This is a genomic window from Alteromonas sp. HB246098 (assembly GCF_054890645.1).
In genome coordinates, this window is the sequence record NZ_JBTZUG010000003.1 from 1 (window position 1) to 57,671 (window position 57,671).

At 42.5% G+C, this 57,671-nt stretch carries 57 protein-coding genes (1 of these 57 running past the window's edge); 39 read left to right on the top strand and 18 right to left on the bottom strand.

From position 1 onward, the window contains the following. Positions 1–422: hypothetical protein (locus tag ACYTPF_RS07915; RefSeq protein WP_461851815.1), on the top strand; the 422-nt coding region annotated here is incomplete at its 5' end. Between the two features lie 448 nt (positions 423–870). On the opposite strand, the gene ACYTPF_RS07920 is transcribed toward ACYTPF_RS07915, so the two are convergent. Beyond that, on the bottom strand, positions 871–1,920 hold the full coding sequence (locus ACYTPF_RS07920) for an IS110 family RNA-guided transposase (protein ID WP_461851816.1): 1,050 nt from the start codon (positions 1,918–1,920) through the stop codon (positions 871–873). Positions 1,921–2,113: 193 nt separating this feature from the next. On the opposite strand from ACYTPF_RS07920, the gene ACYTPF_RS07925 reads away from it, so the two are divergent. Beyond that, positions 2,114–2,575, top strand: a complete 462-nt coding sequence (locus ACYTPF_RS07925) for a hypothetical protein (protein ID WP_461851817.1) — start codon at positions 2,114–2,116, stop codon at positions 2,573–2,575. Between the two features lie 409 nt (positions 2,576–2,984). Here the strand turns inward: ACYTPF_RS07925 and ACYTPF_RS07930 are convergent, their stop codons facing one another. Beyond that, positions 2,985–4,139 (bottom strand): IS110 family RNA-guided transposase, encoded by a 1,155-nt coding sequence (locus tag ACYTPF_RS07930; protein ID WP_461851818.1) that lies wholly within the window; start codon positions 4,137–4,139, stop codon positions 2,985–2,987. A gap of 128 nt (positions 4,140–4,267) precedes the next feature. Here ACYTPF_RS07930 and ACYTPF_RS07935 point away from each other — a divergent pair, with 128 nt between their 5' ends. From ACYTPF_RS07935 to ACYTPF_RS08055, 25 genes are all read left to right on the top strand, one after another. Beyond that, positions 4,268–4,633, top strand: coding sequence for a DUF7674 family protein (locus tag ACYTPF_RS07935; RefSeq protein WP_461851819.1), 366 nt, complete (start codon positions 4,268–4,270; stop codon positions 4,631–4,633). 135 nt (positions 4,634–4,768) lie between these two features. Continuing rightward, positions 4,769–5,047 (top strand): hypothetical protein, encoded by a 279-nt coding sequence (locus tag ACYTPF_RS07940; RefSeq protein WP_461851820.1) that lies wholly within the window; start codon positions 4,769–4,771, stop codon positions 5,045–5,047. A 139-nt stretch (positions 5,048–5,186) separates the two neighbouring features. Further along, complete coding sequence (locus ACYTPF_RS07945) at positions 5,187–5,783, top strand: hypothetical protein (RefSeq protein WP_461851821.1); 597 nt, start codon at positions 5,187–5,189, stop codon at positions 5,781–5,783. Positions 5,784–6,133: 350 nt separating this feature from the next. Next, a complete protein-coding gene (locus tag ACYTPF_RS07950) occupies positions 6,134–6,685 on the top strand; it encodes a hypothetical protein (protein ID WP_461851822.1) in 552 nt (183 codons plus the stop codon). Positions 6,686–6,803: 118 nt separating this feature from the next. Next, a complete protein-coding gene (locus ACYTPF_RS07955; RefSeq protein ID WP_423077266.1) occupies positions 6,804–7,082 on the top strand; it encodes a hypothetical protein in 279 nt (92 codons plus the stop codon). A 128-nt stretch (positions 7,083–7,210) separates the two neighbouring features. Further along, positions 7,211–7,699 (top strand): hypothetical protein, encoded by a 489-nt coding sequence (locus ACYTPF_RS07960; RefSeq protein ID WP_179983597.1) that lies wholly within the window; start codon positions 7,211–7,213, stop codon positions 7,697–7,699. A 413-nt stretch (positions 7,700–8,112) separates the two neighbouring features. Next, positions 8,113–8,562 carry a hypothetical protein gene (locus tag ACYTPF_RS07965; protein ID WP_461851823.1) on the top strand — a complete coding sequence of 150 codons (450 nt, stop codon included), beginning with the start codon at positions 8,113–8,115 and terminating at the stop codon, positions 8,560–8,562. A gap of 8 nt (positions 8,563–8,570) precedes the next feature. Beyond that, a complete protein-coding gene (locus tag ACYTPF_RS07970; protein ID WP_461851824.1) occupies positions 8,571–8,855 on the top strand; it encodes a hypothetical protein in 285 nt (94 codons plus the stop codon). A 646-nt stretch (positions 8,856–9,501) separates the two neighbouring features. Next, positions 9,502–9,891: a hypothetical protein gene (locus ACYTPF_RS07975; protein ID WP_461851825.1), complete on the top strand. Its 390-nt coding sequence runs from the start codon at positions 9,502–9,504 to the stop codon at positions 9,889–9,891. A gap of 81 nt (positions 9,892–9,972) precedes the next feature. Next, positions 9,973–10,476: an arsinothricin resistance N-acetyltransferase ArsN1 family B gene (locus ACYTPF_RS07980; protein WP_461851826.1), complete on the top strand. Its 504-nt coding sequence runs from the start codon at positions 9,973–9,975 to the stop codon at positions 10,474–10,476. A 58-nt stretch (positions 10,477–10,534) separates the two neighbouring features. Further along, a complete protein-coding gene (locus ACYTPF_RS07985; protein WP_461851827.1) occupies positions 10,535–10,900 on the top strand; it encodes a hypothetical protein in 366 nt (121 codons plus the stop codon). 748 nt (positions 10,901–11,648) lie between these two features. Beyond that, on the top strand, positions 11,649–11,981 hold the full coding sequence (locus ACYTPF_RS07990; protein WP_461851828.1) for a hypothetical protein: 333 nt from the start codon (positions 11,649–11,651) through the stop codon (positions 11,979–11,981). Positions 11,982–12,087: 106 nt separating this feature from the next. Beyond that, positions 12,088–12,435 carry a hypothetical protein gene (locus ACYTPF_RS07995; protein ID WP_461851829.1) on the top strand — a complete coding sequence of 116 codons (348 nt, stop codon included), beginning with the start codon at positions 12,088–12,090 and terminating at the stop codon, positions 12,433–12,435. A 120-nt stretch (positions 12,436–12,555) separates the two neighbouring features. Next, entirely contained in the window at positions 12,556–13,089 is a 534-nt protein-coding gene (locus tag ACYTPF_RS08000) for a DinB family protein (RefSeq protein WP_461851830.1), read from the top strand. A gap of 285 nt (positions 13,090–13,374) precedes the next feature. Next, entirely contained in the window at positions 13,375–13,629 is a 255-nt protein-coding gene (locus ACYTPF_RS08005; RefSeq protein ID WP_461851831.1) for a PspC domain-containing protein, read from the top strand. Between the two features lie 138 nt (positions 13,630–13,767). Continuing rightward, positions 13,768–14,346 carry a DUF6624 domain-containing protein gene (locus tag ACYTPF_RS08010; RefSeq protein WP_461851832.1) on the top strand — a complete coding sequence of 193 codons (579 nt, stop codon included), beginning with the start codon at positions 13,768–13,770 and terminating at the stop codon, positions 14,344–14,346. A 105-nt stretch (positions 14,347–14,451) separates the two neighbouring features. Continuing rightward, on the top strand, positions 14,452–14,667 hold the full coding sequence (locus ACYTPF_RS08015; protein ID WP_461851833.1) for a hypothetical protein: 216 nt from the start codon (positions 14,452–14,454) through the stop codon (positions 14,665–14,667). Between the two features lie 173 nt (positions 14,668–14,840). Further along, positions 14,841–15,077, top strand: a complete 237-nt coding sequence (locus tag ACYTPF_RS08020) for a hypothetical protein (protein WP_461851834.1) — start codon at positions 14,841–14,843, stop codon at positions 15,075–15,077. A 211-nt stretch (positions 15,078–15,288) separates the two neighbouring features. After that, on the top strand, positions 15,289–15,828 hold the full coding sequence (locus ACYTPF_RS08025) for a TlpA family protein disulfide reductase (protein WP_461851835.1): 540 nt from the start codon (positions 15,289–15,291) through the stop codon (positions 15,826–15,828). A 1,273-nt stretch (positions 15,829–17,101) separates the two neighbouring features. Continuing rightward, complete coding sequence (locus ACYTPF_RS08030; RefSeq protein ID WP_461851836.1) at positions 17,102–17,416, top strand: hypothetical protein; 315 nt, start codon at positions 17,102–17,104, stop codon at positions 17,414–17,416. 202 nt (positions 17,417–17,618) lie between these two features. Further along, on the top strand, positions 17,619–17,888 hold the full coding sequence (locus tag ACYTPF_RS08035) for a hypothetical protein (protein ID WP_461851837.1): 270 nt from the start codon (positions 17,619–17,621) through the stop codon (positions 17,886–17,888). A gap of 94 nt (positions 17,889–17,982) precedes the next feature. After that, positions 17,983–18,351, top strand: coding sequence for an MmcQ/YjbR family DNA-binding protein (locus ACYTPF_RS08040; RefSeq protein ID WP_461851838.1), 369 nt, complete (start codon positions 17,983–17,985; stop codon positions 18,349–18,351). A 14-nt stretch (positions 18,352–18,365) separates the two neighbouring features. Further along, positions 18,366–18,749 carry a DUF3703 domain-containing protein gene (locus ACYTPF_RS08045; protein ID WP_461851839.1) on the top strand — a complete coding sequence of 128 codons (384 nt, stop codon included), beginning with the start codon at positions 18,366–18,368 and terminating at the stop codon, positions 18,747–18,749. Beyond that, positions 18,733–19,524 (top strand): PhzF family phenazine biosynthesis protein, encoded by a 792-nt coding sequence (locus ACYTPF_RS08050; RefSeq protein WP_461851840.1) that lies wholly within the window; start codon positions 18,733–18,735, stop codon positions 19,522–19,524. The genes ACYTPF_RS08045 and ACYTPF_RS08050 overlap by 17 nt, the downstream gene beginning before the upstream one ends. Positions 19,525–19,561: 37 nt before the next feature. After that, on the top strand, positions 19,562–19,747 hold the full coding sequence (locus tag ACYTPF_RS08055; RefSeq protein ID WP_136782720.1) for a DUF4177 domain-containing protein: 186 nt from the start codon (positions 19,562–19,564) through the stop codon (positions 19,745–19,747). 137 nt (positions 19,748–19,884) lie between these two features. On the opposite strand, the gene ggt is transcribed toward ACYTPF_RS08055, so the two are convergent. After that, the gene (ggt, locus tag ACYTPF_RS08060) at positions 19,885–21,642 is read right to left on the bottom strand and encodes a gamma-glutamyltransferase (protein ID WP_461851841.1); all 1,758 of its coding nucleotides are present in this window, start codon (positions 21,640–21,642) and stop codon (positions 19,885–19,887) included. A gap of 14 nt (positions 21,643–21,656) precedes the next feature. Next, entirely contained in the window at positions 21,657–22,421 is a 765-nt protein-coding gene (locus ACYTPF_RS08065; protein ID WP_461851842.1) for an enoyl-CoA hydratase, read from the bottom strand. Between the two features lie 112 nt (positions 22,422–22,533). Between ACYTPF_RS08065 and rrtA the strand changes: the two genes are divergently transcribed. Further along, positions 22,534–23,118, top strand: a complete 585-nt coding sequence (rrtA, locus tag ACYTPF_RS08070; protein ID WP_014949713.1) for a rhombosortase — start codon at positions 22,534–22,536, stop codon at positions 23,116–23,118. Between the two features lie 208 nt (positions 23,119–23,326). Here the strand turns inward: rrtA and ACYTPF_RS08075 are convergent, their stop codons facing one another. Beyond that, a complete protein-coding gene (locus ACYTPF_RS08075; protein ID WP_461851843.1) occupies positions 23,327–25,822 on the bottom strand; it encodes a S9 family peptidase in 2,496 nt (831 codons plus the stop codon). Positions 25,823–26,001: 179 nt separating this feature from the next. On the opposite strand from ACYTPF_RS08075, the gene ACYTPF_RS08080 reads away from it, so the two are divergent. Further along, positions 26,002–26,556, top strand: a complete 555-nt coding sequence (locus ACYTPF_RS08080; RefSeq protein ID WP_461851844.1) for a glutathione peroxidase — start codon at positions 26,002–26,004, stop codon at positions 26,554–26,556. A 169-nt stretch (positions 26,557–26,725) separates the two neighbouring features. On the opposite strand, the gene ACYTPF_RS08085 is transcribed toward ACYTPF_RS08080, so the two are convergent. Then, positions 26,726–27,328, bottom strand: a complete 603-nt coding sequence (locus ACYTPF_RS08085; protein WP_461851845.1) for an FMN-dependent NADH-azoreductase — start codon at positions 27,326–27,328, stop codon at positions 26,726–26,728. Positions 27,329–27,567: 239 nt separating this feature from the next. Between ACYTPF_RS08085 and ACYTPF_RS08090 the strand changes: the two genes are divergently transcribed. Further along, a complete protein-coding gene (locus tag ACYTPF_RS08090) occupies positions 27,568–30,036 on the top strand; it encodes a CHRD domain-containing protein (RefSeq protein ID WP_461851846.1) in 2,469 nt (822 codons plus the stop codon). Positions 30,037–30,143: 107 nt separating this feature from the next. Here the strand turns inward: ACYTPF_RS08090 and ACYTPF_RS08095 are convergent, their stop codons facing one another. After that, positions 30,144–31,385, bottom strand: a complete 1,242-nt coding sequence (locus ACYTPF_RS08095; RefSeq protein ID WP_179983624.1) for a cystathionine gamma-synthase family protein — start codon at positions 31,383–31,385, stop codon at positions 30,144–30,146. A gap of 96 nt (positions 31,386–31,481) precedes the next feature. Then, positions 31,482–32,117 carry a 1-acyl-sn-glycerol-3-phosphate acyltransferase gene (locus ACYTPF_RS08100; protein WP_269918938.1) on the bottom strand — a complete coding sequence of 212 codons (636 nt, stop codon included), beginning with the start codon at positions 32,115–32,117 and terminating at the stop codon, positions 31,482–31,484. Positions 32,118–32,409: 292 nt separating this feature from the next. On the opposite strand from ACYTPF_RS08100, the gene ACYTPF_RS08105 reads away from it, so the two are divergent. From ACYTPF_RS08105 to ACYTPF_RS08115, 3 genes are all read left to right on the top strand, one after another. Continuing rightward, positions 32,410–33,192: an NRDE family protein gene (locus ACYTPF_RS08105; RefSeq protein WP_118494396.1), complete on the top strand. Its 783-nt coding sequence runs from the start codon at positions 32,410–32,412 to the stop codon at positions 33,190–33,192. A gap of 147 nt (positions 33,193–33,339) precedes the next feature. Next, positions 33,340–34,530, top strand: coding sequence for an amino acid aminotransferase (locus ACYTPF_RS08110; protein WP_039222153.1), 1,191 nt, complete (start codon positions 33,340–33,342; stop codon positions 34,528–34,530). Positions 34,531–34,827: 297 nt separating this feature from the next. Further along, positions 34,828–36,993 carry a S46 family peptidase gene (locus ACYTPF_RS08115; protein WP_461851847.1) on the top strand — a complete coding sequence of 722 codons (2,166 nt, stop codon included), beginning with the start codon at positions 34,828–34,830 and terminating at the stop codon, positions 36,991–36,993. A gap of 42 nt (positions 36,994–37,035) precedes the next feature. On the opposite strand, the gene ACYTPF_RS08120 is transcribed toward ACYTPF_RS08115, so the two are convergent. The 4 genes from ACYTPF_RS08120 to ACYTPF_RS08135 form a co-directional block, all read right to left on the bottom strand. After that, complete coding sequence (locus ACYTPF_RS08120; RefSeq protein WP_461851848.1) at positions 37,036–37,494, bottom strand: YaiI/YqxD family protein; 459 nt, start codon at positions 37,492–37,494, stop codon at positions 37,036–37,038. A 25-nt stretch (positions 37,495–37,519) separates the two neighbouring features. Then, on the bottom strand, positions 37,520–38,281 hold the full coding sequence (locus ACYTPF_RS08125; protein WP_118494390.1) for an SDR family oxidoreductase: 762 nt from the start codon (positions 38,279–38,281) through the stop codon (positions 37,520–37,522). Positions 38,282–38,431: 150 nt separating this feature from the next. Next, entirely contained in the window at positions 38,432–39,199 is a 768-nt protein-coding gene (locus tag ACYTPF_RS08130; RefSeq protein ID WP_179983629.1) for an SDR family NAD(P)-dependent oxidoreductase, read from the bottom strand. Positions 39,200–39,278: 79 nt separating this feature from the next. Next, complete coding sequence (locus ACYTPF_RS08135; RefSeq protein WP_461851849.1) at positions 39,279–41,081, bottom strand: acyl-CoA dehydrogenase; 1,803 nt, start codon at positions 41,079–41,081, stop codon at positions 39,279–39,281. A 142-nt stretch (positions 41,082–41,223) separates the two neighbouring features. On the opposite strand from ACYTPF_RS08135, the gene ACYTPF_RS08140 reads away from it, so the two are divergent. Beyond that, positions 41,224–42,213, top strand: coding sequence for a GlxA family transcriptional regulator (locus ACYTPF_RS08140; protein ID WP_461851850.1), 990 nt, complete (start codon positions 41,224–41,226; stop codon positions 42,211–42,213). Between the two features lie 262 nt (positions 42,214–42,475). Next, positions 42,476–44,770: a TonB-dependent receptor gene (locus ACYTPF_RS08145; RefSeq protein WP_461851851.1), complete on the top strand. Its 2,295-nt coding sequence runs from the start codon at positions 42,476–42,478 to the stop codon at positions 44,768–44,770. A 91-nt stretch (positions 44,771–44,861) separates the two neighbouring features. Here ACYTPF_RS08145 and ACYTPF_RS08150 read toward each other — a convergent pair whose 3' ends face one another. The 4 genes from ACYTPF_RS08150 to ACYTPF_RS08165 form a co-directional block, all read right to left on the bottom strand. After that, a complete protein-coding gene (locus ACYTPF_RS08150) occupies positions 44,862–45,218 on the bottom strand; it encodes a hypothetical protein (RefSeq protein ID WP_179983633.1) in 357 nt (118 codons plus the stop codon). A 153-nt stretch (positions 45,219–45,371) separates the two neighbouring features. After that, a complete protein-coding gene (locus ACYTPF_RS08155) occupies positions 45,372–47,534 on the bottom strand; it encodes a prolyl oligopeptidase family serine peptidase (protein ID WP_461851852.1) in 2,163 nt (720 codons plus the stop codon). 48 nt (positions 47,535–47,582) lie between these two features. Continuing rightward, complete coding sequence (locus tag ACYTPF_RS08160; protein WP_461851853.1) at positions 47,583–50,717, bottom strand: efflux RND transporter permease subunit; 3,135 nt, start codon at positions 50,715–50,717, stop codon at positions 47,583–47,585. Further along, positions 50,717–51,949 carry an efflux RND transporter periplasmic adaptor subunit gene (locus ACYTPF_RS08165; protein WP_179983636.1) on the bottom strand — a complete coding sequence of 411 codons (1,233 nt, stop codon included), beginning with the start codon at positions 51,947–51,949 and terminating at the stop codon, positions 50,717–50,719. The genes ACYTPF_RS08160 and ACYTPF_RS08165 overlap by 1 nt, the downstream gene beginning before the upstream one ends. A gap of 380 nt (positions 51,950–52,329) precedes the next feature. Between ACYTPF_RS08165 and ACYTPF_RS08170 the strand changes: the two genes are divergently transcribed. Further along, complete coding sequence (locus ACYTPF_RS08170; RefSeq protein ID WP_118494372.1) at positions 52,330–52,638, top strand: isoamylase early set domain-containing protein; 309 nt, start codon at positions 52,330–52,332, stop codon at positions 52,636–52,638. A gap of 105 nt (positions 52,639–52,743) precedes the next feature. Here ACYTPF_RS08170 and ACYTPF_RS08175 read toward each other — a convergent pair whose 3' ends face one another. Together ACYTPF_RS08175 and ACYTPF_RS08180 are read right to left on the bottom strand one after the other, a co-directional pair. Beyond that, positions 52,744–53,670, bottom strand: a complete 927-nt coding sequence (locus ACYTPF_RS08175) for an electron transfer flavoprotein subunit alpha/FixB family protein (protein WP_461851854.1) — start codon at positions 53,668–53,670, stop codon at positions 52,744–52,746. After that, entirely contained in the window at positions 53,667–54,419 is a 753-nt protein-coding gene (locus tag ACYTPF_RS08180; RefSeq protein ID WP_179983638.1) for an electron transfer flavoprotein subunit beta/FixA family protein, read from the bottom strand. The genes ACYTPF_RS08175 and ACYTPF_RS08180 overlap by 4 nt, the downstream gene beginning before the upstream one ends. Before the next feature lie 370 nt (positions 54,420–54,789). On the opposite strand from ACYTPF_RS08180, the gene ACYTPF_RS08185 reads away from it, so the two are divergent. From ACYTPF_RS08185 to ACYTPF_RS08195, 3 genes are all read left to right on the top strand, one after another. After that, positions 54,790–56,439, top strand: coding sequence for an electron transfer flavoprotein-ubiquinone oxidoreductase (locus tag ACYTPF_RS08185; RefSeq protein WP_461851855.1), 1,650 nt, complete (start codon positions 54,790–54,792; stop codon positions 56,437–56,439). Between the two features lie 122 nt (positions 56,440–56,561). Further along, positions 56,562–56,960, top strand: coding sequence for an H-NS histone family protein (locus tag ACYTPF_RS08190; RefSeq protein WP_179983640.1), 399 nt, complete (start codon positions 56,562–56,564; stop codon positions 56,958–56,960). A 103-nt stretch (positions 56,961–57,063) separates the two neighbouring features. After that, positions 57,064–57,671 carry the 5' portion of an alpha/beta fold hydrolase gene (locus ACYTPF_RS08195; RefSeq protein WP_461851856.1) on the top strand. 172 nt of this gene lie beyond the right edge of the window, so the window shows 608 of its 780 coding nt (coding positions 1–608); its start codon is at positions 57,064–57,066; its stop codon lies beyond the right edge, outside the window.

Sequence of the window (57,671 nt, forward strand, 5' to 3'; positions counted from 1 at the left end):
GGGCCTCTATGAAAATTGCACACCCCCAATCTATTGACAGACTTCCTACAAGAAGAGAAAGGATATTAGCGATTTTTCTCGGATTCATATGCTCTACTATTACGGGCGCCGTTTCATTTTTGGGAATTCATCAGACATATAAAGGTGAACTAGAAGCTCTTGATTACACATTTTACTATTTGTTGTTTTCACTTAGTGTTTGGGCATTAATTAGAGCTGTTTTTACAAAATCGGCAAAGCCAAGTGCTATTTCATTTATGGCTATAGGTGGAATTCTAACCTTTTTTTCTATTGTAATTCTGTTTTTAGCAATAATTGAAAATACAAAATTCGAACCAAAAGGAATCATAGGCTGTTTGGTTATTTTATTGGTTGGGGCATTAACTTTAGTATATGGTTTCACTAAACGAAAACGGCCCTAACACATATGAGCCTCCGGGCTGTCAATGAAAAAAGATAGCCCTTTGACCACTATTTCAAGATCAATACCGTTGCCTTTTTAGAACTCGTTTACTTCGTCTGTCATGGCTGATGTTAAGCAAATTGCCTACGTCAAACACATATAGAGGCTCTTGTTGTCGCTCTTTTCAATTCCTTTTGACTGGCAACGGCACTAGACATTCATCGGTTAACCTTCCTCTGTCCTATTCAAACCTAAGTGGCTGCATTGACCAGTTAGTATCAGGTTCAGTGAAGGTGTAAGCAAATTCGTAAAAAGGTAGAAATGCGCAACGGTGACACGTCTAATCAAACCAACAGGTTTTGGCATTTCGGTATATTTATCTAAGCTGCTTTTGCAGACTATTGCGCGATAAAAGAGATACTCACCATTAAACCAGTTAGACGTTTAAGCTCATGCCACTGTGCTACTTACCCGTTTAAAAAGCGTTCTTCATCGAATACCTGCTGGTTCTTCAACATAAAATAAGTACATCGCCCAATTTTGTGAGCGAGTGCAGATAAAGCCTTCGCCTTGCTCATTCGCTTTTGAAGCTTGGCTAGATACCGTTTCGCGTTGTCATTACCTTTAAGGTACAACACTGCTGCTTCACTAAATGCCCACTTTAAATGAGCATTACCAATCTTATTGCCCTGCGTACCATGCGTTTTACCGGCCGACTCAGCTTTGCATTTGACTAACCGTGAATACGAGGCAAACTTCTGAACTGATGGAAACCGTTTAATATCGCCAACTTCGTATAAAATGGTGAGGGCTAGAATTTTCCCGATACCTGGAAACGACTTTAGAATATGTAAATCTGTAGCGCAGTGTGTTTGTGCCTGAGTCTTTACATAATGTTCAATCTTGTAGAGCTCACTCACCATGGTTTCGATAATGTTTAGGTTTAAATCCATGCTTTTCTGTACTGCTTCGTCTGGAAAAAAGTGGCGCATCTTTTCTCTATCAGGTGAGTTTCTTAAATCTAACCGCGTTTCTAAAGCGGGTAAGTTGTATTGACTGACTGTGCTAGCAACGTGCGCTTTCAGCTGGGCACTCATTCTCATTATGTGCGTGCGACGGCGAAGCGCATCTCGAATCGAACGATGCTCCTTCGAATAAGCATGCGCAAGCGGGAAGTTCCCTCCGCGCATTAGCTTCGCTATCTTTAGCGCGTCTATTTTATCGTTTTTCGTTTTACCTGCATGAATCGCTTTCATATAAAGCGCGTGGCCAAGGATGAAATCAATACTGTGTTCTTCACAGAAGTCAGAGACCCAATACCAACAGTGCATACATTCCACTCCAACAACAATATTGCCCAGATATGGCTTTAAAAGCGCTAACAGTTTATCGGGTGAATCATCTATTTTTTCGTGAACAAGAATGTTGTTTTCATTATCAATGATGCAGACATAAAGCAGTCTTGTATGAAGATCGATTCCACAATAGTACGGATGTGTATTAGTATAAAAGTTCATTGAGTTTTCTCCCTTGGTTTGGTCGCCTATTAGGATAAACTCAGTTTATGCTGATAGGGAGGAGGCTCAATGATTATCAAGCCAATAAACGCACTCTCTACGTTCGCTGGGACGCATACACGCGGGGCGGCTTCGCCATTATGCCCCACATGTCTGCGCCCGTTATTGAAAAGTTATGAGCCAAAGGAAGGTCATGATGAAATATCTACAAGAATCCATTATTTGTTTTTTACTTGGGGGGATCCCATGTATTTGGTCATTTTCTGATAATGGAATTACAGGGGTAGAAGCGTTTTATAAATCTATAGATACGTCTGACAGAACCGTCATGTACTTTTTTACTCTGGCTGCTTTTCATTTTTTAGCTTCACTTATATGGATTTGGGCACCGAGGTGGCATGAAGGTATAAAAGTAACTTTAAGAAGTGTTTTGCCTGTCGCAAACGGCGTAGGTTCCAGCCTACTTTGTATTTACCGAATAATTGCAGGCGCTTCGATGGCTTGCGTTTTCATTTTGCTGACAAACTTTACAGAACGAGAAAGCTTAAGGGTTCTGGCTGGTTTGACTATATCTAGCGTAGTATTTCTGCTGATGAGCTATTTTGTTAATAAAACCTTTGATTATGCAAATGAAAAACAGCGTGTAGGCTCATAACAAGCTATTCAAGCGGGAAAATTTACAGTTGGCTTTTTCTCACTTCGTTCGTTATTTTAGCCAACTGATAAATTTCCCCTTAATGGGGCGTTGGTATGACTCCCTTTGTCAACCCTGAACGAGCACTTCCCTGGCACTCTTTCAGCCCATAATTAGCTTTGTTTCTCGTCCATAATAAATTGAGCTAACGCACCGAATGAGGCAGTAATTTCGTCGGTTATTATGCTGGTATTCGTAGGTTACTTATTCAATAAATAAGCAGAGCTGACCTTACATGTTCCGCCGTAGCACCTTCTCATCAGTCTAGGCTCGTGGTTCAACAACCGTTAGGTTGTTGCCATCATAACGCCCTCGTAGGTTGTGCCACATCCCGCGGCCTGATCCAAATGTGTTAGCTCAAACTCGTTTTTCATGCAGGTACTCGGCTTAGTCTTAGTTTTGGGTTTACCGGCGTGAGTACCACTTCCTTTGCAATAGCCCAGATGTATGCCGCCATTTCTCTGGCTATCGCGGTAATGATTAAATTGTAGTGTTTACCCTTTTTACTCATACGCTGATAGCGTTTGCACAAGCGAAGCTGTGCTTTCCAAGCGATATCGACGATGTCTTTGGGTAAGCCTTCCTGCCTTAACTGTAATTCAGTAGAGACATTCGCTGGATACCGATAGCTGTGCGCCCCCTCAATCAGTAAACGCCTTGCTCGGCCATTTCCTGCTTTTGTAATGGCTCCTAAGTGTCGCTTTCCTCCTGATGATTGTTCACTGGGAACTAAGCCCAGATAAGCCATGAGCTTTCTTGGATGGTCGAAGCGGTTTAAATCGCCAAGCTCTGCTACCACGCCAACGGCAACGAGCAATCGAACGCCTCGCATCGCCTGAACGGCTTTCACCACCGGATAATAACGCCATTGGTGTACATGGTGGGTTAACTCATTGTCGAGCCTTTCCAGTCGCCGGATACGCTCTTCTATGGTTTGCAATTGTTCTTGTAAGACAATTTGCTGAGCCGGGTGAGGCAATATCAATTCCGTGAGCCAGCGAAGGTGTTTCTTCGACCAGTTTGCAGTACCTTCATAGCGTATGTTATTTCGCAAAAGTAGAGCTTTAAGCTGGTACTTGGCTTCTTTTAAATCCTTCATTGCTGCTTCTCGAGCTCGAGATAAATCCCGCAAAGCTTCATCTTCCGGCTCGGGCACATAGATGGGTGTAAGGTCTTCAGACTTTAGTGACCTAAGGAGCTTAAGCGCATCTCGACGGTCAGTTTTAATTCGCTCTCCCGGCTTTTTGGGAATAAGAGACGGAGCCACGACATAACAACAGTGTCCTAGACTGGTAATAAGGCGATATATCCAATAACCACACGGTCCAGCTTCATAAACAACGTGAAGTGTTGCGCCGGGATATTTAGATTCAAACTGAAGAAGCAGCTTTTTCACACTGACCTTAGACGAGGAAATACGGCCATAATGAACAGGCACAGCCCCACGTTGTTCTTCACAATAAGCAACCTCATGAAACTCTTTATGCGTATCCAACCCGATAAAAATCATGCTATGTTTGTTCATGCTAGCCTCCAAATTGATTTAGTATTGAACAAACTAATTATGGCTCTGGCTGAAAAGTTAACCCACGAAAATGCGGGGGCTAGCACTTTTACAGGGAGTCATTGTGTCTAGGTGCTTCTTAGAAATCCATGGCCAAATCAGAAATAAGACAATTCTTAAATGAAATCTGCACTAAGTTTCCAAACGTTGTGCCACTCATGGAAAAACATGAAAAATGTGAACATCCATTCCTAATGGAAGAGTTCGCAAATTTGACAACTATTTTGTTTAACCAAGGTAATTTAGAAGAAGCATTAGAACAGTTGCAGTACATGAGCGAAAAACTTGAAACTGCATCTAAAGCAGAGTTCGAATACATAGATGTATATTACACAGAACACTTATTCTGGGAAGGTACTCGAGAAGGTATTGAATATGGTTGGCCTCTGGTGCCAGATAATCTCAAAAAACTATACTTGGACTTTCATGGCAAAGCCCCTAGAGTAGTTGTTTAAATATGCACGCACCAACAAGCCAATAAACGCACTCACTACGTTCGCTGGGACGCATACACGCGGGGCGGCTTCGCCAGTATGCCCCACTTGTCTGCGCCCGTTATTGGAAAGTTATACACAAGGAGGGAACCCTACGTGTCAGAAGAAAATATTAAAAAAATTGTAAAGCGATACAAACTTCTTTCATCTTTTTGGCTGTTTGTTTTTTTAATTATCGCAATGTTTGCCAACTGGGCGCTAATAGATTCAAATATTCGTAACCACTCAGAGCTTGACCTTGAATACTATTCAAGTGATACAGGCTTTATTTGGGGCGCTATCATTTTTGGCTTAAATGTAGTTTTGCAGTTACTTTTCTACTCTCTAGAAAAAATCCTGCTCTTTTTGCAGCAAGAAAGCAGTTCTTCGAATTAAATTGTGTATAACAAAAAAATCAAGCTCGCCCACTGCGCGGGCTGGGACGCAAACATGTGGGCTGCTCACTTCGTTCGGATTTTAGCCCACATGCCTGCGCCCCTTATTGTAAAGTTATAAGTCACATAGGATGTTTTAGATGAGTGATTTTTCAGAGGATGAATCAATAAGAACCACATCAATATCAAGCGACTTAGATGATTACGATATTTTATCGACTATAAACAGGTCAGCTGCAGTCCCTAGTAATTCAGATCTTGAATTCAGGAAATTCATTTGGGCCGCAATGGCAACTTACGCTTTCGGTAACAAGTCAATCGACAATGTAATGAAACGCTATGACTATGCGTGGCAAGAATGGAAAAAAGGAGCATACGAAAGAGATCCATTGATCCTCAGTTTAAGAGGAATGTTTAGAATAATAAACAAGGTATCTTACGATTTAGAAAAAACTAAAGTAGAAAACTCACTCAGCAGTATCTGCGCTAAAGCTGCTCTTTGCAGGCTCGAAGCAAGCTTCAAAGCTGCTTATGGTCTTGTACGAAAAGAATATATTTTCGAAACTGACGCAGTCGCAAAAGTAATATTGGAACAGCTTGCTTGGGCTTACTCAGCCAAGGGACTAAACGAAGAAGATCTACTTAAATTAAAACCAACAAATGTATTACTAAGTTTAAGGAATTTTTCCCCGAGTCAGGAACATTTTATGGACAGATTAATAGATGGGCTCACCTAGATCCTTTCATCGTCAAGCAGTATGAAAAATTCCATAACAAGCAGGTTAGCGTTGTTCGCCGTAATCATCAAAACAGTAGAGAAAGTGGAGGCACAATTATCATGCTTTCGTTGGTTTATTTAAATCTGGTTCAGGCTCTATTTAGCGTCTATAAAAAAGATGATTTCAAAAAGATATTCGATGAACTTACAAGTTTTAGAAATAGTTACGAGAAAGACCTAAAAAGTGACTTATAACAAGGCGCTAAACACGTTCACTCCGTTTACTGGGACAGTAACGCAGCGGCGCTCCGCGATTATGCCGCTACGTCACTGCCCGTTAGCTTAGCGTTAGATGGCACGGAAATTAAAGTGACTACTGTAGTTGTTACGGATATCTTTGGTAAAACTCCCGCTCTTGAAGAATTGGCAAATGCCATCTGTAAGAACCATATCATTGTTGACCCGTATGACGGTCAAAATAAGATGTTTCACACTGAAAGTGATGCATATGAGTATTTCTCCTCTAATATTGGCTTAGAAAATTACAGCAAGCATTTGATAAACTCGTTAACCAAATTAGATTCTTCTGTAAACCTCGTGGGTTTTAGCGTTGGTGCTGCTGCCATTTGGAACCTCTCAGGAAGTTTCGGGCCTTCGCATATAAACAAAGCTATATGCTTTTACGGGTCTCAAATAAGAAACAATCGAAAAGTTGTTCCATTATTTCCAGTCACTCTTGTTTTCCCAAAAACAGAGAAGCACTTTTCAGTATCACAATTGATCTCAGAGTTGCACACCAAACAAAGAACCAAAATTAGACAGGTGCCTTACTTTCATGGTTTTATGAATAAGTGTTCTACGAACTTCGACTTGCAAGGCTACGAAAGTGAGCTTCGAACTCTTGCGGCTAATGCCATCTAACAAAAAAATTAAGTTCGCCCGCTGCGCGGGCTGGGACGCATATATGCGGGGCGGCTTCGCCATTATAGCCTGCCTGTTTGTGCCCCATATTTAAAAGTTAAGTGCCAAGTGGACAGTTATGAATCCAGTTTCTTTTTTAGAAAAGCTTCGCGAACAATATATCGCTACTGAAGATGACGACTTGCTTTTCACCGACAAAGAATGTGCTCTTGGCAGCACTATTTATCGGTTGAATTGCTGGAAGGATTTTCATGGCAAAGATAGCGTTGTTGTTTTTGAACTAAAGGAAAAAGGGTTGCTAATCTCTACGAGTACCTGTTTAGGCCTTCGATACTCCGAAACACAAGACCTTTTGCTTTTAAGTGAACAGCAATTGTGGGATATAGGTATTCCCTAGCATGGCACCTAACAAAAAAATTAAGTTCGCCCGCTGCGCGGGCTGGGACGCTCACTCGCAGGGTTGCTTCGCTATTATGCCCTAAGTATTATCACCCCTTATTTAAAAGTTAGCTAAACAAGGAAGTTATGAGTCGTTTTCTATTATTGGTATTAAATATCCTAGCTTTTAAGGCTGCAGCATGTTCCTTTGCTCCAGCGTTTGATGATTTCGTAATATCCGAAAATTCTTCAGATGAAGTTACTACACCAACTTTTAAAGTTGATTCAATCCACAGAGGAACAGATGATGGAAATCATGGTTCATGTTCTGATGCGGGCTTTATCAATTTAAAACTAGAGACTTTACCCTCTCATGAACAAGGTTATATTTTTAAAATTGTTGAAGGTGAATTTGAAGATCAGCTTTTTTACGAATCCCCTGTCGTACCATCGAAGTTTATGGAAAATGAAAAGCTATTTAGTTTTCTTTGGTTAGACGGGAGTTATGAGGAACAAGAACCCATAAATATTTTGGTTCAGATTATTGCTGTATCTCGATCTGGGAATAAAAGTGAACCTCAACTATTAAAAATAACTCACCCAGGTATACAAAAACCTTGGTGGAAGGTTTGGTAACAAAGTATGGCTAACAAGCCACTTAAGACGGGACGTTATATGCCCATCACTTCATTTGCAAAAAAAGGAATTATGATGTTTTATTTTGAAGTTATTCTTTTTATCTTTTTTGTTTGTTTTATCAGTTTCGGGTACAGGAAAAATAACCGGAATATGATGTTACTTGGCTCATTTTGTCTTTTTCTATCTCTATCCGCGGGGCCATTTGTTGAAGGTGTTAACAAGGGGTTCGCTGAAAAGTCTCACGAACTTAAACAAAACAAAGTTACTGGGTAAGCAATCAAGAGCATATAACAAGCCGCTGTAGTCGGTCGCAACCTCCCTGGGGCGGCTTTGCTATTATGCCCTACGCGTTATCGCCCTTATATAAAAGTTAAGTGCTTTGTTTGCCAAATCAAAATATGGAGTAATAAATGGAATTTAGACACACTAAGCGTTTTCATATTGTATCGCTTCTGATACTGAGCATTTCATTGCTCTCAAAAGCTAGTGCCAATGACATATATGATGCAGCGATCAATAACCCTGAAAGGCTAAAAGCAGACTTCGCTTACGATCAAAAGCGGAAACCGTTAGATATTCTTCCTTTTACTCAGATGAAAAAGGGCGACAAAGTTCTCGAGCTTGGTGCAGGTGGTGGTTACACAACAGAATTGCTATCGTGGCTAGTTGGCGAATCTGGCAAAGTATATGCGCACTTTCTTTATAACAAAGAACGTCTTGAAAACAATAGACTGTCAAATGTTATTTCACTTCGTAAGCACTCTTTAAATGAACATGCGCAAGTGCTTGCTGAAAACGAAATTCAATCCAATAAATTGGATGCAATCATCATTTTTTTGTTCTGCATGACATCTATCTAAATAATGAGATGAGTGATGAATTATTGACTAGTTTAATGGATGCATTAAAGCCAGGTGGAAGCTTAATTATATTAGACAACGCAGCTAAGCCGGATTCGGGTTTGACTAATATAGGCGATCTTCACCGGATTGGAGAGCATTTCGTCAAATCAGAACTGGAGCAAGCGGGTTTTGTATTTGATGGCCAAACATCTGTGCTCAGAAACAAGCAAGATGATCACACTAAACCGTGGGGTGATTATGAAGGTTTGCACGATCGTTTTGCTTATAGATTTAAAAAGACCGAAATATAATTTTAAAACGCACTTGAGAAAAATATTATGTGGGAATTTTACTCGCTGAAAAGCGCTCCTAAAATCCCTAAATGTTAAGCGTTAGACACTTGTCATGGATATCACATTAACAGATCCTGCTATACCTCTCTTCCATTTTGAGGTCATCAGAAATGTCTCCATTGTAGCGGCATTTTTAAGTGTTGTTGTTGGCCTAATTTATAAGGTTAAATACGATACAGCCTTGAGCTTATATAAAATCATATTGTTTTCTCCTGTGGTACCAATATTGTGTACATACTATGGTTACAAACAATATCTTGACGTTTTTTACGCTTTTCATAACAAAGGGAGTGGGGCTATCGAATTACACTTTGTTTACCCTGCAAATAAACGGATAGTATTGGATAATCCAAAATCAACTTTCGATCCAGATGGAAGAAGCCAAACCTGTAGGCTAATTTTCAGAAAGAATGGCGAAAAATATAGTAGCGCTAGCGCTAATGACGTATCTATATGCAAACAAATTTCGAGATCGCTTTAGGTACGTGTTTAACAAACAACTGTTGGCACTCACGGCGTTAGCTGGGACGCATATACGCAGGGCGGCTTCGCCATTATGCCCTACATGCCTGCGCCCCCTATTTAAAAGTTAGGAGACCAAGGTATGTATCAGGTTAAAAGGATTTTTTGGTTTATACCGCTGAGTGTTTTGATTCCCTCGTTTTGTGCCGCAGGGATCTACCTCTTATTGGCACGACTAGAGATTAATTCTTTTGATACTGCCTATTTGATATTTTCTTATCCAGTGGTTGGCATTAGCTCATTTTTAATCTACTGGTCTTTTGCTAGAGGTTTGAATTCGAAACCATATAGCCATGGATTTATCGTTTATATATTCAGTGCGATGATTCAGAATGTTTTTTTATCCGTGGCAATGAAGCAAATATATACTTCTCCGACACTATATTTTGATTTTATTATTTCTGTTTCGATGATGCTCATTGCAATAAAAGTTGGTTATCGAAAAAAGGATGTTTCAGGTGAGGTCTCCTAACAAGAGCATATTGGCGTTCACTGGCGCTCTTTGGGACATTTTTTATATGCTGGCATTAGGTACTGTGAGGTTAATTGACATATGGAGCATGAATTGATTAGGCAAGTTCAACCTGAAGATTATGAGAGTATTGAAAAAATATATAACCATTATGTTTCAAATACCTCTGTTACGTTTGAAGAAACGACCGTTTCAAGCACCGACATTCAAAATAGAGTAGAAAAATCACGTAGTTCCAATCTTCCGTGGCTCGTTATGGAAATCAGTGGTTCTATCGTCGGTTATGCGTACGCGACCAAATGGAAAGAGAGAGCTGCATACAGATTTTCTGTAGAGTCTTCAGTTTACGTTTCTGAAAAGCATCACGGTAAAGGTTATGGAACTCTTCTATACACCGAATTACTTAAGAATTTGAATTTACTTGAAGTAAACTCCGTAATCGGAGGCATTACGCTACCAAATCTTGCAAGTGTCGCATTGCACGAGAAACTGGGTATGAAAAAAGTTGCTCACTTTAGCAATGTCGGTTTTAAGTTTGATAAGTGGTTGGACGTCGGCTATTGGCAGTTGAAACTGCGTACCTAACAAAAAACAAGCCACTCACTTCGTAAAGGTTATGTGACCAAAGGAAATCAAAAATAAGGTGAAGTTTTCAAGTATAGCTTTTTCTCTTTTGTTACTAGCGGGTTGCACGACTGGTCGCTTAGAGTATATGACTCCAGAAGGAGAGACCAAATTCGCTTGTGAAGTGGAATATACTTGGGAACCTAGCGTAGACAAATATGCCGTCGAGTACATTTTAAGTTATTGTGCAAAACAGGCAGCTGAAAAAGGTAATACTGTAATTCGAAGAGAACTACTCGAATTAGACTTATCCATTCCGAAGCCACCTAAAGGTAAGCAATGGAGCTTCAAATTAGCAAAATCGCTACATGAGCAAGAGAAAATCACCGATAAGCAATACGGTTACATAGTTGCGCACTTGGATTTGGGCCATGACGAAAGTTAATGTTTTGGAAATATTACATAACAAAAAATATGCCCTACGTGCTATCGCCCTTTATTTAAAAGTTACGTTTCTCAATGGTAGTTTTAGCTTTTTTGTACTTAACACTGTTCCCAAGCCAAAGGAAAAATAGTTTTCTCACATTTTTTATACCTGGTATTGCCTTAATAATTGTATTGCTTCTAACGGGATTAGCTAATTTATGGCTATTAGATGAGTTAACGTTTATGTTAGCTTTTATATTTGGCGGACAGGAAATTTCAAAGCCTATTGAAAAGTCATTATAACAAGCTGCTCAAGCGCAAGTGCTAGAGAATGTTTAAATGGAACTATTTTTTGCAAACTTGGTAACAATTGTATTCTTCATTACGGGGTATAAGCTCATTGAAAAAGCAATTTTTCCAATGCCCTCCACTCTGCTTAAAATTGCACTCTATTCACTTTTGATCTTCAGCTGTTTAGGCATTACTTCGTTTCTTTTTGCTATCGCTATCGGACTATGTTTACCAAATACATACCCAGTCACTTTTTCATACAAAGCGCTGTTTATTTGCCCTTTTATTACTATCTACTTTTCATATAAGATGATACAAAACAAAAAACTGCTTTCTACACGCACATCACAAGCACATTAACGCTTGCTGCGCTTGCCAAGGACAAAATTACCTGGGCTCCCTACACTTCGTTTCGTATTGTAGCCGCGTATTTTTCCCTTTGTTCGAGCCGTTAGCAGCCAGGAAAATAGAGTCGTATGAAAGTAACTCAAATTTTCGGATTAATCATATCAATTTTAGCTTTTACCTATTACATGTCTTTTGCGCAGCGACTAGACTCACCTGATGCGCAAGGCTCAGTGGCGCTTGGGATTGGTCTTCTTTCTGTCTTTTTTTTAGCATTAATCTCTGCAATTTTGTTAATCCCAACCTCGATTATTCTTTTAAGAAAAAAAGCTAGAGAGCGTCATAATTTTAATGGCTTAATTTGGAATACTGTTCTCGGGTTTAACACCGCCCTGGCGTTTTTTTATACGTTCATTGGTCTATGGTCGGTGGGGACATTTATTGTTATATGGGCAAGCCGTTAACGATGCGCTATTGTCATTCCCTGCAGTCACTGAGACACTACCTGGGTACTTCGCGGTTTTGGCCCACTTCTGCGCGCTAAAGCTCAGCATTAGGTGCTACACGGATATGAGCTTCGAAAGATTTCAAAAACATCGACACATCGTAGAAGATAATATAGTTTGCGTATCTTATGACCGCTTTACAACAAAGTTTGAAGTGAAGATCGGTGGCACTATTGCTTACTCTAAGTATTTTTGTTTCTGGCCTAGGCATAACGCTACCGTTCAAATCGGTTCTAGTTCTTATGCGCTCAGTGTATATTGGTTTTTTATCTGGGGAGCGTCTTTAAAAAAGGACGATACAGTTGTTGTAAAAGAGCTACTGCCTAAACGCCGTAGGCGTTCTATTTCGCTTCTAGGATATGGTGTTTTTATTATTTTACTTAGGGCTGCTTTTGTTGTTTTTGCTCCATAGTACCTAACAACAAAGTTATGTCGCCCGCAGGCGGTTTGGGGCACAAATTCATGCGCGGTTTCGCCATTATACCTTACGTGCCTACGCCCCTTATTTTAAAGTTATGCCCAAGTTCAGATTATGTCTTTGAAAAGCAATTTAACATTAATGGCTGAGTACAATAAATGGATAAATGAGTCCATTTACTCGGCTGCGTCACATTTAAGTAGAGATTCACTTTCAGAAAACAAAGGCGCTTTCTTTGGTTCCATTATCGGAACCCTTAATCATATATTAGTCGCCGATGTCATTTGGCTAAAACGATTTGCGTCTCATCCCTCAAATTTTAGTTCATTGCATAGCCTTGCAATGACGCCATTACCAGAAAATCTCGATTCAATACTGTTTAGCGACTTTGCAAAGCTAAAAAATGAAAGAAACCGATTAGATGACGTAATTCTGGAGTTTGTTAATCAGCTCAGCGATGAGCTTTTGGACAGTGATTTATCCTATCAAAATTCAAATGGCGTCCCTTTCAAAAAGCCTTTTTCGCACCTCATACAACACTTTTTTAACCATCAAACTCATCATCGAGGTCAAATTTCTACATTGCTTTTTCAGTCTGGTATAGATTTAGGTGTCACAGATTTGTTGGCGAAAATACCCAATGCGTAAGGAGTATAATAAGGCTCGCGAAGGGACACATACATGCAGCGGTTTTGCCGATATTCCACAAACATTCGCTCTTATCATTTAAAAGTTAGGTACTCATAAACAGAAATCAGCTCCACTGATGTTCTGATGTTGCCTTAGTAGAGACTTATTTATGAGTACTCTATTAAAACAAACAAGCGTCTACTTCGAGTCTGCGCTTAGTATTTTAGTTTGCTAGCTGTCATTTTTGTCTTGTAATCTGTAAGCTAGTTACTAAGATTTTTTCTTCATGAAACAGGAGGTTTTATGCCACATAGGGAATTCTCAGTTCTCACCCGCGGAGAACACGGCATTATCGCAGGTGTATGCTCAGGTCTTTCTCAATATTATGGACTCCGTAAAGCGGGGCTTCGGATAGCGTTTCTTATATCTTCCTTTTTCTTTGTTTTACCAGTTTTTTTATATATTGTTTTGTGGCTAATTTTACCTAAGTACCCAACAACTCAGGCGATGGCTCGACAGCTACGAAGACAAAGTGGTCGTTTAAGAAAAAACAGTTAGCAAAGAATTATGTCGTCAGCGAGCTAGCTGGGAAAAAATATGGCGGCCTTGTCAGCCCATATGAATACGAAGTGACATGCACTTAACAGGGATGTTTATTTTTAGTGGGTAAGAACAATACTAAAAGGATTTCAAAAAATGCGTATATCTCTATTAATTATATTCTTGTCATTTAACTGCTTAGCTGCTTCAAATACAGAGCTACAAAAAGAACTAGTATCTATGGCTAAAGCAGATCAAGAAGTCAGAAATGAGATAAGTACAGCCGGATGGAAAAAAGCGCCAGCTGATTTGCTCGAAAAAATTAAGCGTATTGATATAGAAAACACCAATAGGCTAAAAGAAATCGTTGAACAACATTCATGGGTTACTCAAGATTTAGTTGGTAGTGAAGGCGTTTCAGCCGCGTTTTTAATTGTTCAACATTCGCCAGACTACCAATTCAAGCAAAGCATGCTTCCACTTTTAAAACAATCCTTCTTGAATGGCGAAGGCGTCACGGGACAAGAGTTTGCCTTACTAACAGACAGGGTTTTAATTTATCAGAATAAACCACAACTATATGGCACCCAACTAAGTATTGTAGGTGGCGAATTAGTTTTCGAACCAATTTTAGACCAAGAGAATGTAAATCACAGAAGAGCAGAAGTTGGACTGCCATCATTGGAGAAATACAAGAAAGTAGTTGCAGAGGCTTATGGATTGCCAGTGAAGTGAATAGCTACGGGACTGCTAGAGCTTGGCTCAGTTCCACGTTGCTACACAGTTTAGCCAGGCATTAATAGCGCCTTAACTCAGGCGTCATATACACATGGAGGTACTATGAATACTGCCACACTATTAAATTACCTAATTATTATGGTTGTTTGCGCTTACGGAATAGCTTTCTTTGGTGGTTATTTAAAACAAGCTAAAACATCACCTGCGTTTGTATGGGTTAAAAACAAACATTCAAAGGCTCCTAAAATATTAGAGTTAATTTTCATTTTTGTCTTTGCATACAAAGCGGCAGAGTTATTAAAAAACTTACTGTTTTAGTTTGTAGTTCGCCTGCAAATAACATGCTAATTTACAATAGCATTGTTTGCTAGGGCGCATACACTCGTGGCGGATTCGCTATTGTGCTTCATCAGTATAAAGTTATACGAATAAATGTGAAAAATAAGAAAATCATTGGTAACCTAAAAGCTCTATTCAAATAAGGAAGTTCTATGAAACGCCGTACAAAAATAGTTTTATCAGCCGTTGCTTTTACATCTGTAATAAGCTTGCAGTCCTTTATCCTGTATCAGCAAAATCAAGCAAATAGTACTCTACATGGCAAAGTAGACAAGCTTCAGAGTCAAATTGAGCAAACAAGCAAAGCTAATCAAGATCTTCTCTTAAAAATAGAAAGCTTGGAAAGTAATTTAGAGCTTAAACCTCGTAGCCTTCTTTCTATGAATTAATTGGCTCTTTGAATAACAACCTAATCAACCTTCTGTTTTCTTGAGCTAGGTTGTTATATGCCAACAATTTTTACGAGTCGCACAATCAAAGGGAAATATTTGATTTATCTATTCGCGTTTGTGTTGTTAGAGGCCGCAATTGCTTGGAATATAGCACGCGAAAGGCGCTCGCTATTAGAAAGTTATATACGTTGACAGTTAGGAGGTCATTATGAAGAAGGGTTTATTACTATTATTGCTTATTTTCTCAAACAGCTCTTGGAGTCAGACATACGAAGAGAAAATTGCTGCATCTAAAGCGTTTATTGGAAAGCCTGTTCAAGAACACACTTTTTATACTTTAGATAAACAACCAATTACCTTCCAAAACCTAAAAGGCGAAGCTGTAGTCGCTTACTTTTTCGCATCTTGGTGCTCTCCGTGTTATGAAGCGCTAGAGAACTTAAACAAAGCAATCGAAACTACCCCACCAACTGTGCACGTTGTTGCAATTTCTTTAGACGGGGATTGGGCTAGCCTAGAAAGAATGTTAGCAAGAACGGGCTACACTGGTGAGGTATGGAAATCTGCTGACGCAGAGTTAGCATTTCAAGAGCGCTTATTTGCTAATTTTACCAGCTCTCTGCCTCATATTATTCGGATAGATGCACAAGGAATACTTATTGAAGGCGGTTCAAGAGTAAAATCCTTTGCCCAATGGACAGCGCTCATCAATCAAAACGCTTCTATAAGTAAAGCCAGTGGTATTTAATAAATAGGCAAGTTCGTCCACTCGAATAAGTCCCCTTTGGTCGTCTTCGCCTTTATGCCCACGAACGGGCGCCCAGAATTTGAAAGTTATTGGCTATACTGGGAAATTTAACAACGAGACATAACGTGCCAAGTAAATGTAACGCGAATTCAACTTCGAAGTGCAACACAAAGAACTAACTATGTAACTTTCTCAGCCTTGAAAAACTATCAGCAGACCACACTGATACTTTAACAACTAATTCAAGGATGAAGAAATGCCACAAATAAATAGTTTGTTTAAAGAAAAATCGATAGTAGCGGTTCTAGCTTTGTGCGTTTTTTCATTTGGAACTTACGTTGTTTATCGCCTGTGGCAGTTAACCGAAATACTGAATTCAACATTGAAAAGTCACATTTCAAAGGCATTTACATCCAGTGCAATTTCGATTCACATACTTTCGTTACTAGGGCTTGCTTACTATTTTCTGTTCCCTGCACCAGCAGCGTTACTAGTAACGGCTAAGGTTCTTCATCTAATATCCGCAGTTTTCCATATTGTATGGATTATCAAAGTTAGAAATAGAATTAATAGGGTAAATAAAGCGTCAAAAGGCACTCATTTGTGGCTAGACCCATTTCTTAGCAGCTTTTTTCATGTCATTTACTTTCAATACAAAATAAACCAATCTATAAGTTGTAGTATCTCTCGAAAAACTGCGTTATAAAAATTAAAGTAAGTTTCTCGCAGTATCACAGGGACACGAAAGCGGCGGCTCTAATGCATCGCTTTGTTTAAAGACAGAATTAATATATGCGCCCTTTATTTAAGCGTCGTGCGCACAGGAGGTTACAATCACATGGAAAGTTTCATCCCCTTAGTTCTAATATCTATACTTATTTTTCTTCAAATAAAAAAATTTAGAGATATGTGTAAATATTTATCTTTCACCTACCCAGAAGAATGGGGGAAATTATCCCATAACTCTTTAGGTGGGTCTCAGTGGTCAGTGACAAATGCAAATTTGAGTGAATCACTCAAAACAGGTTTTTTTTCGACTGTGGCCGATGAAAAAATAAGACAGTTTAAAAGGTTTAGATTATTGAATATGTTCTTGATGGGAGCAGTGATATTGCTACATTTTATCTTCTTTTGATGGCAGCAATGCACGCGTAGCAGCCTATTAACAAAAGCAGACGCATGAATAACGGCTTCACTGAATTTGATGATATGCCGCACTGCCTCAGTCGTTTACTGAAAGCGATAGCGCACAACAAGTTAATGTAAAAGACTTATGATGAAACTGATACCTTACTCTAATTTAAAGCCCAGGAACCTAGGCATAATTCTATTTGTTGCGCGTTTGTTAGCTTATGCCGGTTATTTCTTTATAGGTATAGCCCTTTTAGCTTTTTCTTCCGAAATTTATAATTATATATTTCCAATTGTACCGGTTGGAGGTCAAGGAGAAACCTATCATGCAGGCACATACAAAACGGGAGTGATTACTCTTGTTTTCGCTATAGTTATATTGACCGTATCTGCTCTATTTGCTGCACTCGTTTCTTGGGAGGCTTCACTTAAAAGCCCGAATGACCGGGAAATATAAAAGCGCTGGTTACTTATAGTTTGATATTGTCGTATAACACATCGTTAGGAACTGCTGTTAAAACTGTAGATATAAATGATGACAGAATTTATTTACTCATCATCGACGCTATTAAGGCTTAGCAGCTGAAACAAAGCTCAACGCCTGTTTGGTTATAGCATTACGGTGAAGCACAGTGTTCATACCAACACAAGGAAGTATTATGATAAAAAATGAAATACCGGCTAGGATTATCCTAACTTTCTTCGCAATAGCTCCAATCTATTTAGCTGCTGGCTATTTTCAATCAGACAAGCCATTTGCTGCTATATCTATGCTTCTTATCTCAATGCTGTTTTTGATTACTCAGGTGAACATCAAACAATTTTTGGTGCCGGAAAAGAAGCCAAAACCTAAATTAGTTTTTTTACAAATATTTATTGCTGTAATATCGTTGGCACTACTGGCAGCAAAGCTATTAGGTGTAACCTGATGCCATTTAATATGTACGTGATTTAAAAAAATTTGTTTAAGCAAGTTTAGAAGAACTATAACCACTAGTCAGCTTCTTCAATAAATAGAATGATATGACCCTTGATGAATTCAATCTCTTTTGCAAAGCGCTACCCCATACTACCCATGTTGTTCAATGGGGAAATTCAGATGTATGGAAGATAGGTGGGAAAGTTTTTGCTATAGGGAACATTGGCAAGGACGGGCACCCTACTTTTACCTTTAAAACGTCAGAGCAAAACTATTATTTTCTGGAAGAAAAGCCTGGCTATAGGCCAGCGCCCTATCTTGCTAGTCGAGGGATGAAGTGGATACAGCAATACAATTGTGAGAGCGATGAAGATGAAGCGTTAAAATATTATCTAAGCGCATCATATAAACTAGTATCATTAGGATTAACCAAAAAGATGCAAAAAGCCCTTGGTTTAAATCAATCTCAGTAAAAGGTGCTTACACCATGTTTAAAGCAAAAAGCTTTACGCGCAATATTCGCCCATATGTGGAAGCAGAACTAGCGCACGCTCATAAAATGCAAAACCAAAACAACCAACAATGTGCTTTTACACACTTAGAAAATGCCCACGTTCTTGGTCAAGCCTCTACAAGACTGCACGTAGCGGTACACGTTCAAATGCTTTTATGGGCAGTGAAACAAGGCAATATTGGTGAGTTTTTTGGTCAGCTTTTAAGAATTGTTGGCGCTGCCACAAAAACTGTTTTTGGGCTTGTACCTCATGGAAATACAGGTGGCGCTAACGTTAGCCCATTTAAGGCAATGCCAATTAAACCAAACTTAAAAACGATTCTAGAAAAAGCGCATTCTAATGAAAATAAAAATTAACGTTGTCGATGCATTTACCAATGTAAGGTTTAAGGGCAACCCTGCAGCTGTAGTTATAACGGGTAAATGGCTTAGCGATGAAAAAATGCAAGAAATCGCTGCTGAAAATAACCTTTCAGAAACCGCATTTTTAGTAGAAGACGATAACGGTGTATTTGGTATACGTTGGTTTTCCCCGATAACAGAAATCGACTTTTGCGGTCATGCAACGCTGGCTTCTGCATTTGTTATTTTTAGCGAAAATTATCAACTACCGCACATTTCGCTTTTCGCCAAATCGGTGGGTATGATGAAAGTCGTTAAGAAAGAAGACGGTTTCATTCAAATGGACTTCCCAAATAGAATGCCTCACCCTGTTGATGAAGTGCCTGAAGCGTTACTACAAGGGCTTTCAATAAAACCCAAAAGCATTTTGAAAAATGAGCAAGCGTTTTTTGCTGTTTATTCCGACGAAGACGACGTTTTAAGCGTAATTCAAGACAGTGAACAACTGAAAACACTTGCGCCCTATGATGTGGTAGTGACAGCACCGGGTACTCAATTTGACTTCGTATCCCGTTATTTTTGGCCTGCGAACGGCGGTGATGAAGACCCGGTAACCGGTTCAATTCACACTGGGCTGGCGCCTTATTGGGCAAAAGTGTTTGGACGGTCAAAGCTTATGGCTTATCAAGCATCTAAACGAGGTGGTACAGTAAAATGTGAAGTAGCAGGCGACCGCGTGCTTATTTCAGGCCAAGCGGTGTCTTACCTTGAAGGTTATATTACTATTTAACAATTTAAAGAATAAAGCTGTAGAAGGAACTATATAAATGCAAAAAGTCGTTGAATTTAAAACTCGTAACTTTTGGTCTAGCCAACTTAATTTAGACACCCTTAACGAAGAAGTTACCAAATACAACAATCAGGGCTGGCGTGTTATTCAAGTAACACCAGTGTCGTCTTTTTCTGCACATGTTCGTTCGGTATTACTCCTTCTTGAAAAATCGAATAGTTAAAAGTAAAAACTAGAAAGAGCCAAACATTCTATGCTCGCTCCCTATCGAGAACAAAAAAGCGGAAGATATTTAACCTTCCGCTTTCACTCACTCAACAGCGCATTGCTGCATCTAGTTTTAACTAGGCAAACGCCAAATTAGCGCCCTACTGCAATGCCTTCTCTGCGAGGATCTGCACCGCCAATTAGTTTACCTGACTTAAACTGTATTCCGTGAAGACCGCTGTTTAAATCGACGACTTTAACCTTGTGGCCAAGCGCTTTTAATGGCTCTTCGAGCTCGGCTATCGGCGTGCCCTTCTCTAACGCCGTATAGTCGTTTCTATTAGTTATTTTAGGTAAGTTGATAGCCTGTTGAATATCCAAGCCGAAGTCTAAAACACCAATTAGGGTTTGAGCGACATAGCTTACAATTCTAGAGCCGCCCGGCGAGCCGACAACAACTTCTAGGTTCCCTTCTTTGTCGAACACCATTGTAGGGCTCATCGCGCTTCTAGGGCGTTTACCAGGCTCTACGCGATTTGGTACAGGAAAACGGTTTTTAGTTGGCGAAAATGAAAAGTCGGTAAGTTGGTTATTAAGCAGGAAGCCCTCTACCATAATCCCAGAACCAAACATAAATTCAATGCTGGTTGTCATTGATACTGCATTACCTTCTTTGTCTACGATAGAGACGTGAGAGGTGTTAGGCAGTTCCATTGACGTACCAAGTGCAACATTCGCATCAGCGTACGGATTACCCGCTCGCTTGCGACGCCACTCTTTATCAACAGCAATATTCTCAGCCCGGCGCTCAAGGTAAGCCGTATTAATCATGGCCGCAAACGGCAGGTTAGTAAAATCGCTATCCGCTATAAACTTCTCGCGATCGGCATACGAAAGCGCACTTGCCTGCGTGTACAAATTCGCAAACTCTACTGAATCTGGCGCATACTGGCTAAGGTTAAAACCCTCTAACACTTTAAGAATTTGATAAACGTTCACACCACCAGAGCTAGGCGGTGCCATACCGCAAATACGCTTTTCGTGGTACAAGCCACATACGGGTTCACGTTTTACTGGTTCATAGCTTGCTAAATCTTCCAACGACATTTGGCCAGGGTTAATCTCTGCATTATTAACCGCTTCCACTATTTTTTCGGCAACTTCGCCTTTCAATAAATAGTCGCTGCCCTTTTCCGCAATACCTCTTAGGGTTTTAGCTAACTTTTTGTTTTTCTTAACCGTGCCTTCTTTTAACGGCAGGCCTGCAGGGAAGAAATAAGTAGAACTTGCAGGAAACGTTTTAAGACCAGGGTGATAGTCCAATGCAACAAGTTTGGCTAAACGCGGCGATACTTTGAAGCCGTCTTCAGCTGTTTTGATTGTATCGTCAAACAGCGTATTCCAAGGCAGCTTACCGAACTCGCCCTGCGCCATTTCTAACGCTTTTACTGCACCGGGCACGCCTACTGACTTACCGCCAACTACGGCATCTAACCAGCGCATTGGCTTGTTACCTTCAATGAACCAATGAGAATTGACGGCTTTAGGCGCGGTTTCACGTCCGTCGAAGGTGTGAAGTACTTTGTTCTTATTATCCCAGTAAAGGATAAAGGCACCACCACCGATGCCCGATGATTGCGGTTCAACCAGAGAAAGCATTGATTGAACAGCCACTGCAGCATCTATCGCGCTGCCGCCTTTTTCTAGAATATTCTTCCCCGCCCATGACGCATAGGGGTTTGCCGCCACAACCATATAGTTTTTGGCTTCAAAGGCCTTTTTCTCTATGTAGCCTGTTGCCGCTTCAGGCTCACCAACTTCGCGAGCTTGTTTAGCGTTCGCTCCAAAAATGAAGCAACTAGATAATGCAAGTGTAACTACTGAAGCTCTGAACAAAGCACTGCGTCTCAAAATAATACTTCCTCTTATTTAAATTTTTCGGGGTTAATTGGCCGTTTTTTTAGAAACGCATCAAACGCTTCTTGGGCTGCGGTTGTGCCCAACGCTTCTAAAAATATATCGAACTCTTCATTCATTTGTTGGTTCGTTCGCTCCCCATCGCCTTTTAATAACGCTTTAGTTTGTCTAAGCGAGAATGAAGGCTTGGCAACGAGTTTGTCTACCGTTGATTGAACAGTTTGCTCTATTTCTTTCGCGTCGATTATTTTAGTTAAGATACCAAATTGATAAGCATCGGCAGACGTAAAGGGTTCACCTAGCATTAACCATTCTGCCGCTTTGATATGACCCGCAACCTTAGGCAAAAGATAACTTGATGCATACTCGGGAACAAGCCCTAAGTTGATGAACGGTAGAACAAATCGGGTATCTGGTGTGGCGTATACAAAATCGCAGTGCAGTAAAAGCGTTGTGCCTATCCCTACCGCCAAGCCGTGAACTTGTGCAATAACCGGTAAGTGGCAGGCGGCAAGTGCGCGCATAAAGGCAGCGGTCTCAGGCACTTGGGCGTGATCTTGTTGCTGCGCAAAGTCGCCAATATCATTCCCCGCTGTAAAACAATCACCAGCACCTTTTATCACCACCACTTTCGTTAAACCATCATTCTTAACACCTAATATGGCATTCGCCATTTCTTGGTACATATCGCGCGTTAACGCATTTTTCTTGTCGGTGCGGTTGAGCGTAATGGTTAAGCATTTCTGATTATTTTCGGTAATGATGTAGGACATGATCACTCCTTTTCTATCGTCTTTTTTATTTCGGGTGTACTTCAGTTTTCACCCAGTAGGCAATTTCTGTATCATAGCCAGCAAATTCTGAATTCAAAAATAACTAACACTGATGATGTCACTGCCGTTTTCGCTTAAGTATAGCGCTGGTCCTTTATTTATAGCGCTATGCTCCGTTGTCGCGTTTTTCTTTGAGCCTATGTCAGGCAATTATTTGGCTTACGACAGATATGCCATTCAAGGCCTAGAGACTTGGCGTATAGTCAGCGGCAATATAGTACACACCAATGGCTACCACCTACTTTTAAATTTAGCAGGTCTGGCGCTGTTGTGGGCCTTACATGGTGAACATTATCGCATTGGGTTGTACTTAAAAGTTTTCGTATGGTGCTGCTTAGGAACCAGTGTCGGGCTTTATTTCTTCTCTCCAGATCTGATTTGGTACGCCGGTTTGTCAGGCGCACTGCACGGAATTTTCGCTTGGGGTGCTTGTGTGGATATTAAAGAAAAGATGAAGTCGGGTTGGTTGTTACTTATCGGCTTAGCCATAAAAGTAGGATACGAACAAATTGACGGTAGTAGTGAACAAGTTGCAAACCTGATTGACGCAAAAGTTGCCGTAGATGCGCATTTATTCGGTGCGCTTACCGGTATCGCAATCTTTTTACTTATGTTTATTACGGCGAAAAGAAAATAGAAACTAGAGCGATATAGCGTCACTCTTTTTGCGCATTTTGAGTTGCGAATTAAATAAAGTGCGTTTAAGCAAAAAAACTATAATATTAAAAAAGGCCCGAATTCGTTGAATTTGGGCCTTTTTTGTAAGCTTTTATCCGTCTTAAATAGCTATCGCGCTGTGAGCAACTCAGTGGCTCTTAATCACTGGGTTGCACTCGCAGTTTTGCCTATAAGTTTTCTTCGAATAGCTTGTATATACGACGGTATTCATCAAGCCAAGAGCTTGGTTGTACGAAGCCATGTGGCTCTACCGGATAAATTGCCGTTTCAAAATCTTCCTTTTCGAGCTCGATAAGGCGCTGCACCAATCGCACGGTGTCGTGGAAAAACACATTGTCATCAACCATAGGCGCATTGATAAGCAATGGCTTTTCTAGCCCATCTGCGAAATAAATTGGCGAGCTACGCTCAAACGCAATGGGGTCGATATCAGGCGTATTCAGAATATTAGCCGTATATGGCGTGTTGTAATGGGCCCAATCGGTTACCGGACGAAGTGCTGCACCTGCCGCAAACAGATCTGGCGCGGTAAACATAGACATAAAGGTTAAGAAGCCGCCGTATGAACCGCCGTATGTGCCAATACGCTCACGATCTACATTTGCATTCTCAACAAGCCAGTTCACACCATCACGTAAATCTTGCACTTCTGGCGTACCCATTTGACGATAAATAGCGGTTCGCCAATCACGTCCGTAGCCAGCACTAGCGCGATAATCCATATCTAGTACGACATAGCCTTGCTGCACTAGCATGCTGTGGAACATGTATTCTCTAAAGTAACCAGACCACCCCATGTGGGCGTTTTGCAAATAGCCTGCACCGTGATTAAACACTACCGCTTTATTTGGTGCCGACTTATCGTAATTTTCCGGTAGATACACTCGTGCGTAGATAGGTGCATCGGTATGCGACGATTCAATAGCAACGATGTTAGGCACCGCCCAAGGAAGTGCGTTGAAAGTAGCACTGGTGCTTTGTGTAATTTGCTTTGCTGCTGTTGTTTCATCTGCTGGCTTAATGTAAAGCTCTTGTGGCTGATTAACTTTACTATGGCTTAGCAGCAAATTTTTACCATCAGGGCTAAGTGAGTAGTCTGTCATACCATTCAAATCAGTCATGGTATCGATGGTGTTGTCACTTAAATCAGCACGATAAACTTCGTAAAGCCCCGGATGCTCCATGTTAGCTTTAAAGTAGATATAGTTGTCATCGCTAGAAAGCGTTAAATCGTCAACAATAAAACGGCCGCTGGTTAGCGCGACAGGTTTCTCGCCTGGTTTTTGAATGTATAAATGCGAGTAACCGGTATGCTCAGACTGATAGTAAAGCGTCTCGCTGTCATTTAGCCAATCAAACGCGTTGAAACGGTAGTTTACCCACGCATCGTCATGAAGCCTATGTTGGTTTTCTAGCGTTTTATTTGCTAGGTCGACCGTAGCAATCCAGCGGTCTTTGTTGTCCCACGCCTCTAACATAACGGCGACGGCGTTACCGTTTTTGTGCCAACGAATTGAAGGTTTGGTCCAGTACCAGCTTTGTAGCAAGGTAATATCGCGAGGCAGACGATTTACTTCATAGGTCTCGCCTTTTGCCTTCGCGTTTTCAGCTTTTACGTCAGCAAGAACATCGTCGTTGTAGCCAGGCAAATTAAAGTATTTAAGTTCACTTTTCTCGCCAGTTTTTAAATTGAGCAGCCACAGTTCATGATTTACCGACTCTGCATCTGCCACACGTTGGCGTACCGGCTTTGCAGCAATTCGACTGTCTTCTTGAATGTAATGCGGCATGATGTCGCTGTCATCACGGGTCGGCTTGCTTGCAGTGGTGGCGACTACTGCAAAGTTACCCGCAGGTGATACGCTAATACCCGCTAATCGATGCGACTTATCAAAGTAAAACGGCGTAGGTGCTACACTGCTGTTTTCTTTGGCCAACGCTTTTTGAGCGTCGTCTTTTTCTTGCCTGTTTTTGCGCTGTAGTTTGATGTATTCCACCAGCGACTGTTGCTGCTCGGCAATATAATCTTTAGGCGGCTCAACCGCTTTAGGCTCGTCGCTGAACTCCCAGCTCAACAATTCTTCGCGGGTGCCGTTAGATAGGTCTATAGCTATGAATTTGTTACCGCTTAACGCCATCAAACGACCATCGGTCATAAATGAAAGCGTAGATAGCGCATTACCGCCACGCGCGATACGCACGGTTTCACCATTGGTAAACTGCACATAAACACTGTCTTCAAATGAATAAGCAATCACACCATCTTTTCTTACTACGCGTTCGTCAAAACGGTACTTGTGTAAATCTGATAGCGGTGCTTTTACGGCATTTGCAGGGTTAGAAAGTTCTGAAATATAGACATCTGTCAGTGCACTATTCTGTCTTTCTTTTTCAAAAACAATTTTATCGCCATTCACCGACCACCCCATACCTTCAGGTAGCGCGCCCATCCATTGAGGGTCTGACATTATTTGTTTTAAAGTAATTTCACCTTTTTGCGTGCTGTTCTGAGGCGCGACATCTGGTGTGACGGTTTGCTGAACTGTGGCAGCAGGAAGCGATGTAGACGTTGTTTGACTTGATGTTTCGTTAGTAGTGCTTGCACATCCGCCTAGCGCAAAGGTAACACTAGCCGCAATGAGTAAAGAAGAGTATTTTTTCATTATTTTAAGTCATTGTTATGTAAAAATCGTTAACATTATACGCAGAGCCGTTGCTAAAGCGCTAACGTTCATCGATTGAGATAGTGAACCAAACGTAAACCATCCTCGTTTATGGTTTTGCAATAAGGTCCGTTGTACTTTGACAAAATAACAAAAATTAACTGATAAGGTAAAACACTATGAAAGCCAGAGGTTTTATACCAGCACTGCTTGTACTCAGCTTTTTCACGTCTGCTAGCTTTGCGAACGAGTGCCCTAGCGTACTTAAATTTATGAAGCGTAAGCTCAATTCACAAGAAACGGTGAATTTGTGTAGTGAATATGGGGGAAAGACACTACTTGTCGTTAACACTGCCAGCTATTGTGGTTTTACGCCACAATTTGAAGGGTTAGAAGCGCTATACAGTGACTATAAAGATAAGGACTTTGTCGTACTTGGTTTCCCTTCACACGATTTCAATCAAGAAGACAGCGATGAGGGCAAAACGGCAGAATTATGCGAACTAACCTACGGCGTTAAATTTCCTATGTTTGAACCTATATCGGTGAAAGGTGACGACGCAGACCCAATGTATCGAATGCTAAAAACTGCCACTGGCAAAGCACCGTCTTGGAACTTTAATAAGTACCTTATTGACAGCACAGGTAAACAAATCACTCACTACCCTAGCTCGACTAAACCTACAGACCCTGACTTCATTGCCGACGTTGAAGCACTTATCAAGGGTGAATAGGTTTTCGCTTGTTCATTTTCGTTTAATCAAAAAGAATATTCGCAAAAAGTTTTGGTCATAAAAAAGCCCCGCGTAATACGCGGGGCAAACAAGCACACTCAACTTGGAACACACTTTTAGCTGAAAACATACTTCCTACGTTTTAGCTAACTGCATTAATTTAGTGTGTTTAGTCGTTAGTTAGTTCAATAATTTTTTCACTTGCATCGGCAAAAGCCTTGTTTGCTTGCTCTTCACCCATGTTAAGTCCTTCAGCATAAACGAATTGTATATCGCGAATACCTATGAAATTTAAAAAGTGTTTTAAGTATGGCGTTTGTGTATCGAAGTCCGACCCAGCATAAACTCCACCGCGAGCAGCAAAAACCGTAGCTGATTTATTTTCCAGCAAACCAACAGGGCCAGTCTCGGTATATTTAAACGTTATGCCCGCTCGTGCAATGCGATCGAAGTAGGCTTTCAAACTAGATGGAATACCAAAGTTGTACATTGGCACTGCCAATACAATTTCATCAGCCGCTTTTACTGCTTCAACAATATCGTCCGAGATCTTCGCTAGTGCTTGTTGAGACTCATCTCGCTCTGCTGCATCAGTCATCCACGCTTGCATCTCTACGCCCGTTAAGTGAGGTAGCGCCAGTGAGGCTACATCCACGCGGTTAATATGTACTGAGCCATCACTTTCAATTTTTGAAAGATATTCGTTTGCTATTTTTGAAGAATTGCCTTGTTCGCCACTAAGGCTGGAAAATATAGCTAAAACTGTTTTCATGCCGCACTCCAATGTTCGTTGTTTGGTTAATACACAACTATGTTAGCGGATTAAGGTTGGATGAAAATCTCAAAAATATGAGGTAACCATTCTAATTTTCAGAACGAAAGTAGGCAAAACGAAAACTTTGTAAATTATTTGAAAACATTACATTACGTTAATGTTGCAAGGAGGATGATCTTCTCTTATTTGCCTCGCGTAATCGAGTTTGCCACAACACAATAAAGAGGATACAAAAAATGAGAAGGACCAAAACGCTCCTTGCATGCTCAATCTTACCACTATTTTTAATCGGCTGCTCTGACGATGACGACGATGACGTTGTTGAAGTCCCCGCCCCCGTTATCGAATATTCAAATGTGCGCGTCGTGCATGCCGCATCTGACGCCCCTATGGTTAATGTTACCGCTAATGATGCGATCCTTAACGGATTAGAGAATGTTGACTACCAAGTTGCTTCATCTCGCTTTGAAGTAGAAACAGGTACCTACGACATTGGCGTTACCGGTATACTGCCAGGTGAAAATGCTGAAGTGCTCCAGGCCGACGTAACGCTAGAAGCAGATATGAACTACGATATTTTTGCCGTGGGGAATGTAAGCGATGAAACGCTAGCGTTATTAACGGTAACCAGCATGGAAACCACCGTTGAAGCCGGTAATGCACAAGTGCAGATTGTACACGCAGCATCTATGGCACCAACGGTCGACATTTACGTTACTGCGCCAGATACCGACATCACTGCGGAACAACCACTAGTCACCGCTGAATTTACTGATTCGACAGATTTGATTCAAGTACCTGCGGGCGATTATCAAATTCGCATTACACCGGCAGGTGAAACAACGGTTGTATACGACTCGGGGACGGTTAACTTAGCTGACGGTGCTGATTTGCTTATTGCCGCAACTAATAACGTGGGTACCGGAGATTCACCTGTTACGCTCTTAGCTGCAGACGGTGACAGCAGCTTCAAGATATGGGATGCAGAAGCAGGTGCCGAAATTCGCGTAGTGCACGGTATCAGCGACGCACCAGCGGTAGATGTTTTAGCAAATAACGAGATTGTGCTGGTAGACGGAATACAGTTCCCTCGTACGACAGACTACTTGTCTGTTGCAGCAGGTGACTACCTTATTGACGTGGTAGCAGATAGCGACAACAGTGTTGTGGCAATTGACGATGCTGAGTTGACACTAGAAGTAGGTATGTCTTATACCGCTATAGCAAATAACGTTTTAGCTGCACCAGAACTTGATGTACTTGTTGATATGCCTCGCTCAGTAGCGACAGAAGCTAAAGTGCGTATTGTACATGCTTCACCTTCAGCAGGTAACGTCGATATCTACGTAACCGTAGATGGCGAAATTGATGCGGTTGACCCGGCATTTGCCGACATTGCCTATGAAACTGGTGAGCTAGTTGAAACAGGTTACGTTAGCTTAGCGGAAGGTGACTACGTGGTGACGGTTACACCAACAGGCACTAAAACAGCGGCCATCGAAACAGGCGTTTTGACGCTTGAGAATGGTGAAATTTACACCGCTATCGCACTAGATGGAGCAATGGACGGCGACCTACCTCAATTAGCACTGCTTGATGGACTTGCGCCACCTCCACCTGCTTTTAACGCTGACATGACTTACAACGTGAATTTAAGCGGATCTCAAGAAGTGCCTGCTGTTGATACTATGTCTACTGCAACGGCAGTGGTTGAAATTGACGAAGATTTACCTGCATTTAGTGTAAGCGTTGATGTTTCAGGCCTAACTGACGTTACTGGTGTGCACGTGCATGATGGCGGCATTGGTATGAACGGCCCAGTTGCTTTCCCACTGACTGATGCTGGTAATGGTACTTATGTTCTCGCTGAAACTAATATTTCACCTAGCAACTTAGACGCACTGACTAACGGCGAATGGTATCTAAACGTGCACACCACAGCCAATCCGAGTGGTGAAGTACGTGGCCAAATCGTGCCTGACACAACAGCGGTATTAACATTCTCGCTTAGTGGCAGTCAAGAAGTACCAGCGGTAGATACTATGGCAATGGGCTCTGGCTATGCTCTTTTCGACACGACCAACAATAATGTTTATCTTGTGGCGGTAACCACTATCGAAAATGCAACCATGGCACACATTCACACAGGCTTCGCTGGTGTAAATGGAGACGTTCTTGTAGGGCTTGTGGAAAGCGAAGATACAGCTGGTGTTTGGATGACCGACGGAAGTGTAATGCTAGATGAAGCCACAGCTACGCTATTACTATCAGGTGGTCACTATGTAAACGTACATACAGCGGCATTCACTGGTGGTGAAATTCGCGGTCAGATCACGCCTGACAACATTGAAGTATACGGCATCGTTGCCGATGGCTTACAAGAAGTGCCTGCAGTAACAACAACAGCAAGCGGTGCGGGCGCATTTACGCTCAACACATCCACAGGCGCATTATCCGGTAGCGTAACTATAATTGGTATGACAGCCAATATGGCGCACATTCACGAAGGTGCAGCGGGTGTTAATGGTGGTGTATTACTAGGGCTTACTGACGGTTCAGATGGAATGTGGACGGTGCCTGCTAATACAACGCTAACGGCTGAACAAATGGGCGTGATGGCTGACGGAGGTCTTTACACAAACTTCCATTCAGACGCATTCCCGAGTGGTGAAATTCGCGGTCAAATCACGCTAGGTTTTGACTAACAGATTTCAGTCAAACATATTGCTTTCATCATATTGAACGCAATTAGAACAAAATAAAAAAGGGGCGAAAGCCCCTTTTTCTGTACTTTACCCTAGCAAAACATTGTCTAAATCGTGTTTAGCGCTGCTTCGAAATCCGCGATCAGATCCTGAGTGTCTTCAATACCTACCGAAATACGTAGCATGGTATCGGAAATCCCCATAAGCTCACGTTCTTCTGCCGTGTTCTCGAAATAAATAGTAGGTGCCACAGGTAGTGCAAGGGTGCGATTATCGCCTAAATGGGTGGCACAGATTACCAGCTCCATCTCGTTTAAAAACGCAACCGGATCAGCACCATCAATTAGATCAAAGCTTAAAATTGCTCCGTAGCCACCGTTTAGGTATTCCCGTGCCATGAAATGCTGAGGATGATCGGCAAGACCTGGATAAAACACTTTAGATACTTTTGGATGATTGTCTAAAAACGTTGCTAGCTGCATAGCATTGTGCTGGCTTCGTGCTAAACGCAAATCAAGGGTTTCCATGCCCAATGCAATAGCCGTAGCTGACTGTGGTGCCAATGTAGCACCTAGGTCGCGAAGACCTTTCTTTTTAATTTGAGTGATGCCCCATTGCGCAATATCTGCAACCTGATAAGCAGGCTTGAGGTTGTCAAACTTTGTCCAGTCGAAGTTGCCTGTGTCAACCACTGCTCCACCTAATACATTGCCGTGACCTGCGATGTATTTGGTTAAAGAGCAAAACACCAGTGATGCCTTAACGTCTTTTGCGTAGAAAACTGGCGGCGGTGTCATGGTGTTATCAACCATAAACAGCATGTGCTTCTCTTCACAGAATTGACCAATGGCATGAAGATCAGCAACCTGAGTTACAGGGTTGGCGACGGTTTCCGTGTAGACACCTTTTGTGTTTGGCTGATACGCTTCTTTAACTTGTTGAATATCGGTCACGTCAGTGTAGGTAACCTGCACTCCGAAATCTTTAATCGTTTCGAAAAAGCTTCTTGTGTTGCCGAAAAGGTATTGGCTTACAATTAAATGATCGCCCGCCTTTAACAAGGCAAATAAAGAACTGCTTATGGCCGCCATACCGGTTGAGTAACATAACGCGCCTACACCGGCCTCTAAGTCGTTTAGCATATTTTGTAATGCAGCCACCGAAGGCGAAGAAGAACGAGAGTAGACGTGAGCGGCGCGCTTGCCTTGAAACGCATCTATGATGCCTTGCGCATCTTTAAACTCAAAAAGAACCGAATTAGATGTGCTGCTGTGAACACCACCATGTTCCGGGGTGTTTAGCATGCGATCAGAATGTACCTGACGGGTTGTGAATCCCAATTTTGTCACGGGTGAAGCTCCGAAAATAGATGTTTGCGACCTAGCCAAATACGCACCCTATTAGTCTATGTTAAACAGATGCGTACAAACCACTTACAAAAATGGTTATGGCTTTATAATGCAGTTTTTAGGATATTTTGCGCAAACATTATCATAAAACGTATAAATAGTTTGCATTTGTTCATCTATATTAGTCACTTTCTGAATAATTGGCCCCAATACAATTCTTTTTCTAGCGTAGTCCAGCCCTATGACTTGAATAGGAATTTCGGCTTGCTGTGCGATGTGCATAAACCCTGTTTTCCATGGATAAATGGGGCTACGTGTACCTTCAGGCGCTAATGCAAGAATAAGCTGATCCGCGTCTTTAATTTTATTTGCAATGGAGGTGACCACGCCGTGGGCTTTGCTTCTTTCAATGGGAATGCCCCCTAACCTCCTTACAATGGCACCTAGTGGTGGCTTGAAGATGGTGTGTTTGCCAAAAAAGTTAATATTCAGCTTGAATGAAAAAACCACGAACAAGCCAATGAAAAAGTCCCAGTTTGATGTATGCGGTGCTACCGCTAGTATGGCTTTTTTCTGATTAATCAGTTCGCCTTCTACTTGCCAGCCTCTTTTTGTGAGTACCCATGCGGCAAACGACGACAGCCAATTTGGCCACTTACGAGGAATACTGCTCCCTACGATGACTTTACTGGCTGGTTGAGAATGGTTATTAGGGTGCGAGGGTTTTGTCATTATTATTATGCTCTGCTTTTGTTCTATATTGCGTTTTATTTAAGGCTTGCTTTAGGGCTTTATATTCCGGTGAGCTACAACGGCATGGCACTATTGGCAGTTTGCTTTAAATACTTCATAGGCCTTAGTGCTTTCTTTTTCTATTTTTTACCCGCATATTCCTTTATTACGTAACACATCATACTGCGCGTACATTGACGAAGAGTAATCAAAATGGAAATGTAACGCAATTGTTAACATAAGCGATTGAGCGATGTGTGTGAACAAGTTAAGAAAAGGACACTAGTACGCAATGTGTATTTTATTTATCGCAAACAAAATGCGAGATGACTACCCTCTTATAATTGCGGCAAATCGAGATGAGTTTTACGCAAGACCAACTGCACCATCAACATTTTGGGAAAGCCACCCGCACTTGCTTGCTGGGCAGGATTTAGAAGCTAATGGAACTTGGATGGGTGTTACGCGTAACGGAAAAATTGCAGCACTTACCAATGTGAGAGACCCACACAACATCAATAAAAATGCTGTATCCCGCGGCGAATTAGTTGCTAACTGGCTAAAACAAAACCCGGCCCAAAAAGATTATGCCGAACAGTCAGCATATTTAGCTACCCTTGAAGAAACTCGTCACCAGTACAACGGATATAACTTACTATTTGGCGATGTAACTGCACTTCGCGTTTACAACAACGTAAACAATTCGACCCACTCAATTGATACCGGTGTGTATGGGCTGTCAAATGCTGATATTGCTACTCCATGGCCAAAAGTCACTCAAGGGGTTACTGCGTTAAATGACTATGTGCAGCAGCAAAGCACAATCAATGCTGACGATTTATTTAATATTTTGCGCCACGAAAACAAAGCAGAGGATGCCCTGCTACCCGATACGGGTATAGGTTATGAATGGGAAAAGGCGTTATCTTCCATTTTTATTCAAACCGAAAAATACGGCACGCGTACATCGACTTTGTTATTGGTGGATAAAAACAATATGCTCACTTGGAAAGAACGTCGGTTCTCAGACAAAGGAAAAACAGTGGAAACTCGTGCCTTTTCTTTTTCAATTTAAGGTATTTTTGAAATGAAACTTTCGTTTACGCTTTATAAAGCAAGTTAATTGAAATATTTTCAACCTTTAGGGGTCGTTTTTTCTACCATCGGTGGCATAATGCCTGCCTGCTAATTATTGCACACCAACGTAACGTGAGGACATATCGTGTTTGAAGTATTACCCCATCTCGCCCCAGATCCAATTCTTGGCCTGTCAGCTGCTTTTCGTGAAGACACCAACCCAAATAAAATAGATTTAGGTGTTGGCGTTTATAAAGATGAGCAAGGTAATACCCCTATTCTTTCAAGTGTCGCTAAAGCGCAAAAAGTGCTTTTAGACAAAGAAACCAGCAAAACCTACATTACGCCTCAGGGCAACCAAGGTTTTATCGACGGTATGTTGTCTTTGCTTTTAGGTAAGAATAGCCCAGTACTTCTTGCTGACCGCGTTGCAGCGGTTCAAGCTCCGGGTGGTTGTGGCGCGCTGCGTATTCTTTCAGAATTGCTAGTGCGTTGTAATGAAAATGGCAAAGTATGGGTGAGTGACCCAACATGGGCTAACCATATTCCACTTATCGGCTCTGCGGGCCTTAAAATTGAAACCTACCCGTACTTCGATAAAGCATCAGCGAGCATTCGTTTCGACGCTATGATGGAAACCCTTCGCAAAACTGAAAAAGGCGACATCGTTCTTCTTCACGGGTGCTGTCACAACCCAACAGGTGCTGACCTTACTAATGCACAATGGGATGAAGTACTAGAAGTAGCGAAAGAGCGTGAATTCTTGCCTTTCATCGATGTGGCTTACCTTGGTTTCGGTGAAGGTTTAGACGAAGATGCGTACGGCATGCGTTTGTTGGTTGAAAATCTTCCAGAAGTAATTGTAGCGGCATCTTGCTCTAAAAACTTCGGCCTTTATCGTGAGCGTGTTGGCCTTGCAGCTATCATCACTGAAGATTCAGCAACCCGTAAAATTGCGCAGGGTCAAATTCAGTCAATCGCACGTGGCATCTACTCTATGCCGCCAAGCTACGGTGGTGCACTAGTAGACATCATTCTTGCTGACGAAGCACTTAATAACGAGTGGGTATCTGAAGTGAACGAAATGCGCGACCGTATGAAGTCTCTACGTGCCATGCTTGTCCAAAACCTTCACGATAATGGTTCACCAAAAGACTTTAGCTTCGTGAACGACCAAAAAGGTATGTTCTCTTTCTTGTGTATTACACCTGAGCAAGTGCGCGAAGTACGTGAAAAGCACAGTGTCTACTTTGTTGATTCTAGCCGCGTAAACATTGCGGGCATCAACCAAGAAAACGTAGAAACGCTAGCAAAAGCATTGGTGTCAGTGCTTTAAGCGAAAATTAGCGGTTTTAAAATTTCAAAAGGCAGAGTTGATACTCTGCCTTTTTTGTTTTCAAGTTATTCGTTTTTCCTTTCACCTTTTCTTTTCGTGCGACAAGCGTATTCATACATGCTTTCAATTGCAGTTAGTCACACTTCCTAACAAATTTACGTCGTGCTTTATACACTTTTTCATAGGGCGCATAGAATATTATCGTTACACTATAACAATGTTGACGTAGACGTTAACTTTGTATTTATTAATACTGACGTATAACAATGAGATTAACGACAAGAACAAGGATCACTGATGTCTAAAGTAAGTGTATTTTGTATTTCTGCCGCATTGCTAGGCAGTGCTATGCAGGTAGATGCTAAGGAAGGCATGTTCACGCCAGAACAGCTCCCTTCAATTGCTGGCGATTTAAAAGAAACCGGTTTGGAAATTCCTGCAAGTAGTATTAACGACTTAACCGCGTTTCCAATGGGCGCTATTGTTTCTCTTGGGGGGTGTTCAGCATCGTTTGTGTCTGACAAAGGCTTGGCAGTAACCAATCACCACTGCGCACGCGGTTCAGTACAATACAACAGTACCCCAGAAAATAACTACTTAAAAGACGGTTTTCTAGCAAAAGAAATTGGTGACGAACTGCCCGCCGCACCGGGTACTCGCATGTTTGTTACTGTGGATTTTTCTGACGTAACCGACAAAGTTATTGGCGGTATCGATGATGATGTTCAAGGGCGTGAGCGCTACGATCTTATCGAAGCTAATCGCAAAGCTCTCATTGCAGAATGTGAATCTGAAGCAGGCTTCCGCTGCTCTGTACCTTCATTTTTCCAAGGCCTTGAATACAAGCTTATTAAGCAGATGGAAATCCGTGACGTGCGTATTGCCTATGCACCTGCTGACTCTATCGGGAAATACGGCGGTGACGTAGATAACTGGATGTGGCCTCGTCACACCGGTGATTTTTCTTTCTATCGTGCTTATGTTGGCAAAGACGGTAAACCAGCTGATTACAGTGAAGACAACGTGCCGTATAAACCTGATCATTTCCTGAAAGTATCGGCTGCGGGTCTTGAAGATGGTGATTTTGTTATGGCAGCGGGCTACCCTGGTTCTACAAACCGCTATGCCCGTTTGTCGCAAGTTTCGTACATGTTTGATTGGCTGTACCCTACTTACCTTGAACTGGTAGACGAATGGATCAAGACCATTGAAAGCTCGTCTGAAGAAGGAAGCGATGCCCGCATTAAATATGAAGCAACGCTTGCAGGTCTGAATAACTTTCACAAAAATACCTTAGGCCAGCTTTCTGGTGCTAAGCGTGTCGGGCTTGTTCCTCGCCGCGCCGAGCGTGAAGAGCAACTAGCAGCATGGCTAGATAAAAATGGTAAGAGTGAACTGAAGCAATCATTGGCCGCTCTTGATGCGGTTAGCGCTGAACAAATGCAGATGAACAAGCAAAACTTCTGGTACAACAACCTAAGTCGCGCACAGCTTTTATCTTCTGCTCAAACCCTTTATCGCAATGCAATTGAAAGAGAAAAGCCAGATGCAGAGCGCGAACGTGGGTATCAAGAGCGCGATCAAATGCGCCTTAAAGAAAGCGCAGAACGTATAGAACGCCGCTTTGATGCGGTTGTTGATCAAGCAGTGTGGCAAAAGATGATCAGCATGTACCTAGAGCAACCTGAAGAAAACCGAGTTACGGCTTTCGATAAAGCAGTAGGTATTGATGGTGATACTGACGGAAAAACGCTTCAGAAGAAGTTAAAAGCGTTTTATGACAATACTTCACTTACCAGCACTGAGGAGCGCTTAAAATGGTTAACCGCAAGCCGTGCTGATTTCGAAAACAGCAATGATCCATTCATAAAACTTGCCGTTGCGCTATTTGATACCGAAATGGCGATTGAAGATAAGAGCAAAACGCTTAGCGGTAAAGCTGCTGCACTTCGCCCTAAATATATGAGTGCGATTATCGAGTGGCAAAAATCTTTAGGCAGCCTTGCTTACCCAGATGCCAACAGCACGCTTCGTGTGACTTACGGTAATGTGATGGGCGGCTCTCCAAAAGATGGCCTTATCTACGAACCCTTTACCCGTCTTGAAGGCATTACGGAAAAAGATACCGGCGAAACACCGTTTGATTCACCGAAAAAGCAGCTTGAGCTTATTAAAGACAAGCAATACGGTCCGTACAAACTTGAAGACATCAATAGCGTACCGGTAAACTTCCTAACGGACTTAGATTCTACAGGCGGTAACTCAGGATCAGCAACGCTTAACGCAAAAGCAGAGCTAATTGGTTTGTTATTTGACGGTACGTTCGAAAGCGTTAATTCAGACTGGGATTTCGACCCGAAAACAACCCGTACCATTCATGTAGACACGCGCTACATGTTATGGGTGATGGAATACGTTGATGGTGCAACAAACCTCATCGAAGAGATGACAATCGTTAAATAAAGCCAAATAATGGGGTCAGAGCCTTAACTCTGACCCCATAATTTATTTGAGGTTGCGGAGGCCTTGGGTGAGGAGGCGATCTAGTGCGTTGGCAAAGTTTTGTTTGTCGCGCTGGGAGAAGGCCTTTGGCCCGCCTGTGTGTTCGCCGCTTGAACGCATGGTTTCCATGAAATCTCGCATGCCCAGTATCTGCTTGATAGACGACTTGTCGTATTCCTCACCACGGTTGTTTAATGCAAGGGCATTTTTTGCCAGTACATCTGCGGCAAGTGGAATGTCATTGGTAATGACTAAGTCACCCGCTTCACACTTCTCTACAATGTAATCATCAGCAGCATCAAAGCCAGAAGGCACTTGCGTTAAAGTTATGTGTTTGTCTGGTGGGACAGACATAAAATGGTTAGCCACCAAAGACAAAGGCAGCTTAGTACGTCTGGCTGCCTTAAAAAGAATGTCTTTGATCACTGCAGGGCACGCGTCGGCGTCAACCCATATATGCATGGTCGTATCTCGTAATTGAAACTAATTACGCTAGCATACCACCATCTACTACTACTGTCGTGCCTGTGGTGTAGCTTGAAGCGTCGGATACTAAGTACAATACTGTCCCCGCCATTTCATCTGGATCTGCCACGCGGCCCAGCGGAATAACTTTCAGCGCGTGTTTTAAGATTTGCTCGTTGGTTGTTAACGCTGACGCAAATTTAGTGTCAGTCAAACCTGGCAGTAATGCATTTACGCGAATGTTTAAGCTACCGCACTCTTTTGCGAACGACTTAGTCATGCTGATAACGGCCGCTTTAGTAATAGAGTAGATACCCTGCATATCACCTGGCGTTACGCCATTTACAGAAGCGGTATTGAGTATGACGCCACCGCCCTGCTCTTTCATCATTTTGCCAGCTTCAATCGACATGAAGAAATAACCACGAATATTTACGTCTACCGTTTTGTTGTAGGCACCAAGGTCAGTATCTAAAATGTGTCCAAAGTAGGGATTGGCTGCCGCGTTGTTTACAAGAATGTCCAGCTTGCCGAAATCGCGCTTAATCACATTAAATGCTTCTGTGATTTGTTCCATTTCACCCACATGACACGCCAGCGCTGTCGCCTTCCCCCCCGCGTCGCGAATTGAAGAGGCTACGGCTTCACAGCCGTCAATTTTGCGGCTTGACACAATAACGTGGGCGCCATACTGTGCGAGCAACCGAGCAATAGATTCGCCGATACCGCGACTAGCACCTGTAACCAGCGCCACTTTTCCTGTTAAATCAAATAGGTTGTTCATTAAACATTCCTTCTCTTGCCGTTTTTACGCAAACTACGTATCTCAGTGTCCTATCTACGATAGCTGCATTTGTCGTGTAATAAGTCTTTTAAAGGCTCTAAAATACGCTCCCCTAAAAGCTTATCGTTTTATATTCATCACACTTGGCGCTTATGCCAACATACCGCCATCAAGTACCACAGACTGCCCCGTCATAAATGACGATTCATCACTACACAGCCATGCAATAGCATTTGCAATTTCTTCAGGCTTACCCAAGCGTTTCATTGGGTTGGCAGCAATTAACCCTTTTTGACCGCGTTCATCTAGCTTAGATAACACGCCTTGAACCATAGGCGTATCAACAAAACTCGGACATACCGCATTAATACGAATGTTCGCTCGCGCGTATTCCACCGCCGCCGATTTAGTTAGCCCTATTACCCCGTGTTTTGACGCACTATAAGCACTTATCATTGGCGCTGAACGTAACCCTGCTACGGAAGCTATATTGATTATGTGACCGCCACCAGTCGTGGTCATGTGCTTCAGCGCGTTTTTCATGCAGTACCAAACGCCAGCTAAGTTGACTTGAATGTTTTTCATAAACATAGCGTCGTCGACTTCGGTAAGTGGCGCAGGAAAATGATCGATGCCCGCGTTATTGATGATCACATCTATCTTTTCAAGATGAGAAAACGCTGTTTCAAACATAGCTTTGACCTGAGCAGGCTCGGTAACATCCACTGTCACTGCATAGGCTTTGCCGCCAGCAGCAATGATTTCTTGAGCCAATGCATTCGCGTTGTCTTCATTTAAATCGGCAATTCCTACTATTGCGCCACGCTGTGCTAACACGCGAGCCGATGCAGCACCGATACCTGACCCACCGCCAGTGATAAGAATATGTTTGCCTTCAACATTTGCAGCTACATTCATTAGCCGTACTCCAGTTTAAATTTTGTGCGCTGTAGTTTTCTTTGCAGTGTCCTAATGCGCAAATGGGAATATCAAAAAGTTAGAAGTAGCTTGCTTTTACATCGTTGCAAGATGCTTCTCGTGACGTCAGTACTTCTATATCGCGACTGACTAGCGGTAATTCCCAATTTAAGAAATATTCTGCTGCAGCAAGTTTTCCTTCGTAGAAGTCAACATCCTGATCGTCTGCACCATTACTTAACGCTTGCTCGGCAACGTTAGCTTGGCGCAGCCAAATCCAACTCACTACACAGCTTGAAAATATATTTAAGAAGCAGCTTGCGTTGGTTAGCAACACAGACTGTTTATCAGAGCGTAGGTCTGCTGCCGCTTGTTGTATAAGTGCGCCAAGCTGGTCCAAATAAGGTTTAAGTTTTGCCGCCAACGCCTGCGCCCTAGGCGTTTCTGCACGCTTCATATCGCGCGTGACACGAGAAAGTAGCACTTGAAGGCCTTTTCCGTCGTGCTGCCACAGCTTTCTTCCTAAAAGGTCTAACGCCTGAATGCCGTTAGTCCCCTCATGAATTGGGTTTAGGCGGTTATCGCGCCAGCACTGTTCAACCGGGTATTCGCGGGTGTAGCCAGCGCCGCCTAGAATCTGAATCGCCAAGTCATTAGCTTTAGGGCCAAACTCTGACGGCCACGCCTTAAATACAGGGGTTAAGAGATCAAGAAGTTGAGAAAGCTCGGTACGTTTTTCACTGTCTGCTTCGGTTTCCATTTCATCAATGAGCATGCTGCCGTATAAGCAAAGGGACATACCGCCTTCACAATACGCTTTCTGCGCTAGCAGCATACGGCGAACATCACCGTGATTAATAATTGGCGTTGGATCGTCTTCAGGTGCTAAGTTTGGTGCGGCGCGCCCTTGTGTACGGTCTTTTGCGTACTCCAATGAATATCGATAGCCGCGATACCCAATCATTGCCGCACCGTAACCTACACCAATTCGTGCTTCGTTCATCATCATGAACATATAGCGCAAACCTTGGTGAGGTTGACCTATAAGGTAGCCATGACAATCGCCATTTTCACCAAACGTTAGCGCCGTTGAAGTGGTGCCTCGATAACCCATTTTGTGAATAAGGCCGGCAAGAGTTACATCGTTGCGTACATCTGGGTTGCCGTCTGCATCTAGTCGGTACTTAGGTACGGCAAATAATGAAATGCCTTTAACACCTGCAGGACCGCCAGGAATTTTTGCTAATACCAAATGAACAATGTTATCGGAAAGCTCATGCTCACCACCTGATATATAAATTTTGCTACCTTTAATGCGGTACGTACCATCGTCCTGAGGCTTCGCAGAAGTGCGTATATCAGCTAGAGCCGAACCCGCATGAGGCTCGGTAAGCGCCATCGTTCCGGTAAAATCGCCTGCCAGCATTTTTGGTAAAAATGCGTCTTTGATATCGTCTGAGGCAAAGTGTTTGATTACATTGGCGGCAGCCGCTGTTAAAAATGGATAAGCAGTAGACGACGGGTTTGCCGCTAAAAAATATCCAGCACAGGCATTCATTACGGTGACGGGTAGCTGCATACCACCATCTTCAAAATCGAAGTGACCCGCAATAAAGCCTGATTCCCTGTACGTATCGAAAGCGACTTTCACTTCGTCGATCATCGACACTTTAGTGCCATCAAACGTAGGCTCGTTTTTGTCAGCTACTGCGTTATGAGGAAGAAACAACTCTTCTGCCATTTTTTCTGCCATATCTATAACGGCGTTAAAGGTTTCAACATTGTGTTCTTCAAAGCGTGGCTTTTCGCACAGTACTGCTGTGTTCAATACCTCGTACAGCTGAAATTGCATTTCACGGCGGGGAATAAGTTGATCGGCCATGTTGTCCTGTCCTCTACGAATATTTGTTAACGCATTGTGTCATATTCGTTATCGTGCCATTATTGTCATTTATGACACAATAATGGCTAATACCGCCAACAATCACTGTGTTTTATTTTCTTTTATAAATTTAATTATTTTTATGAATAACACTAGATTCACTGTTACTGTACTTGGGTTCGATCAAGCCTTGGCGTCTGCCATTACAGGCGCACTTGATGTATTTGCTTTTGCTGGTATTAGTTGGCAGCGAATTCACAATCTTCCCACTGCACCACAATTTAAAGTGCAGCTGGCGAGTCATCACGGGCAATCTATTCTGTGCTCTAATCAAGTTGTGCTACAGCCCAATATTGCTATTGAAGATGTATCTCACACTGATGTTTTGCTGATTCCAACTATCGGTGGCGATATTGATGAGGTACTGAATGATACACAGCCGCTACTGGTTCATATAAAGCGCCTTCAAAAAATGGGAGCGGATATAGCAGCTAATTGCACGGGTAACTTTTTATTAGCGCAGACAGGTTTACTTAACAATAAAACCGCAACGACTCACTGGGGTTATGCTGATAAATTCGAAACCATGTTTCCAAGTGTAAATCTGCAGCCAGAAAAAATGGTGACAGAGGACGATACTGTCTATTGCGCGGGCGGCGGTATGGCATGGATTGATCTATCCATACTTTTGATAGAGCGCTACTGTGGTCACCAAATTGCCAGCGATACCGCAAAGTCTCATGTGTTAGATGTGTCAAGAACGAGTCAGACTGTGTATGCAAGCAGTCGTCAACGGCGATTTCACACCGACAAAGATATTAAAGCGGTCCAGTCCTTTTTGGAAAGAAACTTACAGCGAAAATGCAAGCTAAGTGAACTAGCACATCAACACAATATGACTGAGCGCACGCTCATTAGACGTTTTAAAAATGCTTGTGACACCACGCCTGGCCAATATTTGCAGTCATTGCGCATTGAACACGCAAGGAAACTCCTCGAAACGTCCAGCATGCCGCTTGAGAGTTTGATAAGTGCGGTAGGATACGAAGACCTCAGTTCTTTCACTCGCCTTTTTAAAAAAACGACAGGATTGTCGCCTTCTCAGTATCGCGCGAAATTTAAACGAAGTTGATCACTTACCGAACATGGCTATATAAAGCGCACCATTAAGTATCTTAATTGCTTCAATATGTATCATGCCTGTGCATTAAGGCGTTTCGAGCATATGCAACCTAACTAATATTGTGCATTTATGATGAGAATGCGCGTTCTGTTGCACAAATTTGAAGTTTTTGTGTCAAAGTTTGTGTAAAATACAGCGCCAAGCATGAATCGATTATTTTTGTGCTAAAAACACTACAAAAGTATAATTTTAAAATCATCTTGGTGGAAACATGAGAACACATAAAATCGCCACACTAGCGTTAGCTGTTAGTGCTGCGTTCAGCTCTTCAGTTCTTGCTCAAGAGGCCGCGTCGACAGAAAAAAAAGAAGCCTCACTTGAACAAATTACCGTTACTGCACAAAAGCGTACCCAGTCTATTCAGGAAGTCCCTATTTCTGTTGCAACATTAAGCGGTGAGAAATTCGAAAGCCTATTCTCAGGCGGTGAAGATATTCTTGCTTTAGCGGTTCGCGTTCCAGGCCTTTACGCTGAGTCTTCAAACGGTCGTGTTGCACCACGCTTCTACATTCGCGGTTTGGGTAATACCGATTTCGACCTGGCTGCATCACAGCCTGTTTCTATTATCATGGATGAAGTGGTAATGGAAAACGTGGTACTGAAAAGTTTCCCGCTTTTCGACGTACAACAAGTTGAGGTACTTCGCGGTCCACAAGGCACACTATTTGGTCGTAACACCACCGCTGGTATCATCAAATTTGATACAGTAAAACCAACTCAAGATGTTGAAGGTTACGCGAAAGCGGGTTTCGGTTCATACGGTACAATGAACTTTGAAGGCGCAATTAGCGGCGGTCTTACTGACGAGCTTTCTGCGCGTTTGTCATTATTGTCGCAAGAACGCGATGACTATATCGACAATGCCTTCACAGGCGAAAACGATGCAATTGGTGGCTACGACGAAAAAGCTTATCGTTTACAGCTTCTTTGGGAACCATCAGCTGACTTCTCTGCCTTACTAAACGTACACGGCCGTGAGCTTGAAGGTACAGCCTCTATTTTCCGCGCTAATGTCTTCGACAAAGGCAGTAATGAACTTAACGCGAATTACGATCGTGAAACCGTATACTACGATGGCGATCTACAAGGCGACGGTATTGATAACAACCCACAAGAATACGACGGTTTTGGTGCTTCACTTAAACTAGAATACGATATGGATGAGGTTACATTCACGTCAATCTCAGCAATTGAGACTGCTGACGGCTCAAGCCTAGGTGATGTTGATGGTGGCTATTTCATCGATACTAACTCCGACGGTGTTGCTGAAGAGACAGGCCCTGGCTTTATTCCTTTTTCAGCGGTAACGCAAGATAACCTGAACGATCTAGAGCAATACACCCAAGAGTTTAGATTTGCTAGCAACACCACTGATGCCCTGAACTGGCAGCTAGGTGCTTTTTACTACGATGCATCGTTTAACGTTACCAGCATCGACGGTTACTATGGTGCAACCACAGTATTCCATGAAAACCAAACATGGGCAGTATTTGGCCAAACGTCTTATCAAGTAAATGAGAAGCTTAATGTAACGGGCGGAATACGCTATACACATGACTCAAAAAGTTTGGTAGTTGGCGACCAAAACTTGAATGGTTATGCATTAGTTACCGGGGATGCTTTAATTGAGGAATACGAAGATATTGATGTAGACGATGGTCAAACTAGCTTTGAATTAAGTGCAAACTATCGCGTTACTGATGATATGTCTGTTTTTGCTCGCTATGCTAACGGCTTCCGTGCTCAAACAATTCAAGGTCGTGACGTTGCATTTGAAGGCTCGCCTTCCGTAGCAGACGCTGAAACCATCAACTCTTTTGAACTTGGTATCAAGTCTGACTTGTTCGACGATTCATTACGTCTAAACGCTGCTGCGTTCTACTATACTGTTGATGACATGCAGTTCTCGGCCATTGGTGGTGGCAACAACTTTACTGCACTTGTAAATGCAGACAAAGGTGAAGCGTACGGTTTTGAAGTAGACGCACAGTGGCTTGCTACTGATGAGCTTACGTTTACAGCAGGTTACAGCTACAACCACACTGAAATTAAAGATGATTCATTGACTGTTTCTCCGTGTGGTACTAACCCTAACTTTGGTTCTACAGGTAACTGTACAGTAACTGATCCTCGTCCAGATGGCTTTGCTGCCTCTATCGACGGCAACCCGTTCCCGCAGGCGCCTGAGTCAATCTTCAACTTCACAGCCCGTTACACCATCCCTATGGGTGACGACGGCGAGTTCTTCGTATTTACTGATTGGGCGTTCCAAGGTGAAACAAACATCTTCTTATACGAAGCGGTTGAGTTCACTACTGACGACAATTTCGAAGGCGGCCTACGCATTGGTTATGAGAACTTCGCGCACAATTACACTGTAGCGCTATTTGGTCGTAACATTACTGACGAAGATAACGTTAAAGGTGCAATCGACTTCAACAATCTCACGGGTATCGTAAATGAGCCTCGCGTTTGGGGTGTTGAGTTCAAGTACACCTACTATTAAGCAAAGATAAGTAGCAACTTTATTTACAGTAGCTACATTATTTATCAAAAAGCGGTGACGTTAAAAAACGGCACCGCTTTTTTTATGTCTTTTAGGCCGCCATGTGAACGTCTGAGGTTGGCACTTGTACCAGCTGCTGTAACTTTCTGCACACCTGTACCCAGCGGGCGACTTTTTGATAGTAGACCTGTTCTATTAATTGCCCTTTTTCATCAAACAAAAAGCTCGCTAACTTCCCTTTATTACCCGGCATATAAAAGTGGTGCACGGTAAATTGCTTTGATAAAGGGGCGTGTGTCACTTTTTGATACATACAAAAAGGCAGTGCGTTTGCGCGCTCATCGCCACCGGTAAGGCGAGTGCGGCGTTGAAACGTGTCTGCACCTAAATCAGCCATAATGCCGTGTTTTGAAATAAGTTGATCTACCGCTTTGATGCCTGTTTGCATAATTTTCTCCTAAAGGTTGTGCGACGTAGCTCAACCTAATACGACTCAAAATAAACCATACTGATATTTATACAGTATATGGTCATTTGTTTAAAATGCAAACAAAAAAGCCGCTTTTTACAGCGGCTTGTTTTCTTTCGAAATAATGAGAAGTTAATTAAGCGCTGATTCTAAAAACGCCCACTGGTCGGCATACCCCTCAATTCGCATCCACGTAGGCGTGCCTGCGCCGTGACCCGCGCGGGTTTCTACACGAAGAAGTACTGGGTTATCACATCCTTGATCTGCCTGTAATTGCGCGGCGAACTTATAGCTATGCCACGGTACTACTCTGTCGTCGTGATCACCTGTTGTTACCAATGTGGCCGGATAGCAGGTGCCAGGTTTAGTGTTATGAAGTGGCGAATAGGCATAAAGCGCATCAAACTCGTCTTTGTTTTCACTTAGGCCATAATCGGAAGACCAAGCGCGGGCATTCGCGCTCGGTGTATGATAGCGAAGCATATCTAACACGCCCACTGCAGGTAGTGCTGCAGAGAAGAGATCAGGTCGCTGGGTAAGTGTTGCGCCCACAAGTAAGCCTCCATTCGAGCCACCTTGAATTCCCATTTTGTCTGGGTTGGTATAGCCACTTTCAACTAAATACTCACCTGCCGCAATAAAGTCATCAAAAACGTTTTGCTTGTTAAGCTTAGTACCAGCTTTGTGCCACTGCTGTCCATATTCACCACCACCTCGTAAATTAGCGATGGCAAGCACATTACCCTGCTCTACCCAAACCATGCGTGACACTGAATACCGTGGAAGTAATGAAATATTAAAACCACCATAACCGTACAATAGGGTTTTGTTGTTTCCGTCTAGCTTCAAGCCTTTCTTGTGCACTATAAACATGGGAATTTTAGTGCCGTCTTTACTGGTATAAAACACCTGCTTGGTTTCATAGTCGTCGTAGTTAATACCCGTGTTGATAGTTTTAAATAGTGACGACTCACCACTTTCAACGTTATAGGCATAGACCTGACCCGGGTTAGTAAACCCAGTAAGTTTATAAAAAGTGGTATCTGCATTTTTACCACCATAAAAGCCGCTCACGCTACCGATATCGGAAAACGCAATTTCATCAACTTTTTTGCCGCTTAAATCAAAGACACTCACTTGCCCTTTTACGTCTTTTAGGTACTGAGCAAAAAGCTTTTCTCCTAAAAGTGAGACACTCGATAAGGTATCTGCGGTACTTTCAATTACAGTGCCTGTTTCTTTAACACCACCATCATATTTGACTTTGATAACTTTGCCAGTTGGCGTGCCCGCCGTAGACTTAAAAAATAGCGCATCTTTGTGTTCGCCGATTAAATCGTATCGTCCATCCCATTTATCGAAAACGGGAACTAGCTCACTGTTTTCTGTTTCAAGAGATTTAGCATAAACCCCATTAGCCTGATATCCCTCAAATACGGATATAAGCAAGGTATCTCCATCTTGCACAACTGATGGATATGGGTTCCAAGTGGGTTTATTCTCAAATGCAAAGACCTTTTTATCTGCACTTTGCTCTGTACCTATAGCGTGAAAATAGATAGATACAGTTTGGCTATCATCGTATTTACCCGCCTCATTTTGTGGGTAACGAGAATAGAAAAAACCACTTTCATCGGGCAGCCATGCAATATTTGAAAACTTAATACCTTCAATGGTATCGGTTAAGTCTGTTTTACTGCTGGTGTTACGAACGTGGATGGTTTTCCAGTCGGTGCCGCCATCAGACAGCATATAAGCAAGATAAGACGCTTTAGGGCTGAGTTCAGTCGACGCCATTGACACGGTGCCGTCATCGCTCAAGGTATTCGGATCGATAAGTACTTCAGGTTCACCGTTCACGCCGTCGGACATATAAAGTACGTATTGATTTTGCAGGCCGTCGTTATAAGAATAAAACAGCTTGCCGTTCACCATGTAAGGTGTCGAATACTTTTCATAATCCCACAAGGCAGTTAAGCGCTCTTTGTAAAGCTCTCTAGAGGGTAAATTTGCTAGATAAGGGCGAGCCAAAGTGTTTTGTGAATCGACCCAAGCTTTAACTTCTTCGCTTTTTTCGTCTTCTAACCAACGATAAGGGTCGCTTACCATAGTGCCGTGATAGTTATCTTGCTGCGCAACGGTTTTGGTTGCTGGGTAGCCAGGTACTTTCGGCATAGCAAGGCTTTGGGTTTCATTTTCAACCAAATTAGTATTAGCGGTATTTGAACTTGTGCAGGCAAAGGTTAAGCCTGCAGATGCTGCAACCACCGCAGCATAAATTAGCTTTTTCTTCATTTTGTCATTCCTTAAAAGAAAATGCCGGTGTTACCCGGCATCGTCTATTTAACTTTCTGTCGTAATTCCTGCGTGTTTTCGACCTTTAAACACATTTTTAATGTCGTTTAGAATTAAGTACAGCGCAGGAACCAGCAGCAAGGTGATTACCGTGGCAAATAAGATACCGAAGGCCAAAGAAACCGCCATTGGTATAACAACCTGAGCCTGTAGGCTGCGTTCAAATACTATCGGCATAAGGCCCATAAAGGTTGTTAGTGACGTCAAGATGATAGCTCTAAAACGCTGCGTACCAGCACTAATAGCCGCATCCATAAGCGCCATACCTTCTTTACGCGCGCGATTCACAAAGTCCACCATAATCAAGCTATCGTTCACCACAACACCCGACAAAGCGATGATGCCGCAGACAGACAAAACGCTAACCGCCATGCCCAATACCAAATGACCGATTATGGCCCCAACAATACCAAAAGGGATCACGGACATGATAATCAAGGGTTGGCTGTATGATTTAAGCGGTATAGCGAGTAAGGCATAAATAGCAAATAACGCAAACAACAGCCCCTGCATTAAACTAAACATAGCATCAGCCTGCTCCTTTGAGTTTCCTTGAAGCTGAAATTCAACACTCGGATAGCGGGCTAGGAGGTCTGGCATTAAGTTTTCAATTACATCGTTAGTCACTTCTGATGGGTCAAGCAATGCTTTATCCACGACACCCGTTACGGTGACTGACCGTTTACCATCAACACGAATAATTGAATCGAACCCTTGCCCAACGGTGAATGTAGCCACCTGTTCGAACGGGATCTCTTGACCGTTTGGCGCACGAATACGCATATTTTCAAGGTGCTCTATAGAGCTGCGTTCCGCCTTCGGGTAGCGCACCATGACTTTTATTTCTTCATCATCACGCTGAATACGCTGCACTTCTGCGCCGTAAAAACCAAAGCGCACTTGCTGACCTAAATCGCGAAGTGAAATGCCCAACGCATCGGCCTGAGGTTTCAGCGCTAGCTGAATTTCTTCGCTACCGCCAGAGAAGGTATCGTTGATATCTGTAACGCCTTCGTATTTATCCAAAGCCTTCTTTATGTCGTCACTAATAGCCCGCAATGCTTTAATATCGCTTGAGCTAAATTCAAAGCTAAGGTCAGCGCCGCCGCCAGGACCACCCGGTGAGCTAATATTAAATGACTTCACGCCCGGAATTTCAGGGACCTCTTGACGCCACATATCCTGAATTGCAAAGTCAGTAAGCGTGCGGGTTTCACCTTTCGTAAGCTCAGCGAAAATTTCACCACCTAAATTACCATTGTCAAAAGCAATAGCGTGCTTAATGACATTTTCGCCCGACTCTTCTGCAACTTTGTCATCCATGCGGTGCATAGCTTCGCGAAGTGTAGTTAGTACCTTGTCGCGCTGCTCTAGTGACGAACCGGGCTCTAACTCAAAGCTGGCCATCATAAAGTCACTAGGAATATTCGGGAAGAATACAAAGCGCACTATGCCGCCACCGAATAGCCCCACTGTAAGGATCAGCATCGCCAAAAACACGGCCACTGTTGTATAGCGATTGCGTATTGCTTTTGCTAAAAACGGCGCGTACTTATTATTAATAAATGTCTTTATGCCTTCACTGAAGAAGTCTCGGAACTTTTGGAACGCATTGGCTTTTTCCGGATCATAAGGCTTAAGCTTCATGTGCACTAAGTGAGCCGGCAGGATTAACTTCGATTCAATAAGCGAGAAAATAAGACAAACAATCACCACCATACCGATGGTTTTCCAAATAATGCCGAACGGCCCTGATACCATAAGCATGGGTGAAAAGGCGGCAATAGTGGTTAAAACGCCAAAAGTTGCAGGCATAGCAACTTTCTTAACGCCCACAATAACGTTATCAGCACTGTGTCCTTTTTTATCTATTTCAGAGTAAGCCGATTCACCCATAATAATTGCGTCATCTACCACAATCCCCAATACAAGAATGAATGCAAATAGACTAAGCATGTTGATGGACACGCCAACCATATCTAACGGCATTACAAGCAAGGTTCCAAGGAAGCAGACTGGCAAGCCCACGATGACCCAAAACGCGAGCTTAATTTTCAAAAACAGTGAAAGTACTAAAAATACAAGCAGCGCACCGAAGAACATGTTCTCAAGCATCATGTTAAGTCGGTCAGCTAGATAGAATGAGCTATCGCCCCACGTATCGGCAGTAATATGTGCGGGAAACTCAGACTTTTGACTATCAACGTAATTGTTAACCTGCTCAGAAATTTCCAATGCGTTTTGGTCGCCGACAGCCTGCACACGCAAGCTAACCGCTGGTTTATCATCAAACAGCGCATATTGATTGTTTTCGATAAAGCCGTCGTTGATATAGGCAACATCGCCCAACGTAACGCGGGTACCGTTTGAATTTGTGACTAATACTATCTGGGAAAAGTCCCAACCGGTATAGGCCTGCCCCTTTGTTCTAAGTAGTATGTCGCCGTTTTCCGTGCGGATTGAACCACCTGGTAAGTCAACACTGGTTTGGCTCAAACGCGCCACCACATCAGCAAACGTAAGGTTATACTTTTGCAAATCAACTTCAGAAAGTTCTACAGAAATTTCATAATCTCTCGCACCCACAACCTGAACACTTGATATACCCGGCAAGTTAGCAATGTCATCGCGTAAGTCTTTAGCAAACTCCTTTAACTCCCTTTCAGAAGCATCACCGTAAACCGATAGCCATATCACGTCCTGTTGGATTTTTTGGCGATATATAACGGGCTTTTCAGTATCCGCTGGAAAACTTGGAATGGCATCAACTTGAACCTTTACTTCATCGAGTAGAGACTGAACATCGTAGTCTTCCTCAACTTGAATACTTACCGTACCCATGCCTTCTACGGCAGTTGAGTTTAGCTGTTTGATGCCCTCTAAATCTTTTATGGCCTCTTCAATTTTAAGAAGCACACCTTCTTCTACTTCCTGAGGTGCAGCACCTAAATAAGGAACGCGCACGCTTATAACGTCAATTTCGAAGCTAGGAAACACTTGCTTTTGTATACTGAACGCACTGAACAGCCCGCCAACGATAAGCAAGATCATTAATAAGTTTGCCGCTACATTATTACGCGCAAACCAAGCAATTAAGCCTTTGTTGGTATCGATGCGACTCATTAGTTGTCACCTTCCGATGATTCGCTTTCAACGATGTCCGCGCTCTCGGTAGTATCTGCTTCAGCAGTGTCAGCAAGCACGGGCTCGTCACCTGGCAGGCGCACTTTCATTCCGTCGTATGGGTTTGGCACAGCACTGGTTACCACCAAACTTCCTTCCGCAATACCTGAGCGAATAAATACATCTTGCGCTGTGGTGCGGGCTACTTCGACAGGCATAATTTCAATTTCGCGATTATCGTTTACAGTAAGTACGGTATTGTCTAAACGTAAAATACTGCGAGGTAATACAACAAGCTCTTCGTTTTGACGGGAGGTAATTTCCGCTTCAACGAATTGACCAAAACGCAACGGTGACTTGTGTGAGGACTGTAAATTGTAAGGGTCTTGCACCTCAACAATGGCATACACCACTCTGCTTCCTGTATCCAAAATACCTTCTGAACGAACCAGCTGACCTTCCCAAACGCGTTTAACACCACCAACAGTCGCTGTTAATGTAACAGGTGCCCCTTCGCTAGACTGCCCAGCAATGTTAATAAACATTAAGTCGCTGTCGGTAATAGGTAGTCTAACTTCCGCGGTATCGGTAGAGTAAATGGTGCCAAGTACAGATCCCATGGCAACAAACTGACCAAGATCTATATTACGCTCAACCACTATTCCATTATAGGGCGCAGTTATTTGCGTTCTAGCTAGGTTTCGCTTTGCGCGTTCCAACTTAGCTTCTGCCGCTTTTACGTTGGCTTGTTCTTTTGCCAGTTGAGGCTTTCTTAAGCCTAACTCAGGCGGGGCTACGTTTCTGACTGAACGCCATTCTTGTTCGGCTACTTTACCGCGAGCTATTTCTTCTTGAAGGGCAGCTTTAGCTTGAGCCAATTCAGCTTCGGCTAGTTTGAGGTCAGTGCGGTAATCATCTTGTTCTAACGTGGCAAGTACGTCGCCTTTTTTAAAAGTTCCACCAGCAACAAAAACTTTCGACAGGCTTATCACTTGACCACTGACCTGTGCACTTAACGATGTTTTATTTTGTGGTACTACATTGCCTTGAGATTTAACAACAAAATTTACGGGTTCTGCTGTTACTTCCTTAGCATCAACAAGAAAAGCGGGGATTTCTACGGGCACCTGTTCCGGCGGCTTACGTGACTTGATCATAACCGTCGCGGCGATAAATGCGACTAGCACGATGACTAATGGAAGACCACTTTTCATTAACATGGAGTTTTTCATTTACTATCCCTGGAAGAGAAGGCATCCGAGTTAGTGAAATTTCAACAGTAAATTACTGCGCTACTCACTTACCACCTGATTACCCACTAAATTCTATTATTATTGTTTCAACACTAGTGTACTGATTTTGCGTTTTTTATGCTCAGTTAGATTGTTAAATTTTGTGTCTGATTATTGTTTTTAATATGCACGCAAAAATCCGAAGCTCTAATATAGAAAATTCTTAAAAGAATACAAAGTAAGATTGATAATTATCAGGTTTTCGTTGATTATTTAATCACTCATTGGTTATGAGTTAACCGATGGCTGTTGTTCAAGCTAAGTCTTTAATAGGAAATAGCCTCGGGAATGATTTCGCTACGTTGAAGGGAAACCACATTATGAGTCTTAAGAAACAATACCTTAAATCAAAACCTCTGTGCAAAGTGACATTTCGACTGAATGCGGAAGCAGCAAAAGATGCGAAAGAAGCTGCATTATGTGGAGATTTCACCGATTGGAAAACACAGCCACTGACGATGAAAAAGCTTAAAAGCGGCGATTTCACCTTAACCGTGGACTTGGAAAAAGATCACGAATACCAGTTTCGTTACCTTATTGATGGCGAAAAATGGGAAAATGACTGGGAAGCCGACGCTTATATCCCCTCACCTGTTAGCATAGAAGATAATTCGGTTGTGCGTGTTTAAAAAGTTAGTCCGATACCAAGCGAAATAATGATTCGCTTTGAGTATGTATACTACAAAAAAGGCTGCAAACTGCAGCCTTCGTCTTATTTAGCTTTAAAGCGCTAATTAAAGAGAGCCTTCCAACTCTGGTAGTACATCAAATAAGTCACCTACTAACCCGTAGTCAGCAACCTGGAAGATTGGCGCTTCTTCATCTTTGTTGATAGCAACAATGACTTTAGAATCTTTCATACCTGCAAGGTGTTGAATTGCACCCGAGATACCTACTGCAATGTAAAGTTGAGGCGCAACAATTTTACCTGTTTGGCCTACCTGCATGTCATTCGGAACGAACCCAGCATCTACTGCGGCGCGTGATGCACCAATAGCAGCACCTAGCTTGTCAGCAATACCTTCAAGAAGCTTGAAGTTATCACCATTTTGCATACCGCGACCACCAGAAATAACCACTTCTGCTGCAGTTAATTCAGGTCGCTCAGACTCAGTCAGCTCTGCCGATACGAAATCAGACTTATCACTGCCTTTTACAACATCCACTGCTGCAACTTCTGCGCTACCGCCTGTTGAAGCTGCATCGAACGATGCGGCACGAACTGTAATTACCTTCTTCGCATCAGATGATTGAACAGTAGCAATAGCGTTGCCTGCATAAATTGGACGAACAAAGGTATCTTCGCTCTCTACACCAATAATGTCTGAAATTTGCGCTACGTCTAGCAGTGCAGCTACGCGAGGCATGAAGTTTTTGCCTGTTGTAGTCGCGGCAGCAACGACGTGGCTGTAGTCGCCTGCAAGCTCTACCACTAGGTCAGCCGTATTTTCTGCAAGCTGGTTTTTATAAGCAGCATTATCAGCAACAAGTACTTTTGCAACGCCGTCAATTTGCGCCGCAGCTTCAGCAACCGCTTGGCAACCTTCACCTGCTACTAGTATATGGATATCGCCACCCATTTTTTGTGCGGCATTAACAAGCTTATGCGTTTCCGTCTTTAAGCTTGCATTGTCGTGTTCTGCATATACGAGTACGCTCATGAGATCACCTTTGCTTCATTCTTTAACTTGTCTACCAACTCAGCAACGTCTGCTACTTTAATTCCACCCTCACGCTGAGGCGGAGGCGTAACTTTAAGTACCTTAACGTTTGATTCAAGCGCAACACCGAAATCTGTCGCAGCTTTAACATCAAGAGGCTTACGCTTTGCTTTCATTATATTTGGAAGCGATGCATAACGCGGTTCATTCAAACGGAGATCTGTCGTTACAACAGCTGGAAGCGAAAGCGCTACCGTTTGAAGGCCACCGTCGATTTCACGTGTTACATTCACTTTCTCGCCATCTACAACAACTTCTGAAGCGAAAGTACCTTGAGGCATACCTGTTAGCGCTGCCAGCATTTGGCCAGTTTGGTTGTTGTCAGAGTCAATGCTCTGCTTTCCAAGAATAACGAGCTGAGGCTGTTCTTCCTCAACCACTTTCGCTAAAAGCTTTGCCACTTGAAGTGAATCAAGATTTTGGTCTGTATCAATTTGGATACCACGATCAGCGCCTAGGGCTAGTGCTGTACGTATTTGTTCTTGGCAGCTTTTGTCACCAATTGAAACAACAACGATTTCAGTGGCCACGCCTTTTTCTTTTAATCGAACGGCTTCTTCAACAGCAATTTCGCAAAAAGGATTAATAGCCATTTTCGCGTTTGTAAGATCTACGCCTGATTCATCAGCCTTCACTCTTACCTTAACGTTGTAGTCGATCGCGCGTTTGACCGGTACGAGTATTTTCATATTTACCTCAATTGTTGAGTTCGTCAGTGCTAATTACGTTTCATTAATAATTAACTATTAATAATTAAAAACGTATTACTTCACCACGCTTTTTGAAACTTTAACAATGCTTATACGTTAAAAAAGAAACTGTGGAACGTACGTTTTTTAAAGGCTAGCCTTAAAACGACGTTAACACCACGTTTACGAGCAGGTATAATGCGCTGCCAGTTAACGTTAACGTAAACTGCTTTGCAATGTACTTACTGTTGACGTAAACGTCAACCTGCATTACCTTGCAAAACGACAATTAATTTACATGTTTTTGACACAAAGCATTATTTGTTTCATCAATAGTGCACTATAAAAATACAAACATAAGGAGCCTCCCGTGGAACGAGAATCGATGGAGTTTGACGTAGTCATCGTCGGTGCCGGCCCAGCTGGATTATCAACTGCTTGTAAGCTGATGCAGCTTGCGAATGAAAAAGACCAAGAACTTATGGTTTGTGTGGTCGAAAAGGGCTCCGAGGTAGGTGCACATATTCTCTCAGGCGCAGTGTTTGAGCCACGTTCGCTAAACGAACTATTCCCTGATTGGAAAGAAAAAGGAGCACCACTTAACACGCCGGTGACCGAAGACCACATCTACTTGCTTAATGATGAAACGTCAGCGAAGAAGTTGCCTAACGGCATTACGCCCAAAACTATGCACAACGATGGCAACTATATAGTGTCTATGGGTAACGTTAGCCGTTGGCTAGCAGAACAGGCTGAGCAGCTAGGCGTTGAGGTATTCCCCGGCTTTGCAGCTTCTGAGGTTATTTATAATGAAGATGGTAGTGTTGGCGGCGTGCTTACCGGCGACATGGGTGTGGGTGAAGACGGAAAGCCAAAAGACGGCTACATGCCGGGCATGGAACTACGTGCTAAATACACTGTTTTTGCAGAAGGCTGTCGCGGACATCTAGGCAAAGAGCTCATTTCTCACTTCAATCTAGATGAAGACAGCTCACCGCAACATTACGCTATTGGCTTTAAAGAGATTTGGGATATAGACCCAGCGAAGCACCAGCCGGGTTTAGTAGTCCACAGTGCAGGCTGGCCACTTGATGACGCCACAGGCGGTAGCTATTTATATCACGCTGAAGATAATCAGGTGTTTGTTGGCTTAATTGTCGACCTTAACTACGACAACCCTTATTTGAGCCCGTTTGACGAATTCCAACGCTTGAAACACCACCCTGTATTTAAACAATACCTTGAAGGCGGTAAACGTGTATCTTATGGCGCGCGTGCAATTGCCAAAGGTGGGTTTAACTCTTTACCTAAGATGACTTTCCCAGGTGGCTTACTGGTAGGCTGTGAAGCGGGCACCCTAAATTTTGCCAAAATTAAAGGTAACCACACAGCCATGAAGTCGGGCATGCTTGCAGCCGAGAGCATTTTCGAGGCTTTATCTGAAAACGCAGAAGCACCAGTAAAAGAACTAACGAGCTATACAGATAAATTTAAATCGTCTTGGCTGTATGACGAGCTATTCCGTTCTCGTAACTTCGGCCCTGCTATTCATAAGCTAGGTAATTTCTGGGGGGGGGCATTTAACACGGTAGAACAAAATTTCTTTAACGGTAATTTGTTCTTCACTATGAAAGACGAACACAAAGATTACGCGCAGCTTAAAGAAGCGAAAGATGCTACTGAGATTTCATATCCGAAGCCTGATGGCGTGCTCAGCTTTGATAAACTATCGTCCGTATTTTTGTCGAATACGAATCACGAAGAAGACCAGCCGTGTCATTTAAAATTAAAAGACCCGTCTATTCCTTTACAGGTTAATTTACCAAAATTCGCAGAACCCGCACAACGCTATTGCCCTGCTGGCGTTTATGAAGTTATTGAAGAAGAAGGTGAAAAACGCTTCCAAATTAATGCGCAAAACTGTGTTCACTGTAAAACTTGTGACATTAAAGATCCTAGTCAGAATATTAAGTGGGTTGTACCAGAGGGTGCTGGAGGCCCTAATTACCCGAATATGTAATTTAATGCGTTATTTGGTTATTTAACTGATATTTTTTAAAAGCGAGCTTAGCTCGCTTTTTTTTTGTGCTACTTTTAATTATTATCTTATAGAAATTTAGTACAACGTATTAAGGTTAATTAATGAGCGAATTTTTAGATATTTTAACCCATGGAAGACGTTTACAAGGTGCTGTTAAGGAATTAAGCATAGAAGAACTTGAACAAGTTCAGGAAAAACTTAGCGGTATAATAGAGAAAAGAAAAGAAAAATTACTAGAACAAGAAAAACTAAAAAAAGAAAAGTTAGAAAAACTTGCTGCTATTAAACAGCAAATGGAAGAAGCTGGTCTAAACGTAGAAGATTTACAAGCTTTGGATACCGGTACAAATAAAAACGTAGGTAAGAAGCGTCCTGTCAAATACAAACTTGTGGATGACAGTGGTGAAGAGCACTTATGGACTGGCATTGGGCGTATGCCACGTGTTTACAAAGACGCACTAGATAGCGGCAAATCACTTAACGATTACGCTATTAATTAATATCACTATTTAACCTGCTAATAAGGTCTGTTTTTACAGGCCTTATTTTGTTTTTAAGACTAAAGCAATGTCTAGCAGACAATTATTCATGGGTAAATAAGTCGTGAAGTTAAATTATAAACTTTCAAAGCGAGATTCATCATCACCATGGTTAATTTTAATCCATGGGCTTTTCGGCAATGCGGATAATTTAGCCGTGATTAAACGGCATTTTGAATCAGCTTTTAATATTATAAGTGTAGACCTACCGGATCACGGTGAGTCTCCGTGGACTGATAGTTTTTCTATGACAGCTGCCGCAGATGCAATTTACGACATTATGCAATCTTTAAATATTGAAAAAAGCGCTGTATTGGGTCATTCCCTTGGTGGAAAGGTTGCAATGAAGCTGGCCTTAAATCACAACGAAAATATCACACATTTAATTGTAGCTGATATTGCCCCTGTAAGTTATGACCACAGCCACCAAGCTGTCTTTGATGGGTTGAATTCTGTTTCTTTAGATACCATTGAAAGTAGAAAGGACGCTGAAAAACAAATGGCTGCCCACGTTAAGGAAATGGGCGTCAGACAGTTTCTGTTAAAAAGCCTGTATCAAGATGAAAGCGGAGCATGGAAGTGGCGCTTCAACGTGAGCGGACTAATCAAAAGTTACTCGCACATTATTGATTGGGAACAAACAAATCAAACGTTCGATGGCGTAACCTTATT

What these genes read in the sequence shown, in the direction of transcription:
- ACYTPF_RS08100 (WP_269918938.1), bottom strand. Translation starts at nt 32,117, where the DNA reads ATGACAAAACCCTCGCACCCTAATAACCATTCTCAACCAGCCAGTAAA.
- ACYTPF_RS08040 (WP_461851838.1), top strand. Translation starts at nt 17,983, where the DNA reads ATGACCCTTGATGAATTCAATCTCTTTTGCAAAGCGCTACCCCATACT.
- ACYTPF_RS08125 (WP_118494390.1), bottom strand. Translation starts at nt 38,281, where the DNA reads ATGAACAACCTATTTGATTTAACAGGAAAAGTGGCGCTGGTTACAGGT.
- ACYTPF_RS07980 (WP_461851826.1), top strand. Translation starts at nt 9,973, where the DNA reads ATGGAGCATGAATTGATTAGGCAAGTTCAACCTGAAGATTATGAGAGT.
- ACYTPF_RS07995 (WP_461851829.1), top strand. Translation starts at nt 12,088, where the DNA reads ATGAGCTTCGAAAGATTTCAAAAACATCGACACATCGTAGAAGATAAT.
- ACYTPF_RS07930 (WP_461851818.1), bottom strand. Translation starts at nt 4,139, where the DNA reads ATGAACAAACATAGCATGATTTTTATCGGGTTGGATACGCATAAAGAG.
- ACYTPF_RS08015 (WP_461851833.1), top strand. Translation starts at nt 14,452, where the DNA reads ATGAATACTGCCACACTATTAAATTACCTAATTATTATGGTTGTTTGC.
- ACYTPF_RS07920 (WP_461851816.1), bottom strand. Translation starts at nt 1,920, where the DNA reads ATGAACTTTTATACTAATACACATCCGTACTATTGTGGAATCGATCTT.
- ACYTPF_RS08105 (WP_118494396.1), top strand. Translation starts at nt 32,410, where the DNA reads ATGTGTATTTTATTTATCGCAAACAAAATGCGAGATGACTACCCTCTT.
- ACYTPF_RS08170 (WP_118494372.1), top strand. Translation starts at nt 52,330, where the DNA reads ATGAGTCTTAAGAAACAATACCTTAAATCAAAACCTCTGTGCAAAGTG.
- ACYTPF_RS08180 (WP_179983638.1), bottom strand. Translation starts at nt 54,419, where the DNA reads ATGAAAATACTCGTACCGGTCAAACGCGCGATCGACTACAACGTTAAG.
- ACYTPF_RS07970 (WP_461851824.1), top strand. Translation starts at nt 8,571, where the DNA reads ATGAGTGATGAATTATTGACTAGTTTAATGGATGCATTAAAGCCAGGT.
- ACYTPF_RS08145 (WP_461851851.1), top strand. Translation starts at nt 42,476, where the DNA reads ATGAGAACACATAAAATCGCCACACTAGCGTTAGCTGTTAGTGCTGCG.
- ACYTPF_RS08025 (WP_461851835.1), top strand. Translation starts at nt 15,289, where the DNA reads ATGAAGAAGGGTTTATTACTATTATTGCTTATTTTCTCAAACAGCTCT.
- ACYTPF_RS08010 (WP_461851832.1), top strand. Translation starts at nt 13,768, where the DNA reads ATGCGTATATCTCTATTAATTATATTCTTGTCATTTAACTGCTTAGCT.
- ACYTPF_RS07965 (WP_461851823.1), top strand. Translation starts at nt 8,113, where the DNA reads ATGGAATTTAGACACACTAAGCGTTTTCATATTGTATCGCTTCTGATA.
- ACYTPF_RS08130 (WP_179983629.1), bottom strand. Translation starts at nt 39,199, where the DNA reads ATGAATGTAGCTGCAAATGTTGAAGGCAAACATATTCTTATCACTGGC.
- ACYTPF_RS08055 (WP_136782720.1), top strand. Translation starts at nt 19,562, where the DNA reads ATGCAAAAAGTCGTTGAATTTAAAACTCGTAACTTTTGGTCTAGCCAA.
- ACYTPF_RS08085 (WP_461851845.1), bottom strand. Translation starts at nt 27,328, where the DNA reads ATGAAAACAGTTTTAGCTATATTTTCCAGCCTTAGTGGCGAACAAGGC.
- ACYTPF_RS07925 (WP_461851817.1), top strand. Translation starts at nt 2,114, where the DNA reads ATGATGAAATATCTACAAGAATCCATTATTTGTTTTTTACTTGGGGGG.
- ACYTPF_RS07945 (WP_461851821.1), top strand. Translation starts at nt 5,187, where the DNA reads ATGAGTGATTTTTCAGAGGATGAATCAATAAGAACCACATCAATATCA.
- ACYTPF_RS08150 (WP_179983633.1), bottom strand. Translation starts at nt 45,218, where the DNA reads ATGCAAACAGGCATCAAAGCGGTAGATCAACTTATTTCAAAACACGGC.
- ACYTPF_RS08165 (WP_179983636.1), bottom strand. Translation starts at nt 51,949, where the DNA reads ATGAAAAACTCCATGTTAATGAAAAGTGGTCTTCCATTAGTCATCGTG.
- ACYTPF_RS08075 (WP_461851843.1), bottom strand. Translation starts at nt 25,822, where the DNA reads ATGAAAAAATACTCTTCTTTACTCATTGCGGCTAGTGTTACCTTTGCG.
- ACYTPF_RS08135 (WP_461851849.1), bottom strand. Translation starts at nt 41,081, where the DNA reads ATGGCCGATCAACTTATTCCCCGCCGTGAAATGCAATTTCAGCTGTAC.
- ACYTPF_RS08005 (WP_461851831.1), top strand. Translation starts at nt 13,375, where the DNA reads ATGCCACATAGGGAATTCTCAGTTCTCACCCGCGGAGAACACGGCATT.
- ACYTPF_RS07990 (WP_461851828.1), top strand. Translation starts at nt 11,649, where the DNA reads ATGAAAGTAACTCAAATTTTCGGATTAATCATATCAATTTTAGCTTTT.
- ACYTPF_RS08035 (WP_461851837.1), top strand. Translation starts at nt 17,619, where the DNA reads ATGATAAAAAATGAAATACCGGCTAGGATTATCCTAACTTTCTTCGCA.
- ACYTPF_RS08160 (WP_461851853.1), bottom strand. Translation starts at nt 50,717, where the DNA reads ATGAGTCGCATCGATACCAACAAAGGCTTAATTGCTTGGTTTGCGCGT.
- ACYTPF_RS08190 (WP_179983640.1), top strand. Translation starts at nt 56,562, where the DNA reads ATGAGCGAATTTTTAGATATTTTAACCCATGGAAGACGTTTACAAGGT.
- rrtA (WP_014949713.1), top strand. Translation starts at nt 22,534, where the DNA reads ATGATGTCACTGCCGTTTTCGCTTAAGTATAGCGCTGGTCCTTTATTT.
- ACYTPF_RS08090 (WP_461851846.1), top strand. Translation starts at nt 27,568, where the DNA reads ATGAGAAGGACCAAAACGCTCCTTGCATGCTCAATCTTACCACTATTT.
- ACYTPF_RS08030 (WP_461851836.1), top strand. Translation starts at nt 17,102, where the DNA reads ATGATGAAACTGATACCTTACTCTAATTTAAAGCCCAGGAACCTAGGC.
- ACYTPF_RS08155 (WP_461851852.1), bottom strand. Translation starts at nt 47,534, where the DNA reads ATGAAGAAAAAGCTAATTTATGCTGCGGTGGTTGCAGCATCTGCAGGC.
- ACYTPF_RS07955 (WP_423077266.1), top strand. Translation starts at nt 6,804, where the DNA reads ATGAATCCAGTTTCTTTTTTAGAAAAGCTTCGCGAACAATATATCGCT.
- ACYTPF_RS08120 (WP_461851848.1), bottom strand. Translation starts at nt 37,494, where the DNA reads ATGCATATATGGGTTGACGCCGACGCGTGCCCTGCAGTGATCAAAGAC.
- ACYTPF_RS07960 (WP_179983597.1), top strand. Translation starts at nt 7,211, where the DNA reads ATGAGTCGTTTTCTATTATTGGTATTAAATATCCTAGCTTTTAAGGCT.
- ACYTPF_RS08140 (WP_461851850.1), top strand. Translation starts at nt 41,224, where the DNA reads ATGAATAACACTAGATTCACTGTTACTGTACTTGGGTTCGATCAAGCC.
- ACYTPF_RS08115 (WP_461851847.1), top strand. Translation starts at nt 34,828, where the DNA reads ATGTCTAAAGTAAGTGTATTTTGTATTTCTGCCGCATTGCTAGGCAGT.
- ACYTPF_RS08175 (WP_461851854.1), bottom strand. Translation starts at nt 53,670, where the DNA reads ATGAGCGTACTCGTATATGCAGAACACGACAATGCAAGCTTAAAGACG.
- ACYTPF_RS08050 (WP_461851840.1), top strand. Translation starts at nt 18,733, where the DNA reads ATGAAAATAAAAATTAACGTTGTCGATGCATTTACCAATGTAAGGTTT.
- ACYTPF_RS08080 (WP_461851844.1), top strand. Translation starts at nt 26,002, where the DNA reads ATGAAAGCCAGAGGTTTTATACCAGCACTGCTTGTACTCAGCTTTTTC.
- ACYTPF_RS07975 (WP_461851825.1), top strand. Translation starts at nt 9,502, where the DNA reads ATGTATCAGGTTAAAAGGATTTTTTGGTTTATACCGCTGAGTGTTTTG.
- ACYTPF_RS08000 (WP_461851830.1), top strand. Translation starts at nt 12,556, where the DNA reads ATGTCTTTGAAAAGCAATTTAACATTAATGGCTGAGTACAATAAATGG.
- ACYTPF_RS07935 (WP_461851819.1), top strand. Translation starts at nt 4,268, where the DNA reads ATGGCCAAATCAGAAATAAGACAATTCTTAAATGAAATCTGCACTAAG.
- ACYTPF_RS08045 (WP_461851839.1), top strand. Translation starts at nt 18,366, where the DNA reads ATGTTTAAAGCAAAAAGCTTTACGCGCAATATTCGCCCATATGTGGAA.
- ACYTPF_RS08065 (WP_461851842.1), bottom strand. Translation starts at nt 22,421, where the DNA reads ATGTCCTACATCATTACCGAAAATAATCAGAAATGCTTAACCATTACG.
- ACYTPF_RS08020 (WP_461851834.1), top strand. Translation starts at nt 14,841, where the DNA reads ATGAAACGCCGTACAAAAATAGTTTTATCAGCCGTTGCTTTTACATCT.